Source organism: Janthinobacterium sp. SUN073 (assembly GCF_030397665.1).
Classification (GTDB): Bacteria; Pseudomonadota; Gammaproteobacteria; order Burkholderiales; family Burkholderiaceae_D; genus Janthinobacterium.
In genome coordinates this window covers 1-56,095 of record NZ_JAPUBT010000002.1, presented here as the reverse complement: position 1 = coordinate 56,095, position 56,095 = coordinate 1, and the positions used below count along the sequence as shown (strand labels likewise).

Below are 56,095 nucleotides of genomic sequence, written 5' to 3'. Positions count from 1 at the left end.
GGTGAATAAACCGGCTGACTACGATGACCGAGTCTTCCTTAATTGCCCGTTCGATGCCAAGTTCAAGCCTCTTTTCGACGCGATCGTCTTTACGATACACGATCTTGGCTTTCAGGCTCGGCATGCGTTGATTGACAATTCCAATGTCGTTCGCGTCGAGCGCATTGCCAATGAGATTGCCACCGCCAAGTACTCGCTCCATGACATGAGCCGCGTGCAGTTGGGAAAGAACAAGCTACCTCGCTTTAACATGCCATTCGAGGCCGGAATCGCCTATGCAATGCATGCGATGAATCCATATCAATGGGAACACCACATTGGCATACTGGATGCGGTTCAGTATCAACACAACGCAAGTATCAGCGACCTTGCGGGGTTAGACACCAAGGTCCACGACGACGATCCCGTTAAGGCAATTAGCTGTGTTCGGGATTTTCTCCGCAAGAAGTCTGCGCGTAAGCTGCCGGGGGCTAAGCATGTGACTGTGCGCTATCTCGCATTTCAGAGTACCTTAGCTGTGGCCGCCAAGAAAAACAAAGTCAAGCTAAGCGAACTCAACTCCTGGAATTACGCAAACGACCTTCAGGACCTGATGGCTAATTGGATATTCCAGAACCCACCGTAGAGTTGGACTGAGGCGCATGGCAAGGTATTTCTGAAAAAAGGAAAATCCAAGGAAATTTGATCCGTTTTTGCGGCTCAACGATTCTTAAATACCCCACTTTTAACTTCCTCAAAAGTTCAAATCCGTCAAAGGCAGGGATTTTTTCTTCGCCTCAGCGGCTTGATGAAGTGAATGCGTTCCCTGGCCGGGTCGTCAAAGTGCTCCACGGCGCGTATCCGATATCCATTACGGATCGGCAAGTGCAGCATGGCGAAATAGCGGTTCATCGATTTCACCGTGACGACCGCAAACCCGTGTGCCCCGGCCCAGGCTTGCTGGGCTTCCAGCAGCCGCTGCGCCAGACCCGTCTTGCGGTGCACGGGCAGCACGCCACCGAGCCAGCGATATAAAGAGTCATCCTCGGCACCATGCCCCAGCTTGGGGCTGCCCCAAAAAAAGCATTGAGCTTGAAAATCACGTGTGTTGCTGCTTGTAGAGAAACCAGGTCAATACTGCCATGACAAGCAGGGAAAATAGCGCACTGGTGAACAATATCCGTGTTGCGTGAGGCTTTCCTGTCACTACGCCCAAAAGCCCGCCCCAGTCTATCGGCAAGGTCGCATAGATGGCGATGGATACGACTTTCAGCAAGTTGGAGCATGATTCGCGACAAACGCTGGTCTTTGCAACGATCTCAAGCGCATGAGGCAGCCATGCCTGCCAGGAACCCGGGGGCAGCGATCCTTTAAGCATCCTTACGCGCGATGCTGCCGCTGCCGCTGGCGCGGGCCAGGCTGGAGCGTGCGCCAGCCACCGCGCGCAGGCGTTCTTCCAGGTAGGCGCTCACGCGGGGATGCTGGCTGAAGGCGACGTTGAAGCGGATGTGCTGGTCGGGCGTGTCGTTGGCCGAGAACGCGGCGCCGCGCATCAGCAGGATCTTGTTGCGGTAGGCGTCCTGCACCAGCAAGTCCACGTCCAGCCCGTCGGGCATGCTGCCCCACAGGAAAATGCCGGCGTCGCCGGGCTGCTCGAACAGCACGCCGGCCGCGCTCAGTTGCCGCGTGCTGGCGTTGCGCGCCACCATGATCTTGCGTTGCAGCCGCTCCAGGTGCTTGCGCAGGTTGCCGGCCTTGAGCACCTCCAGCAGTACATATTCGTTCAGCGCAGGCAAGGTCATGATGGAATGGATCTTGGTGCGCATCAGCAGCTTGAGCAGGGCAGGCGCCGCGGCCAGGTAGCCCATGCGCAGGGCCGGGCTCAGCGCCTTGCACATGCTGGAGTAGTAAATCACGCCGTCCAGCCCGGACAGCGACGCCAGCCGCGTGCTGTGGCCCGGCTGGAAATGGCCGTGCACGTCGTCTTCGGCGATCAGGAAGCCATACTGCTGCGCCATGATCAGCACCTTGTGCAGGTTGGCGGCGCTGCTGCTCCACCCGGTGGGATTGTGCAACGCCGTCTGCACGAACAGCAGGCGCGGACGGTGCACGCGGCAGGCCGCTTCCAGCTCGTCCAGGTCGAGACCATCGGGGCGGCGCTGGATGGGCACCAGACGCACGCCGTCCTGGCGCAGCCTGCCGAACATCAGGAAGTATCCGGGGTCTTCCACCAGCACCGTATCGCCGGGCTGCAGGAAGGTGCGGCAGATCAGATCGATGGCATGGGTGCCGCCGAACGTGGTGAGGATGTGGCTGGCGTCCGCAGCGATGCCGATGCCGCGCAACAGCAGCGCGATCTGCTCGCGCAGTTCGGCCAGCCCTTGCGGCGGACAGCGCGAGGCCATGCCGGCCGCGCTGCGCGCCAGGCCACGTTGCACGGCGGCCGCCGGCAGCGCGTCCTGCAGCCAGGTGGGCGGCAGGGCGCCGCTGCTGGCCAGCAGCACGCCCGGCCGCTGGTCGTTCACTTGCTGGCTCAGCCAAACCGGCTCCTGCTCCTGGCCCGCTTCCAGCGCCACCTCGTCGGGAATGGCGCGGCTGGCGTCCATTGGCGCGCGGACGAAGAAGCCTGTCGTGCCGTGCGTGTCGATGACGCCGGCGGCCACCAGCCTGTCATACGCCACCACCACGGTGTTGGTGCTGACCGCGAGTTGCGTGGCGAGTTGGCGGATCGACGGCAGCCTGGTCCCGCCAGGCAGGACGCGTTGCGCGATCTGCAGGCGCAATGCGGCCTCGATCTGTTTGAACAGGGCGATGGGTGAGGAGCGGTCGATGACGAACATGGGTGGCAGTCTAGCGTAAAAACGTCACGGCGAGGACCAGCAGGATGCCACCCATCGCCAGATTGAAGATGCGCTGGTTGCGGGGCGCTTTCAGCACGCCGCGGATCGACACGCCGAACAGCGCCCACATGGCGTTGCACGGCATGCCCACCATGGTGCCGATCACGGTCACCAGCAGGGCGCTGGCGAGCATGTTGCTGTGCGCAGGCATGAAGACGGACGCCATGGTGATCGCCTTGAGCCAGCTCTTGGGGTTCAGCGCCTGAAACAGCGCCGCCTGCGCAAACGACACGGCCTTCGGTGCGCTGCTGCCCGCCACCGAGGCGCCGGCCAGCTTCCAGGCCAAAAACATCAGGTACAGCGCGCCCGCGATCCGCAGTACCTGCTGCGCCATCGGGTACGCGACGAACACGCTGCCCAGCCCCACGCACATGAGCATGGTCTGCACAAAGATGCCGGCCTGGATGCCGAGGATAACCGGCAGCGCGCCGCGATAGCCGAAATTGGCGCCGGTGGTGGCCAGCATGACGTTATTCGGCCCGGGCGTGGCGGACATCACAAAGCAATAGCTCATCAGGGGAAGAAGGTCGGTCATGGCAGGCAGTCGCAGCGTGGAGAAGACCCCAGTCTAGAAGCGCGGCACGGCAGGGACAAGATACAAGGCGCCGCGTACCAGCACATGCTGTATCAGTCGGACGACTGCTACAGCGGCGATACAGGCGGCTCCATTTCAGACATCCTGAGCAAACCAGGCAGACGTGGACACCGTCTCCGTCAGCCCGGGGAACTGATGCGTTTGTCCAGCGGCCTTTCGTTGAGCGCATCGGCGGCACGATAGAAGTGATCGGTGCGCTTCAGCGCGTCAAATGCACCATGGGGTTATCCATTTGCTTCAACTTTGCTTCCATCTGATTCAAAGCATTGAGCTTTTCTTCGCGATGAGACCAGTTCCCGGCGGCCAGCGCCTGAGCTCTTTGCTGCCCGATACAGTCCAATGCCAGTTGTCGCGCCTGTTGGTCGCATGCCGCTCTTAACTTTATATCCGCAAATGCGAGAGCAATCGACGCTTCGCAGCGAACATCATCGTCCATGGCGTTGATGTCGGAGTATCCCCATTGCTTTGCCAGTTTCTCAAGGAATCGAATTGGCATGACGTCCTTGTGCGCCTTGTGCCAATCGCGATAGCTCTGCAGAAGATCGGCTCCAGTATCATTGCCGTTCGGCGAGAAATCATCCGCGCAGTTCCAAAAAAATGGGTCATCCAAAATTTCGCGCGCTTTGGGATGAAAGTCCTCCCAATCGATTCCCAACTTCTCCCAAGGTGACATTTCATCACGCTTGGTTTGTGCTGCTGCCTCCAGCCCGGATGCAAGCTGTTGCAGCGCTTCCTCCGAATTCGGGATGCGTTTCTTGGCAGCTTCGCAGTGGTCTAGAAATTTTTCCAAGCTAAAATCATCCGTGCGCTTCAATCGCGTTCTCAATAGCCCCAGTGCATTGATGACTTCATCAACACCTGCTTTAAAAAGTGGCAACGACAATGTTGAAGAACGCATCCAGTCCCGACCTTCCATCAATTCGCTGGCGATATCGATCTCGACCTTGCCCTTTGCTCTTCGATAAGTGATCTTGGGTAGCGTTGACCGGAAATGGTTGTGCGTCTCCAGGAGAGATTCCAAGGTCTTCTTTGCCGGACCAGAGTCTCCAAAGTGAAGCGTGATTGCAATTTCCTTGATCGCGTCTCCAAAACTGCCACCTCCCGCCAGAAGAAAATCCCCGATCGGAGACAACGTTGTGTGTCCGCCGTAGCGATTATAGGATTCAGCGCTTACATCGAACTCCATCGGATAGTGCCTTTCATGCAAAATTTCAATTTTTCTGAATGTTGATACAGCTAAAAACTGCACAAACTAGTGCCGGGCCGTATCATGCGGCCGCTTGTTCCCGGGGGCGGATGATCATGCAGGTGGCGGTCGCGTGCGCGTACATTTTACCGGCCTCGTCGCGGATCGTGCCCTCCGAAATGACCAGGTTGCGTCCCGCATTGATGACCTTGCCTTCGGCGTAGACCGTCACGTTGAAGGGCAGGGGACGGCACATCTTGATGTTCAGGTCCGTCGTGCCATAGCTTTCGCCGGCCGGCAAGACCGTATGCGTGGCGCAGCCCGTGACCGTGTCGAGCACGGTGGCGGCGAAACCGCCGTGCACGCCGCCCATGGGATTGGTGTGCGTTTCATTTGCAGTCGCCGTGAAGATGACACGGCCATGTTCGACAGTATGCACGTCCATGGGCATGGTTTTGGAAATGCCGGGCCGGGGAAACAGGCCTTGCGCGAAAGCTTGCATCAGTTGCAAGCCGGTCATGTCGTTGGGGTGCATGGTAACTCCTGTGGTGGTGGTGAAGGGATAAGTCAGACGTCCTGCGCAAAACGCAGGCGTGAGGCATGCAGCAGGAAGCGGGCGACGACGGCCAGTTCCTCCTCGCTGAAACCGGCTTTCAGTTGTGCATTCAGGCTGTCGAGCAGGGGCAGGGCGGCGGCCAGCACCTCGCCGCCCTTGGGCGACATGTGCAGGGTGCCGGCCCGCGCATCGAGCGCCGACTGGCCGCGCACGATCAGGCCGTTTTCTTCCATGCGTGCCACCAGGCCCGTGACGGCCGAGTTTTTCAGTTGCAACAATCGTCCCAGATCCTTGAGTTGACAGCCTTCCTCGCCCTTCAGGGCAAACAGGGCGACGACTTGCGTGCCGGAAAATCCCAGTTCGCTGGTAAAGACGGCATCGGCCGAGCGGAACAGGTTCTGGCGCGCCAGGTTGAGCAGATTGAACAGGCGCGGCGAACGCTCGCCCAGCGGGCAGGTGGCATCGGGGAGGTCGGATTGGGGCGAGGTATTGGTACGCATACGGAGTATACTACTACGTATGCGTAATAAATCAAGCGACTATTGCTGGTCGCGCTGGTGGCGTCCGATGTAGCGCGCGCGGGGGCGTATCAGGGCCGTGCTGGCCGCTTGCTCGGCCGCGTGCGCGATCCAGCCGGCCGAGCGGGCCAGCGCAAACATGCTCATGCCCGCGCCCTCGGGCCAGCCGAACGCCAGCTCCATGGCGGCCAGCGCCAGGTCGGCGTTCGGCTTGGCATCGAGCAACTGCCCCGCCGCCGCGCACACCGCCAGGATGGCGGCCAGTTGCGGGTGCCCATGCCCCATCGTTGACAAGATTCCCAGCAGATACGCGGCGCGCGGGTCGCCGTGCGGATACAGCGGGTGGCCGAAACCGGCGAATTCCGGCGCGAACATCTTGTAAAAGGCGCCGATGGCATCCCTGGCGTCTGGCGCGGCCAGCGCCTGCGTCAACATGCACCTGGCCGCCGCGCTGCCGCCGCCGTGCTTGTTTCCGGACAAGGCTGCCAAGCCCGCGCCCAATGCGGCGGGCAGGCTGGCGCCCGTCGAGGCGACGCAGCGCACGGCGAAGGTCGACGTATTCAATTCATGGTCGGCCAGCAGCACGAGGGTGGCGCGCAGCAATTCAGTCTGGTTCGCGTCGGCGTTCCACGCCTGGGCCAGTTGCCGGTGCAGCGGCAAGGCGGACGGCGCCGCTTGCAGCAAGGCGGCGGCCAGCAGGCGCATCAAGGCGGGGCCGGATTGCAGCGCGTGCGGCATGTCCGCTGGCGTCAGCATGGCCATGGCGAGCATGGCGCGCGCCAGCGGCGTCGCATCCGTCGCGCTGGCCAGTCCTGGCTGCTGGGCCGGCGCATCTTGCTGAAAATAGTCGCTCGCGTTGTCGTCCCACAGCAGCCCGGCGACCGCTTCCAAGGTCGCCTGCTGCGCCAGCGCCGTCGCATCGCAGCCGCGATACAGCAATCGTCCGTCAGCAATATGCGAAATCTGCGTCTCCAGCACGGGCAAGCCCCAGTGCATGGCGGCCACGGCCGTCTGGCCACCGCGTTTGGCATCGCTCTTGCGCGCCGCCAGGCGCAGCACCTCTTCCTGCGGATAGCGCTTGCGGCGCGATGCACCGTCGCTGACGGACGCCAGCAAGCCCCGGCTGACATACGAATACAGGGTGGGCAGGCTGACGCCCAGGAGGCGCGCCGCGTCAGGAGCGGACAGATCGTTGTTCATGGCGGCCATTGTAGCGGCTGTCCCTTTATATTGATTGATGGAATCAAGATTGACGGGCCAGGCGGCGTGTCACTAGACTGATGCCTTTCCAGGAGTCTGCATGAGCACACACACCATCCGCACCCTGCGCCCCGGCGACGCCGCGCCCTTGCTGGCCTTCGAACAGGCCAACCGGGCCTGGTTCGAGCGCCATATCGACCGGCGCCCGGACGATTTTTACAGCATCGACGGCGTCCACGCGCACATCGCCCAGTTCCTGGACCAGCACGCACAGGGCCGCATGCACCCCTGCGTCATCGTCGACGAACACGGACAATTGATCGGGCGCGCCAACCTCAAGGACATTGACCGGCAGCAAGGCGTGGCTGAAGTCGGCTACCGCATCGGCGAGCAGCAGGCGGGCAAGGGCTTGGCCACGGCCGCGCTGCAGTACCTGATCGCCCTGGCGCAAGACGAATGGCAGCTGCAACGTCTGTGCGCCTGCGCTATCGACGGCAATGCGGCCTCGATCCGCGTGCTGGAACGCTGCGGTTTTGTGCAGGGAATGGCCGTGCCCGATATTGCCATGGTGGCAGGTAACGTTGTCGATGGCCATGCGTATGCGCTGGAGCTGCGGGCAGCCCCCCAACACATCATCGTCATCGGCGCCGGCATCGTCGGCGCGTCGCTCGCCTACCACCTGGCCGGCAAGGGCGCACAAGTCACCGTGGTGGAGGCGGGCGGCATCGCTTCCGGCGTGACTGGCACCTCGTTTGCGTGGATTAACACGTCCTGCGCCGGGCCGGACCCCATTGCGGCCCTGCGCGGCGGCGCCATCGCGGCCTGGCGCAAGCTGGAAACGCAAGTACCCGGCCTGACGCTGCGCTGGCACGGCGCCTTGTCGTATGGCACGCAGGATGGGCGCGTGTCTTCGTCATCCAAATTGATAAACCGCTCGCGCATCGCCCAGCTTGAACCGCAGCTGCGGCAGCCACCGCAACAGGCCGTCCACGAACCGGAGCAGGGCGCCCTCGACGCCGTTGCCGCCACGCATGCCTTGCTGGCAGCGGCCCGGGCGCTCGGTGCGATCGTCCGCACGCACACGCCCGTGCTGGGCTTTACGGTCCGGGACGCGCAGGTGACGGGCGTGGAAACGGCCACGGGCGTCATCGATGCGGATGTGATCGTGCTGGCGGCAGGTACGGGTACTGCCGCGCTGGCGCAGAAACTGGGCGCCAGCCTGCCCATCCACGCCTCGCCCGCCATCTTCCTGCGCTACCAGGCGCCGCCCGGCCTGGTGCGCGGCATCATTTCCAGCCATGTAATGGAGGTGCGGCAGGGCGAAGATGGCACCATGCTGGCGGCGGAAGACTATGTGGACGACGCGCCGGACAACCAGCCCGCCGCCATCGCGCAACGCACGGCCAGCGCCATCCGCGATGAATTGGAAGGCGCCGAGGCCATCGTGCCGGCATTCGCCTGCGTCGGCCTGCGCCCCATGCCCTTTGACGGCGTGCCCGTCATCGGCTATCTGCCGCATGTGGCAGGCGCATACGTGTGCGCCATGCATCCGGGCGTGGTGCTGGCGGCCATCGTGGGCGAGCTTGCCAGCGAGGAAATCGTCGATGGCGAGCCAGCGTCCGCTCTGGAGGCTTGCCGGCCCGCGCGCTTTCAGGCCTGATTGTGGCGTGCTGATTCCTACGGCACAGCCACCACGAACACGGGCAGGACGAACGGCGCGGCTTCCTGCTCATCGCCTTCCTCCGACGGTGCCTGCATGGGATCCTCGATGCGCCAATCGCCGTTCACCACGCGCTCGGCGATCAGCGCCATATCCTGCGTTTCGCGCAGTTCGCAGCCAAACGGCAGCCGCCCATGCGAGCGCGACACCAGGCTGAAGCGCAACTGGCGGCATTGCGCATCATGCCAGCAATAAAACAGCATATCCTTGCCAGCGAGCGCGCTGCGGCGCGCCGCGATCACCTGGCCGATGAATTCAACGATATCGGCCGCATGAATCTGCGGCGTTTCCTCGTCCGTGGGCGAAAAGCTCCACATATTGGTGATGGCTTCGTGGTTGATGTCGTCGGTATCAATGAACACCTCATCGTCTTGCGCCATTTCCAGCCAAGCATTGACTGTCCTGCAATTTATCATGTCGTCATGCATCCCATGTTTTAAAAGCCGTCCATACCGAGCGCCATGCGCCATGCGGAAGTTTGGCCTGCATGGAAAGAGACAGTCCGCCGTCGCCCATACGATCACCTGGCTTCCATTGTTTATTCTTCAGACTAAGTGCCCGTGCTCTTCCCATGTCGACAGTTTTCATGTCTTTGATGTCATAGCCGACTTCCAATACAGGAAGCAGCACTTCTCCATTGGCTTTCAAATATAAAGTATCGACATGGACCTTGGGTTTGTCGAAACGTTCGTACAGCCTTGTTGCAGCCGATTTGAAACCCTGGCCAATGGCGATGCTGATGGTCGTTGGACCATTGCAACCCAGAAGCGCGGCAAGCGCCCAATAGTCATGATCAGCAGTGACAAGCCTGGCCAAGCAGCGTTCTATCCATGCCGATTCATCAGTTCTGAATTCTTTCCAGTATGGAGAAAACGAATTTTGCAGGTAGCCGACTTCGTGCAGCGCACCGACCAGGTTAATCTGCTTGTCCACGCAGCCAATATCGTGCAACAGATGGGCTGCGGCTGCGGCGACCGCATACTCGCCTTTGGCCATGGCCTTATCTTCGAGTTTTTTCAGTTTGGTGTTAATACTCATTAAATCCCTTGACTGGAAAATACGGCCAGCATCAACAAAGATGCCAGCGTTCGTTATTTCATGCAGCTGTTTTCAATCATTCAAGTTCAGCCCATTCACGATTGTGCCATACCTCGCCCCTTATTTCCCCTTAAGCTCCGGTTCCTTGACTCACCCTCGCGGCCCATCCAATAACAACTCCGCCAGCCTGGTCGTCAGCCACAAACTCGTCTCGCTCAGCTTCTTGCCGTGGATCGACAGGCGCCGCACAGGCAGGCGCGACAAGGCCAGCGCAGGGCAGGGCACTTCCTGCAGATAGCCCTTGTAGTTGTCGTAATTGGCGATGTTCAGGGGCAGAATCGCCCAGCCCAGCTCGTCCGCGACCATTTCCGCGATGCTGTAGAAACTGTCGGAAAACCACACGGCGGGGCTGAAGGCGTGTTCGCGGTTCAGGTCGGAATCCATGATCAGCTGGCGATAGCGGGTCAGCTCGTTGCGGCTCACTTCCTGGCCGTGGGCCATCGCGTGGCCTTTGGCCACGAATACGCCTTGCGCCACGCTGCCGATGTGCTGCTGTTCCAGTATGGGCGAGATGGGGCCGCGGTCGAAGTGGAAAGCCACGTCGGCTTGCTGCTGCTCCACGTATTGCGCCACTTCCGAGGCCGTGGCGTTGAGCATCACCAGTTCCAGCGCCGGGTAGCGCGCCGCCAGTTCCTTGACCAGCTTGCTGATGGCCAGGTAGGGCAGGGCTTCGTCCAGCGCCAGGGTCAGCTGCGCTTCGGGCGCCTCGCTCAGCAACTGGGCGCGCAACTGCAATCGCTCGGCCTGGCGCAGCAGTTCGCACGCTTCCAGGTGCATTACCTTGCCCGCTTCCGTCAGCACGGCGCTGCGGCGTGAGCGGTCGAACAGTTCCACGCCGAATTCCGCTTCCAGCAGACCGATCGAGGTGCTGACCACCGATTGCGCGCGGCCCAGTCGGCGCGCCGCGCCCGAGAAAGAACCGGCCGCGACGGCCGCTTCAAAGTAGCGCATTTGTTCCAAAGTCCATTGCATGGCATCCACCTATCTGTTTTATAGATGGATTTTAACTTGAATGCCATTCAGGGGCGACATAAAATGCCTTTACTAATTCAATAACATGAGATCCGCCATGAAAAACGCCCAAGCCAATTCCCCCGTCATCAGCTTTGCCTGGTGTCACGACGCCAGCGCCGAAGATGCGCTGTGCAAGTTATATCTTGATAACGTCAGCGCCGACTATATCTCCCATTCGGAGCTGCAGGGCGAACGCGCCGACGCGCCCGGCAACTGGCGCGCGGACTTGCCTGAGGTCATCCGCGGCGAAATCCGCGCCGCCCTGTCGCATGACTGGGCGCATGGCGATTCGACCCTGCTGGCCGTCGCCACTGCCGGTGACGCCATCGTCGGCATGGCCCTCGTCTCCATCGACACGCGCCAGCGCGCCTCGAAATCGTTCGCCGCGCTGGACGACCTGGTCTTGCTGCCCGCCGTGCGCGGCAGCGGCATCGGCAGCCAGTTGGTGGAGTGGGTGGCCGACGAGCTGCGCGGCCACGGCATCGCCCGCTTGTTCCTCGAATGCGGCGCGCACAACTTGACGGCGCAGAAATTCTTCCAGGGACGGGGTTTCAAGCAAGTGTCCGTCGTCATGCTGCGCGAACTTGACGCAATGTCCGCCGCGGTGGATGACAAGGATGGCGACCGTGGCTGACGCCCGCCGCCCCCGACAAGCCCAGGCCCGTGGCAGCCTGGAACGTAAATATTTGCGCAGCACCAAATTCATCCACACCGATAGTTGTTAAAAGTTACACTAAAATCCATGAGTTGTTTATGCATCCAATGAAAAAATGGCTGACGCTGGCCATCGTCTCCAGCGCCTTATTCCTGATCGTGGTCGACATGACCGTGCTCTACACCGCCTTGCCCGCGCTGACGCGCGACTTGCAGGCTACTTCCTCACAAAAACTGTGGATCATCAACGTGTACGCGCTGGTCGTCTCCGGCTTGCTGCCCGGCCTCGGCACCCTCGGTGACCGCTTGAGCCATAAACCCGTTTTCCTCGCCGGCCTGACCGTGTTCGGCATCGCCTCGCTGTGCGCCGCGTTTTCGCCCGCGCCGGAATGGCTGATCTTTGCCCGCATCCTGCTGGCCATTGGCGCCGCGCTGATGATGCCGGCCACCCTGTCCATCATCCGGCTGACCTTTACGGACAACCGTGAGCGCTCGTTCGCCATCGGCGTGTGGGCGGCGATTGCCTCGGGCGGCGCCGCGTTCGGCCCCGTGCTCGGTGGTTTCCTGATGGAACACTACTGGTGGGGTTCCGTCTTCCTGATCAACGTGCCCATCGTGCTGCTGACCCTGGTGCTGGCTGCCGTCGTCCTGCCGAAACGGGCCGGTAACCGCGACAAGCCGTGGGACTTGAAGGGTTCCCTGCAAATCATGATGGGTCTGCTTGGTGGCGTGTATGCGATCAAGGAACTGGGCAAGTCGCAGCCCTCGTATGCGCTGGCCGCCGCCTCGTTCGCCGTGGGCGCCTTCTTCATGCTCAAATTCGTGCGCCGCCAGAAGCGGCAAGCCAAGCCGCTGATCGACTTCGCCCTGTTCCGCGAACTGCCGTTTTCCAGCGCCGTGGCCGCCGCCATGGTGGCCTCGGCCGCCCTGATCGGCATGGAACTGGCGCTGAGCCAGCACATGCAGCTGGTGCGGGAACTGTCGCCGCTGGAAGCGGGCTTGCTGCTGTTGCCGCTGCCGCTGGCGTCCGTGTTTGCCGGCCCGCTGACGGGTTTCATGCTGCCGCGCGCCGACAAGGCCAAGGTATTGTGGGGTTCGCTGCTGCTGTCCGGTATCGGCATGGCATCGTATCTCGTGCTGCATGACGCCGCCGTCTCGGCCCAAGTGGCCAGCCTGGTGATCCTGGGCCTGGGCCTGGGCGCCGTCATGACGGCCGCGTCGAGCGCCGTGATGCTCAACGTGGCGCCGCAACAGGCCGGCATGGCCGCCTCGATCGAGGAAGTGTCGTACGAGCTGGGCGCCGTCATCGGCGTCACCGTGCTGGGCACGATTCTGTCGGCCGTCTACAGCGCCACCCTGGTGATCCCGGAAAGCGTGGGCCTGCTGCCGAATGCCCATGACACCCTCGATGCGGCGCTACTGGCCGCCGAGCAATTGCCGGTCGAACTGGGCTTGCAAGTGTCGGAACTGGCCCGTTCGGCCTTCGACAAGGCATTTATTGTCGTGCTGGCAACGGCTTCCGCCATCCTGATCGCGGCCGCGGCGACCATCCGCCATTTGCATCTAAGGGCACGCCGGGTGGTTTAATGGATCAACGCTTCAGCAGCGGCGCCACCTGGTCGCGCAAGACCGTCCATTGGGCGTCGAGCACGGCCTGATTGGGGTCGTGCCCGGCCCGTTTTACCACCGTAAAACCCTTGGCCGGCGCCGTGATGCTGTCAAAGTACGTGCGCGCGGTGACGGGCGAAGTCAGCAAGTCCGCTTCGCCCATGATGAAAAACACGGGCAAGTCAAAGCGCGTGCCCAGCGCGGGCAGGTCGACCTTGGCAAACATGCCGTCGCCACGCAGGCCGATGAACTGGATGTACGAGTAATCATCGGCCGCCTCGGCATCGGCCAGCGCTTGCGGCGTGGCGTAGAACGGCGCCGGTTGCCACCAGTGCCTGGGCGGCGCATCCGTTGCCAATCCTTCATATTTGCGGTCGAAACGGCGCAAGATGCCGAAGTTGCGCGGGTCCGTCCATGGCGGCGCACCGAGCGCCGTCAGCTTGTCCACCGTGGCGATATCGCCGGCCGCCTGCGCCAGCGCCATTACCTCCCGGTACATGCCGGCCTCGTTGTCCCGCGCATTGACCACCTGCGCCGCGCCGACATACGCGTGGAACAGGTCGGGGCGCGCCTTGGCCATGTGCACGCCCAGAATCGATCCCCAGGAACTGCCCATCAGGATGACTTTATCCTTGCCCAGGTGCTGCTGCAGATAGCGGGCCACGGCAAGGCCGTCGTCGCGCATCTGTTCCACAGTCAAGGGCACGTCGTCCGTCGGGCGCTGTTTCGCATACGTCATGCCCGCGCCGCGCTGGTCCCATTGCACCAGCGTGTAGTGGCGTTCCCAGCCCGCATAGATGGCATCCGCGTACGGACTCAGCGCATTGCCGGGGCCGCCATGGATGAAGAGGATCACGGGATTGCCGCAGGCGGCGCCCGTGAGCGTGACCCATTGCTCGATGCCATTGATAGGCACGTAGCTCTGTTCGCGCACGGCTTGCGCGGGCGAGGCGCAGATGGATGGCGTGGCGGGCGGCGCCGCTTGCGCCGCGCCGCAACAAGTTAACAGCAGCAACGCCAGGCTCGTGATGCGCATATCGTCCTCTTCTATATGGTGTGGGGAACTACAGCGTGCAATCCTGCGCCGTCTTGCAGGCAATAAAGCGGGCGCTGGCTTGTTCAAAGCAGGCGGGCGCCGTCCATAAAATGAAATGCGGGGCGTTGTGCACGGCTACGCCATGACCGTTAGCGCAATAGGAAAATTTACGAGTTGGCCCATACTTCGATACGACGAACCACTTCCGGACTTGCGCTTAGGGCGAGTTGTCGACATTTGGTACTGCCTTCGAACGTTACAAGGTAGACCGGCCACCTTGACAATGCACAAAATGTAATATTTCCGTGCGCCGCCCAGAACCAACCAGAAAAGTAGCCAAATGCGGCAATGCCATTTTTTCTTGTTGATAGTCCAAGTTGATCCAATGAATTTACTTCACGAGCTTTCGCTGATTCGACTTCGCTGCGGTCTAAGGCTAACGTGTACAGGCTATGTTTGACTACCAACGCATCGCGTGAAATCTCAATCACGTGCCGCTTCGCCGCAATGATAAGCATGCCTAATAGGACAGTAGCGATTGCTCCTACAATTCCAAAAGCCAATAGATTATCCGACTCGGTCTGTCCCGGTTTTGGCGGCGCCCAGTGAATCACGGCGGCTGACAGAGCCAAAGGAAGAAAGATCAGGAGTGCAAGGTACAGTAGCTGTTTTGACGAAACAGGGAGGTCATCTTTTTCCATAATTGATTCCATTTGATAGTTAGCTATTCTATTGATCCACAGAACCGAGTGCGCTGATGCGTCCAGGCTCTCTGCACGGAGCAGGGCGTGAAAAACATCGGTTCGGCGTGCAGGGAGGTGACAGCCAGCAGAGTGGCCAGCAGGGTCGAGCGGGGCAGGAGGGGCATCGGCTACCTTGGCGGCGGTGGGGATCAGCCGCCAAAGTAGCGTTTTTTACAGCTATTGTCCAGATGGAAATATTTCTGCGCGGGACTATGCTTGCTTGTTATTGCGCAGCAAGCGCAGCCCGTTGGCCACCACCAGCAGGCTGGCGCCCACGTCGGCGAACACGGCCATCCACAGGGTCGCCATGCCGGCCAGGGCCAGGCCGAAGAAAACGGCCTTGATGCCGATGGCAAAGCTGATGTTTTGCACGAGGATGCTGCGTGTGCGCTGGCTCAGGCTGATGAATTCAGGCAACTTGCCCAGTTCATCGTCCATCAGGGCCACGTCCGCCGTCTCGATGGCCGTGTCGCTGCCGGCCGCGCCCATGGCAAAGCCGATGTCGGCCTGCGCCAGGGCTGGGGCGTCGTTGACGCCGTCGCCCAGCATGGCCACCACGCCGAATTGCTGCTGCAAGGCCTTGATTTCATCGAGCTTGTTTTCCGGCAGCAATTCCGCCTTGACCAGGCTGACGCCCACCTCGGCCGCGATACGCTGCGCCGTCAGCAGATTGTCTCCCGTCAGCATCACGGTGGTCACGCCCAGCGCATTCAGGCGGGCAATGGCGGACGCCGCCGTCGGACGCAGCACGTCGGCCACGGCGATCACGCCCAGCGCGCCGGCCGGGCTGGCCAGCACCATGGCCGTGTAGGCTTGCTGTTCCAGCCGCGCCAGGATGGCTTGCAGTGCCGGCGTCAAGAGCTTCAATTCCGTCATCAGGCGCGCATTGCCCAGATAATAGGTCTGGCCATCGATATTGCCTTGCACGCCGCGCCCATGCAGGGCGGCAAACTGGCTGACGGGCAGGTGGCTGCTGGCGGGCGGACCCGCCTTGACGATGGCGGCGGCCAGCGGGTGGGCGGAATTGGCGTCCAGGCTGGCGGCCAGCAGCAGGATGGCGTCGCGGTCGCTGCCCTCCAGGGCCACCACGTCCGTCACGGCCGGTTTGCCCATGGTCAAGGTGCCCGTCTTGTCGACGGCGATGGCCTTGATGCGGTAGCCCGTTTCCAGGAATTGCCCGCCTTTCACTAAAATGCCGCGCCGCGCGGCCGCCGTCAGGCCGCTGACCACCGTCACGGGCGTGGAAATGACCAGCGCACACGGGCAGGCGATCACCAGCATCACCAGCGCTTTATACACCCAGGCCATGAAGGGCTGGCCCAGCAGCAGTGGCGGCAGCACGGCCACCAGAATAGCGAAGATCACCACGGCGGGCGTGTAGTAGCGGGCAAAATTGTCGACAAAGCGCTGCGTGGGTGCCTGTTTCCCCTGCGTTTCCTCGATGACCTTGACGATCTTCGCCAGCGTGCTGTTGCCGCTGTTGGCCGTCACGGTGACGTCAAGCAAGCCCCGTTCATTGATGGTGCCCGCATACACGACGTCGCCCACGGTCTTGTCCACCGGCATGCTTTCACCCGTGATCGGCGCCTGGTTGACGGACGACTCGCCGCTGGCCACCACGCCATCAAGCGCGATGCGTTCGCCCGGTTTCACGCGCATGGTCGCGCCGATGGCCACCGTGGCGACAGCAACTGGCTGCCAGGCGCCGCTGGCGTCGGCGACTGTCGCCGTGTCGGGCGCCAGCTGCATCAGGCTGTGCACGGCGTTGCGCGCGCGGTTCAGGGACAAGCCTTCGATCAGCTCGGCGATGGCGAACAGGAAGATGACCATGGCCGCTTCCGGCCACTGGCCGATGGCGATGGCGCCGAAGACTGCCAGACTCATCAGGAAGTTGATGTTCAGGGTGAAGGTTTTCAGGGCAATCCAGCCCTTTTTCAGGGTCGGCCAGCCGCCCGTGGCGATCGACAGCAGGGCCAGGGCGATGACGAGGGGCGAACTGTCTTCGTGCGTGGTCCACGCCAGCGCCTCGGCGCCGGCAGCGGCCAGGCCGGAAACCACCAGCAAGCCTTTTTGCAGGCTGCTCAGGCTGCCTTCGTCCGGATCGCGCGCGACGACCGCGTCCGCCTGCATGGGAATCGCTTCCATGCCGATGCCGTGCAGGGCCGCTTCCACCGTGGCCAGTGTAGGCAGGGTGTGATGCACGTCGAGCACGCGGTTCATCAGATTGAAATCGAGGCCCACCACGCCGGCCATATTGGCCAGCTTGTTGCGGATCAAACGTTCTTCCGTGGGGCAATCCATGTTGGCGATGCGGTACTTGGCCGTGTTCGCACCGGCGACGGGGGCGCTGGGCAGCGCTGGGCCAGACGGGGCGGCAGGCGTGGACGAGCACGCATGCTGGCTGGAACAGCAGCCGGCGGCTTGTGGCGCGCGAGCTGCTGCGGGTTCGTGCGCATGCTTGTGGTCATGCTTGTGCTCATGCTCATGATCGTGCTCATGCGCGTGGTTATGGCTATCGTGTGGCATCGCATCATCCTTCTGGATTGGTGTATGCTTCCATTAGAAACCCTGTAGCCGCTACAGGGTCAAGCGGAATGTGCAAGAAAGAATGAAAAGGGGATGCCATGCGTATCGGAGAACTGGCCAAACGGACAGATTGTGACGTGGAAACCGTGCGTTACTATGAAAAGGCGGGTTTGCTGCAGGAACCGGGCCGCAACAGCGCCGGCTACCGCGAATACCGCGAAGAACACCAGGAGCGGCTGCAATTCATCCGCCATTGCCGCTCGCTGCAGATCGGCTTGACGGATATCCGCGCCTTGCTGGAATTTAAGAACAACCCGGCCGAAGGCTGCCAGAGCGTCAATGAATTGCTCGACCACCATATCCTGCGCATCGCCGAGCAGATGGCAAACCTGCAAACCTTGCAGCAGCAGCTGGTGACCCTGCGCCACCAGTGCGACCAGCCGCAGCCGTCGCAAGACTGCGCGATTTTGCAAAACCTGTCCGAGGCAGCTAGCGGCCACGACTGCGCCTGCCATACTGAACTTCACTAATCTATCTACCTTCATGCCAACATTGTTTTCTAAAAGTACTTTATTGACACTTTCCCTGCTGTTTCCGCTGGCTCATGCCTCCGAGCAAGCCCAATCCGCCTTCTACCTGACCCTGTACAGCGTGCCTGGCGTGCCGCGCACTGACGATCCCTATACCTGGAGCACGGCCGGCGGCCAGCAACTGATCAAAGGCTTGACGAACGAGGAAGGGCGGGCCTTCGTGAAGCCGGCCGAAGGCGAAGAAAATTATGTTCTGGAAACAGTCAGCATGCGCTGGAATATGGCCGTGCCCACCAAATGCTGGCAAGGCGAGCCTGCCGCCCTGCAGCAATGCGCGCAATTGATGCAGAGTGCCAGCCGCTACGATATCGAGCAGGATGCGGCCAAGTTGCTGCTGAAGAAGACGCAAGCGCAACTGCAAGTCAAGGCCGAGGCGTATGCCATGGCAGCCAGGGCCAACCAGGACGAACTGGCCTGGCTGGGGCGCCTGCCCGCCACCTGGTCGATGGATGACTATGGCATGCGCTTGCTGGAATTGGTCGACAACATCCAGGGCCAGATCAGCAAGGATATCAAGGCGGGCAGGGCCGATGTGCGCCAGTTCGTCTGCCGCGCGCCCGCATCCTACGGCCCCTTGCCGCAGCAGGCCGCCGTCGAGGCCTGGTCCGCCACGGCGCGCCAATCGCAGCTTGAGCGCGGCGGCCCCGCCTGGGATGCGCTGGTGGCCGCCGCCGCCAAGGGCAACTGGATGGCCCGCGCCGAACTGTATTACGCGCTGGCCGGTCGCAATGTCAGCGAGCTGAGCTACCTTGAACAATACCGCATCGTGCAATTGATGGAATGGCTGCACGAGCAACAGATCGGCGCGCTGTACAGCCTGTTAAACATTGGCTATGCGGCCGTCGATTACGGCGCGGGCAAGGGCGGACAAGACCAGGTGTATGCCTATGCCGCCATGCGCGGCAGTTATGCCGACCAGTACAGCGTGGGCACGCGCCTGCAGACGGACGCCGATCCGGCCCTGGCGCAAGCAGGCGACAAGATGGTCGCCTGCGCCAAGGCCGCCATGCCCAGCTTGCGCTAAGGCGCCAGCAGCGGCGGGCCGCCGTCGCCCAGGCGGAAGGCGTCGACCACGCGCAATAGATCATGCGCCTGGTCCTGCATGCTTTGCGCGGCGGCGGCCGATTGCTCGACCAGGGCGGCATTGCGCTGGGTCAATTCGTCCATTTCCGTGATGGCATTGTTGACTTCCTCGATGCCCTTGCTCTGGCGCTGGCTGGCCGCCGTGATGTCGTTCATGATTTCCGTCACTTGCTGGACGGAAGCGACAATGTCTCCCATGGTGCGCCCGGCGCTGTCGGCCAGCTCGCTACCCGTTTCTATCCTCGCCACGGAATCCTCGATCAGCTGCTTGATTTCGCGCGCCGCCGTGGCCGAACGCTGCGCCAGGCCCCGCACTTCCGTGGCGACGACGGCAAAGCCGCGTCCCTGTTCGCCCGCGCGCGCCGCTTCCACGGCCGCGTTCAAGGCGAGGATATTGGTCTGGAAGGCAATGCCGTCGATGACGGCGATGATGTCGACGATGCGCCCGGAACTGGCCTTGATCGAGCCCATCGTTTCGACCACCTGGCCCACCACGCGGCCGCCTTCCAGCGCCACGTTCGAAGTCGACAGCACCATCTGGTTGGCCTGGTGCGCATGGCTGGCGTTTTCGCGCACGGTATCGGTCAAGGCATGCATGGACGTTGCCGTTTCCTGCAAGGAATGAGCTTGCGACTCCGTGCGGGCCGACAAGTCCGCATTGCCGAGCGCGATTTCACTCGCTTCCACCGTAATGGTGGAGCCTGCCTGGCGTATCTCGCCCAATAAGGTATTCCAGTTTTTCACCACGGTGGCCAGCGCCCGCGACAGCTTGCCCACCTCATCGTCGCCCCGGGCATCGATGCGCATGGTCAGGTCGCCCGCGGCCAGGCTTTCGGCGGCGCGGCAAGCCTCGTCGATGGGACGCACGACGGAACGGGCCACCCAGGTGGCGATCAGGGCCAGCAAGGCAAAGCCGATGGCCATGGTGCCCAGCGACAGCCAGCCGGCGCGTTGGCCCGCATTTTTTGTTTCCTGCAAGGCATCGGCGGTACGGTGGTCAAGGTTGAGCAGCACCTGGCGCAGCTGCCCGCGCACTTGCTGGTAGTGCGTGGCGGCATTTTGCATCGCCGCCACGCCCGTATTCGGGTCCATCGAGGCCAGGTCCAGCGCCTGCGCCACGCTGGCCCGGTAGCGCTCGACGCCGGGAAGGGCCTGTGCCGCTTCCGTGGCGGCGCCCGAGAATTTCTTAAGTTCCGTCAAGCCTTGCACGATGGCATTGAGCTGCCCATTCGTTTGCGCGCCGAATTGCTTGAACTGCTCGTCCGTCAGGCTGGCGGCGATGGCGATCTTCGCATACACATCGGCATGTACCTGGCCCAGGGCAATAGCTTGTTGATTGGCAAGCCGTTCGGCCGTCAGGGTGACGTCTTTCAGTTCGCGCATGCGCTGCTCGTTCTGCTGCATGGCGAAGTAGGACAAGGCCCCCATGGCCAGCAGGCAAGCCAGCGCGACCAGCGGGACGATCAACATCTTCTGTGCGATTTTCATCGGAACCCATATCGTCAAGAGAGCGAAAAACCATCGCGGCGCTGGCGGCGCGGCGGCGGGCTACAGGTAGATGCCGCCGCAGACGACGGTCTCGGCCAGCTTTTCGCAGTACATCACCTTCGGCTCGATCTTCTTGGTTTCCGGATTTGTGAATTTGTATTCCTGCCAGAACGTGCCCTTGCTCTTGGCCAGGTCGACTCTTTCCTTGACGAAGGCCTTGCCATCGATATCCTTGAGTTCAATCAGGTTCTTGCCCACCATTTTCGGGTTCGCGCCATGCGCGACCACCGTGCCGTCGAGTTTATACACGACCAGGTACAGGTCGTGCAGGATGAATTGCGGCGACTTGGCCGTGATCTCGCCATACGCCTTGGCGTCGCCGGCGCTCTTGATGTAGGTCACGCCTTTCTTGACCATGGCTTCGGCGTCGGCGCGCGTGGCGCCGCCTTCGGCCGCGCTGGCGCTGGATGGCAAGGTGGTGGCGGCCAGCATGAGCGACAGGCAAATGGCAGGGGCGAACTTGGACATGAGAATCTCCTTCACATTGCGGCAGGGAAAGCCGGCAGAGAACCGGTGCGGTGGGGGGAGTGCTGACGGTTCATGGTAGCGCGATGCCAGCGAGCATGCGCTGGTGCAACAGATTTTTTTTCAGTGGGGCGTTTTTGCAACATCGCGTGCACGTTGCCGCAATGGGATTTTCAGAGGGGAAAGGCCGCTGCCGGCTATCGATACGCTAGTGTGGCATGCGCGCCGCGCTACCAGCCGGACGGGTCTTCCGCTGCCGCGCGCGCCAGGTCGGCGGCCCAATCCTGCTGCGCCAGCCGGTAGATATCGGCGAAGAAGGCGCGCGGGTCGGCCATTTCATCCCACAAGGCGGGCAGGGCGTGCGTACTCTCGGGGTCATGTTCGAGGATGGCCTGGAAGTCGTAGGCAGGGTCTTGCAGCGCCTGCGCCAGCACGGTCACCAGCGCATGGCGGTGGCGGTAGCCGAGTTCCTTGTACTGACCCGTGATCTCGCGCCGTATCAGCTCTGCGCGCTGGAGCGGGTCGTTCATGTCCCAGGCGTCCAGTTCCACCCCCAGGGTGTGTTCGCGGTCATACACGTCGAAGGGGCCAAGGAAATGGTAGAGCGTGGGTTCATATGGCATATCGACCCAGGGGCTGCGCAGGCCTGATGGCGCAGGTTTCGGCATCACGGCTCCCGGATCACGCGCATTCGGGCAAGGTCCAGCCCTCGTAGCCCATGTCCGTCGGATAGATGGCGCGGGTCTGGTTCTGGCCCCAGCGGGCATGGTCGAGGATGCCGTCTTCATGCATGTCCAGCACCCATTCCGTGCTTTCCAGCAAGGAGCCATCCTTATGGTAGACGCGGAAGAAGGTGGACGTGCTGAGCGCGCGCACGATATTGTGCGGCACGCCGTTGCCGTAGTGCGGCACGTAGGTCTTGATCACGCACGTGCCTTGTTCATTCCATTGCTGCGCATACACGGTGGCGTTGCGGGCGGCCGCCACCTTGATGAACAGCCAGCCTGCCAGCAGGATGAGGAACAGGATGGCGGCGGCGATCAGGCCGGTTTTCTTGAGTAACTGCATGAGGTCATGGCATGGCCGAAAACGAAGTTGCCGCATTGTATGTCAATAGCGGAAATGCTTGCCGTACAGCATGTACGGCGAGTATTTACCCCCGTACTGCTGTCTACTTCGCCAATGCCGCCTGCAGCGCATTGGCCATGTCCAGGTGATGTTGCAGTGCTGGCAAGGTTTTCGCGGCAAAGGCCTTGATGTCCGGATCGCTGGCCTTCTGGCTGGCGTCCGTGAACAGCTTCACGGCGTCCTTGTGCGCGGCCACGCCGATGCTGGCCGCATATTCCTTGTCGAAGGGCAGGCCTTCCAGGCGGCTAAGCTTGTCGATCTGCGCCTTGTGCTTCGCACCGGGCTGGTCGCTGACCTCGATCTGCTTGCCGCTGGCCAGCTGTTTCAGCTCGTCGGCCACTTTCACGTGATCGGCAAGCATCGCATCGGCGAATTTCTTCACCTCGGGATTGCTGCTCTTGCTTTGCGCCACTTTACTGGCAGCAATTTCCGTGCTGCCCGCATCGGCGGCCTTGCTGAGGAATTGCTTGTCGTACGCGCCCGGCGCGGCAGCGGCGATGCTGTTGATGGCGATGCCGCTCAGCAGCGCCACGGCGGCGCCGATGGCCACGCTTTTCAAGGAGGGAGTACGCGAACTGGTGGTAGAGATAGGCATGGGAAATCCTTTCATATCATGAGTGCATGCGTGGTTTTTTCTGCAAGCTGATGACAATATTAAGCCAGCAGCCTGCGCACACCCATAGGACACGTGCGATGATTCCCGTAGGACTAGTCCTGTTCGTTAGCGCACAGTTCGACTTGTTTCAGCGCAAACAAGGCGGCGATGCCGGCATCGCGACGCCAGGCGGGCATGCCGATGTCGAGCCACTCCGCCATCGCATCCAGGTGCGAGGGTTCCGAGACGCTGTGTTCGAGTTCGTCCAGCACTGTGTCGCGGTCGATATACAGGCTGTCCAGCCAGGCATCGAAGGAGGGCGCCAGCTCGATGAAGCCGTGGGCGCGCTTGCCTGTCCACTCCGGCAACTCCTGCACATAGGCCAGCACGCGGCCGCCGCCGTCTTCCGTCAAGTCCAGGTAGATCATGGAATTGCCGCCGTCGCGGGCGAACGGCAGGATGCGCACCGGCATATCCGTATGCTTGCGCGCCGCGCGGATTTCGCCCACCAAGGTTTCATCGCAGAAATCGCCCTCATCGGCGCTGAAGAAGGTGTTGAAGCCCATTTTTTCCACGCCACCATTGCCGTCCGGCACATCGGTGGTGTAGTCGAACCAGGCGCCGTTGGCCACTTGCAAGAAAGCCAGGAAGGCGGGCGGCAGCGGCGCTTCCAGCAGGGTTTCAATGGCGGCGATCTGCTGCGCGGTGGGGGCAGGCTTGGCGCCCTCGAGCGCCAGATGGCGGTATTGCGTGTAATAAGTCATTGATTATCCTTGTAAGTTTCTTGCGACCGCCACACCATCCTCGCAGCCCGTCTCCACCTTCGCCAGCGCGTCGACGAGGCCGGCCCGCAGCACAGCCATCGAGCGGGCCTTGTCGTCGATCTGGGCGATTTTCGTTTCCAGCATGACCCGCTTGGTGGCCGCATCGAGTGCATTTTCCTGCCAGACGGCAATGACTTCGGCGATTTCCTTCAGGGTAAAGCCCAGCGCCTTGGCATGGCCGATCAGCTCGATCCGGCGCAAGGCTTGCGCCGAGTACTCTTTATAATTGTTCGTCATGCCCGGCTGCGGCGCTTCGTCCAGCAGCCCCTGGCGCTCGTAGAAGCGCACCGTGTCCTTGCTGACGCCCGTCAGGCGGGTGATTTCTCCGATACGCATAGTTTTTCTATTGACCGTGGACTAAAGTCCACAGTTTACAGTAGAAACACTTTCAACTACACACCGCTGCCATGACCGCCTTCAACTATACCAACCAGACCGTGCTGATCACGGGCGCCTCATCCGGCATCGGCCGCGTCTTTGCGGAAACCCTGGCCGCGCGCGGCGCGCATTTGCTGCTGCTGGCCCGTTCCGGCGCCGTGCTCGACAGCCTGGCCAAGGAACTTTCCCAGCGCCACGGCATCCGCGCGCATGCGCTGGTGGCCGACCTGAGCTTGCCCGGCGCCGCTGCGCAAGCCCATGCACAGGCCTGCGCGCTGGGCATGCCGCCCGACGTGCTGATCAATAACGCGGGTTTCGCCACGCACGGCAGGTTCGAGACCATCCCGGTCGCGCGCCAGGCGGCCGAGGTGACCGTCAATTGCACGGCCCTGATGGAACTGACGCACTGCGCCTTGCCGCACATGCTGGCGCAAGGACGCGGGGCCATCATCAACGTGGCGTCCACGGCGGCCCTGCAGCCCGATCCCTACATGGCGGTCTACGGCGCCAGCAAGGCTTTCGTGCTGTCGTTGTCGGAAGCGCTGTGGGCGGAAAACCGTAGCCGTGGCGTGCGCGTGCTGGCCCTCTGCCCGGGTGCCACGGAAACAGCCTTTTTTGACGTGGTGGCCGCGCCCGAAGCGGCCGTGGGCAAGCGCATGGATCCTCAAGCCGTCGTCGATGAAGCGCTGCTGGCGCTGGACCGTGGCCGCAGCAGCCACGTGGCGGGCCGGCCCAACCGGCTGCTGGCCTGGCTGCCGCGACTGCTGCCGCGCCAGACCGTGCTGGGCATCGTGGAAGGCATGCTCAAGCCGAAGGCGGCGTAGGCATCAGAACGCCATGCTGGCGAACATGGCCAGCACGGCCGTTGCCATGACGATGGTGGACAGCCATCCCAGCGCCCGCAGGCGGCGCGAAATGGTCAAGCTGCCCATGATGGTGGGACGCGTCGCCATCAGCATCATCAGGGCCATGATGGGCACGGAAATGACACCATTGATGACGGCGCTCCAGTACAGGGCCTTGATGGGGTCGAGCGGCGAAAAGCACAGGGCGGCGCCGATTACGGTGGCCGTGACGATGATGCCGTAGAATTTCTTGGCGGCCCTGGGTGCCAGTTCCAGGCTGTTTTTCCAGTGAAAGGCGCCCGCCATGGCGTAGGCAGCCGAGCCGGCCAGCACGGGAATGGCCAGCAAGCCCGTGCCGATGATGCCCAGGCTGAACAGGGCAAACGCGAACTCGCCCGCGATGGGGCGCAGGGCGGAGGCGGCCTGGGCGGACGTGTCGATATGCGTGATGCCTTGCGCGCCCAGGGTTACGGCCGTGGTCAGCATGATGAAGAAGGCCACCAGGTTGGAAAAGCCCATGCCGATGGCCGTGTCCATCTTGATGCGCTGGAATTGCCGGGGCGCCTGCTCGGGCGTGCGGCGCAGGGCTTGCGCTCCAGCATCGGCCTGCAAGTCTTCCACTTCCTGTGATGCTTGCCAGAAAAATAGATAGGGACTGATGGTGGTGCCGAACACGGCCACGATCATGGTCACCGAGGCGGCCGACCAGGCGAACTGGGGCCAGACGGTGCGCAGCGCCACTTCGCCCCAGGGAATGTGTACGGTGAGTACGGTGGCCACATAGGCCAGCAAGCCCAGGGTCAGCCATTTCAGGATGCGCACGTATTTTTGATACGGAATGAACACTTGCAGCAGCAGGGACAGCAGGCCGAAGCCGACAGCGTACAGGTGCGTGGGACCGCCAATGATCAGCGTCAGGGCATCGCCCATGGCGGCCACGTCGGCGGCGATATTGATGACATTGGCCAGCAGCAGCAAGCCGACGATGGCATACAGCAGGGAGCGGGGATAGTGGCGGCGGATATTCGTCGCCAGCCCGTGGCCGCTGACCCGGCCGATCTTGGCGCTGATGACCTGGATACCCAGCATCAGGGGAAACGTCAGGCACACGGTCCACAGCATGCCGAAGCCGAACTGGGCGCCTGCCTGCGAATACGTGGCGATGCCGCTGGGATCGTCATCGGCCGCACCCGTGATCAGGCCCGGTCCCAGCTTGCCCAGCCAGGTGTCGGAAGGGTCCGCCTGCTGGCGGACGGCATCCGCGCGGCCGCTGTCGATCTGCATGCGTCACTCCTGTGTGGTGGAGCGGACAGCGTAGCACAGGCGGGCGGCGCCAAGAAGGGGGGCCGCCCGGGAAGCACGATTCAGTAGCGCGCATCCTTGGGCTTGCCGCCCTTCGGCCAATCCTTGACCTTGTCGGGGAAGTCCGGACGGGGCATATGCGTAAAGTATTCGGCCACGTCGACGGCGTCCTGGTCGGACAGGTTGCCCTGGCCCAGCGGAAATTTCTGGCCATGGCCCATTACCATGTTGGCCTTGACGAAGCCGGCCGCCGTGTAGGTGCGGGCCATGCCGGCGCCGATATTGAAGGAACGCTCGCCCCACAGGGGCGGGAAGGCCACCACGCCGTTGGCGCCACGGATGCCCTCGCCATTCGCGCCATGGCAGACGGCGCATTGCTCGACATACACTTTTTTGCCATGCACGGGATCGGGCAGCAGAGCGCGGTCTATCTTCGCCACGCCGCGTCCCGCCACCTTGTCATTTGCCTGCGTGGCGCCCTTCATCCAGTCGATGTAGGCGACCATCGCCTGCAGGTCGGGGCCGTCCACGGGCAGCGGCTTGCCGTGCATGGAGCGGCGGAAGCAGCCATTGATGCGCTCGCCCAAGTTAATCACCTTGCCGGCGCGCGGCGCCTCCGCCGGAAAGAAGGCGGAAATACCGAGGAAGGGCGAACCGTTGGCCACGGTGCCGCCATTCAGGTGGCAGCTGCTGCAATTGAGGTCGTTGCCCACGTTGTGCGGCAGGCGCGCACGCGTTTCCGTCATCAGTTGCATGCCGTGAATCAATTGATTGGCATTCGGATCGGCCGTCAGGGCGGCGAAGCGGGGCGTGACGAAGCCGTCCGCGTCCGGCGCCTTGAGCTTGAGTTCCTTGCGCACTTTGGCGATCTGCGCGGGCGTGACGGGCGCGCCCTGGTTGCCCCACTTGCCGCGCACAAAGGTGAGGATTTCCGCCAGTTCCGTGTCCGACAGGCGGTCATACGACGGCATGCCGAACGAGCGGGGCGAGTGCTGCGTGACGGCCGACTGCCAGCCCGTCAGCGCGATATGGATGACGGAGGTGGCATCTTTCGATTGTACCGAGTCGTTCTGCGCCAGCGGCGGGAAGATGTTTTCCACGCCACGACCGTCCCGGCGGTGACAGGTGGCGCAAAACTGCAGGTAGCCCAGGCCGCCGCGCATGTTGTACAGCGCATCGTTGCTGGCTACCACGACGGGCGCGGTTTTCTTCGGCGGCGCGGCCGCTCCGTCCCTGGCCGGCAAGCCGTGCAGGTAATGGGCCAGCGCATCGAGGTCGCCATCCGTGAAATATTGCGTGCTGTGGGTGATGACTTCCGTCATGCTGCCGGCCGCCGTGCCGAAGCTGTTGCGGCCCGTCTTAAGCAATTGCACGATGTCGCCCGGCGTCCACAGATTGCGCAAGTTCACCGCATGCCAGCCGTCAAAAGTAAAACCGGACAGGTAGAGCTTGCCGCTGCCGCCATCCTGGCCCATGGTTTTTTCCTGAAAGGCCACGCCGCGTGGCGTGTGGCAGGAGCCGCAATGGCCGAGGCCCTGGGCGATGTAGCTGCCCCGGTTCCACATGGCCGACTTGGCGCTGTCGGGCTTGAACGGCGCGTCGTCGAGGAAGACGGCGTTCCACAGAGAGAGGCCCCAGCGCATGCTGAATGGCCATTTCATGTCCGTTGCGCGGTTTTGCTGCGCCACGGGCGCCACGCCGCGCTGCAAATAGGCGTACAGCGCCTGCATGTCGTCGGGCGTGATCTTCGCGTAGGAAGGGTAGGGCATGGCCGGATACAGGTTGTGTCCATCGGCCGCCACGCCCTTGCGCATGGCGCGGTCGAATTGGGCGAAGCTGTACGTGCCCAGGCCCGTTTTCGTATCGGGCGTGATATTCGTGCTGTAGATGGTGCCGAACGGCGTTTTCAGTTCCAGGCCGCCGGCCATGGCGGCGCCGTTCGGGCTGGTGTGGCAGGCCACGCAGTCGCCCAGGCGGGCGACATATTCGCCGCGCTTGATCAGTTCTGCCGACGCAGTGGGCGCGGCCCAGGCGCCAGCGCAGAAGACAAGCATGCCCAGGAGCATCGCGGCAAGCCGGCTGAACATCGAGGAGGAAGAAACAGGAGGGCGGAGCGAACCGCGATGCTGGATGGAAATGGCGTTCATGGTGACCCTTTATTATTGGGGCCAAGCTTACGCATTCGTCACCACGGCGAAAATTGGGAGTTTCTTTCGAACAACTAGGTAATCTTCCCTAGTGTTTTACACTGAAAAATCGTGTAGGCCAGCCTGCAAGCTGGCCATGATGCGTTCGCGCAGCCAGCGGTGCGCCGCGTCCAGGTGCATGCGCTCGTGCCAGACCATGGCCATTTCGTAATCGGGCAGGGCGACGGGCGGCTCCCACGTACGCAGCGCGCCCAGCGCATTCTTCAGCAGGCGCGACGGCAGCAGGGCCACCATGTCGGATGCGGCCAGCAAGGGCGGGACGATCAGGAAATGCGGCACGGACAGCACCACCTTGCGCGTGCGCCCCAACTGCTGCAGCGCCGTGTCGACGTTGCTGCGGAAACCGCCGCCGTTGGGCGAGACGACGATGAATTCCAGTGCACAAAACTGGTCGAGGTCGGGCGGTGCCTGCAGCAGCGGGTGGTCGCGCCGGCCCGCCAGCACATAGTGTTCGGTAAACAAAGTGCGGTGGCGCAAGCCGGGCGGCGCTTCTTCCTGCGCCAAAAAGCCCAGGTCGACCTGGCCGCTTTCCAGATCGTGCGCCATGCGCGCCGGCACGGCTTCGAACACGGCCATGCGCGACAAGGGCGCCTGCGCGCGCAGGGAGGCCAGCAGGGGCAGCAAAATCGCATATTCGGTGGCATCGGCCGCCGCCAAATTCCAGCGCACGTCGGCCGTGGCCGGATCGAAGGCCGATTCCGGCTGCAAGACTTGCTCCAGCTGGGCCAGCACGGCTTGCAACGGCGCGAACAAGGCCAGCGCCCGCGACGTGGGCAGCATGCCGCGCGGACCGGGCAAGAGCAGCGGATCGTCGAAGGCCGTGCGCAGCTTGCCCAGCTGCACGCTGACGGACGGCTGGCTCAGGTGCAGCCGCGCCGCCGCCCGCGTGACGTTGCGCTCGATCAGCAGCGCGTTCAGGGTCAGCAGCAGGTTCAAGTCCAGCTTGTGCAAATTGTTCATGGCTATACCTTGTATATCAACTATTCATTTCCACTATGATAGCGCAAGCCCTACAGTAGTTCCTGTGATCCCCACTCTTCATCTTTTACAGGAACTAAATGATGCAACTCCATGAATATGCAAGCTTTGATGGTCTGGGGCTGGCCCAGCTGCTGCGCACTGGCGCCGTCTCGGCGGCCGAACTGCACGACGCCGCATTGCGCGCCTGCGCCGCCGTCAACCCGCAGATCAATGCCGTGGTCGAGCTGTGGCCGGCGGACGTTACGCAAATCGACAGCGCGGCGCCGTTCGCCAGCGTGCCATTTTTGATCAAGGACGTGGCCATCACCATGGCGGGCCAGCGCAGCGAAGCGGGCAGCCGCCTGGGCGCCGGCCATGTCGCTGCGCTGGATTCCCACCTGATGACGCAGTTCCGCCAGGCGGGGCTGACAACCTTCGGCCGCACGAGCACGCCGGAAATGGCGTTCGCCACCACCACGGAACCCGCGCTGTACGGCGCCACACGCAATCCCTGGAACGTCAGCCTGAGCGCGGGCGGCTCCAGCGGCGGCGCGGCGGCGGCCGTGGCGGCCGGTATCGTACCATTGGCCCATGCGACGGACGCGGCCGGTTCCATCCGCGTGCCAGCCGCCTCGACGGGCCTGTTCGGCCTGAAACCGAGCCGGGGCCGGGTCTCGAATGGCCCCGCCATGGACGAGATCTTCAGCGGCCTGGGCGTACAACTGGGCGTGAGCCGCACGGTGCGCGACAGCGCCGCCTTGCTCGACTGCGTCCAGGGAATGTTCCCGGGCGAACCGTATGTGACGAGTGCACCGGGCCACAGCTGGCTGTCGCAGGTGGACGTGGCGCCAGGCAAGCTGCGCATCGGCGTGCAGCGCGCTGCCTGCAATGGCGCCCATCCCGTGCCTGCCGTCGATATCGCCCTGCAAGATACCGTGCGCCTGCTGGAAAGCCTGGGCCACCACGTGGAAGAAGCAGCACCGGCGCTGGGCGTGTCGTGGGACGCGTTCGTGCAGGCGAATGCGCGCATCTGGTGTGCCAACCTGGTACCGTGGATAGACGGCCTGGCACAGGAAAGCGGGCGCGCCGTGTCGCTCGATACGCTGGAGCCGGCGACCCTGGCCTGCTATCAATACGGGCAGACGGTGTCGGCCGTCGATTTCGTGGCCGCGCTCGACGTGCGCAATACCGTCACGCGCCACGCCGGCGCCCTGTTTGAGCAGTACGACGTCTTGCTGACGCCCACCATGCCGGATGTGCCGTGGCAGCTGGGCCGTTATGGCGAGGATGAGGAAGAACTCGATGGGCTGGGCTGGACGGCGCGCCTGTTCGAACACTCTCCGTACACGCCGCTGGCCAACGTGGCGGGCTTGCCGGCAATGTCCGTGCCGCTGGCAATGTCGGATACATGGCTGCCGATCGGCATGCAGTTCATGGCGGGCTATGGTCAGGATGGAACGCTGCTGCGCCTGGCAGGGCAGCTGGAGCGGGCGGCGCCGTGGTTTCCAAGGCGGCCGCCCGTGTGGGCAGGTAATTAAGAAGCACGATTACAGGGCGGCCAGCCGCGCCGCACCCCGGTTTTCCAGGCGAAAGCGGGCTTTTTCCCACAGCCGGTCGTGGAAGGGCAGGACGATCACGTTGCAGATCGGCTCGACCACTGCCAGCAAGCCGCCGAAGGCCATGGAACCCGTGGCCCAGTACATGACGCCGAACGCCACGCCCATGTGCAAGGCCGTCTGGCTGATCTTTTCGCCGGCCAGGGCGGCAAAGCCCACGCGGCTGGCGGCGTAGCGGCGGCGGATCGCGTGCCAGGCTTTTTCATGCCATGGCAGCAAGCCCACATTGATGACCGGTTCGATGATGGCGGCCAAGCCACCGAGCGCGAGCGACCCCGTCAGCAAATAGGCGAGGCCGAAGGCGATCGACATGTGCGTGCAGACCTGGCTGAATGTTTTGATGGCAGTGAACAAGGGATGCTCCTTTCTGTTGGATTCGCTAATCCTTGATTCAGATAGTAACGATTCTCATTTACAAAAGGAAGTAAAATATTTCAACTGAATCAATAGATACAGACTATTAATAGTCTGTATCTCATTGCTGTCGCCGCGATGACGACAGCATCAACCGCCGGCAGGCCGCGGCGCCAGGCCTCGCAGCAAGAGCCACAGGCCGGTCAGCGGGTACACCAGGCCCAGCGGAATCAGCAAGGCGTGCATCACGTCCAGGCCAAACAGTTCGCGCGCGACGGCGATCCACTGCAGCACGCCGGCCAGCATGCCGGCCAGGGCCAGCAGGCGCGGGATCGCCCGCGCGCGGTACAGCAGCAGATACATCAGGGTCACGCCGAGACCGCCCAGCAGCTTGTCCGGAAAGTGCACGCCGTTGCGCAGCCCCGCCAGCAGGGCGCGCGCCGGCTCATAGGCATTGCCGTCGGCGCCGGAGGCGAGGAAGGCGACGCTCAGGCTGCGCATGGCCAGAACCAGCGTGCCTTCGAACAGGCCCGTTGCCAGCGCCGCCGCCAGCAGCGCCACGTAGCAGCGGCTCAGCAGGGGGTGCTGCTCGCCATACAGGCCACGCAGGGCTGCCGCGATGGCCAGCCCGGTCAAGGCCGTGAGCAGCCCGAGCATGACGATCAGCCCCACCTGCAGCGGCATGCCGGCCGCCCGCAAGAGGAAGCCCGGCGCGGCAAATACTTGCTCCTGCAGCCCGAAATTCGACCAGATGCCCAGGCCGAAAATGAACAGCAAGCCCAGCCCCAGCCACCGCCCCAGCGGGACGGCGGCCCCAGGCTGCAGCGGTGAGGTGAACAGGGGAGCGGCTTGCCGCGTGGCGGCGGAGATTGTTTGGTTCATCGATACACCTTTGTCGGAGTGGGATCAGCCTGCCGAGGCAGGGCCAGCCAGCGCAGTGTCGGCACACGGGCGCGCCGCGGCAAGGCCGATCCGACGCGTCACGCGCTCAGGGGGCCGAAGTGCGCCCATGCACGATGAGTGACGCGGCCCTGCCGTGCCCGGGGACTATTCCGCCTTGAACAGGTGGAGGAAGGAGCGGCTGACCGGCAGCACTTCCGGCCGGTGCTTCAAGGTCACTTCGGCCGTCTCGTGCGCGCCGCGCACGACCTGGCGCACGGCATGCAGGTTGACCACCACGGCCCGGTGGATTTGCTGGAACTGCCCTGGATCGAGCTGCACCAGCAATTCCTTGAGGGAATTGCGCAGCAGCGCTTCGGCGGGCTTGCCGCCGTCGCGCCAGGCAACCAGCGTGTACTTGTCGTCGGACTTCAGGTAATCGACATCATCGACCGGTATCAGCCGCACGGCCGGGCCCACGCTGGCGCGCAGCCAGCGCAGCGTAGCTGGCGCTGGTTGCGGTGCAGGTGCCGGCGTGGCGCGCAGGTACGCCGCCAGTTGCCGCAACAGCGTCTCGCTGGCCGCGCCGGGCTGGATCGCTGCCAGGCGTTCGCGCAAGCGCGTCACGGTAGCGGCCAGGCGGGCCAATTGCACCGGCTTGACCAGGTAGTCGAGCGCGCCCTGTTCGAAGGCCCGCACCGCGTACTGGTCATAGGCGGTGACAAACACCAGGTGGGCGCGGCGGCCGATCTGGCTGGCCACGTCCACGCCGGACAGGCCCGGCATGTGCACGTCGAGGAAGCAGACCGCCGGCTGGTGCCGCTCGAACAGCGCGAGCGCCTCCGGTCCGTTGCGCGCTTCGGCCACGACCAGCAGCTCCGGCCAGCACTCGGCCAGCTGGCGCCGCAGGCTGGCGCGCAGCAGGGGTTCATCATCGGCAATCAGGGCGGTCAGTGTCATGGCCATGCGGGGCATTCTATGGAAACACGGAAACCGTGGGGTGCCAGTTCGCTGATGCGCAAGGCCGCTTCGCCGCCAAACATCAGCGCCAGGCGCTCGCGCAGGCTGCCAAGTCCCGTGCCCAGGCCGGGGCTACCCGCTTGCAGGCCCGCTCCGGTATCGCTGACCTCGATATGGCAACGGCCATGCGCCTCGGTAATGAGCACATCGATGCGCCCGCCATCCATGCAGGGATCGATGCCATGGCGCACCGCGTTCTCGACCAGGGTCATCAAGGTCATCGGCGGGCACTGCAGCCTTTCGCAGCCGGGCGCGACGTTTATGCCGAACTGCAGGCGGTCAGGCATGCGCATCTGCATCAGCACCAGATAGGCGCGCACCATTTCCAGTTCCTGTTCCAGGCGGGTGGCCGCTTCGCTCAGGCGCGGCACGGCGGCCCGCAGATACGTGACCAGATGCGCCAGCACGGGCGCCGCATGGCTGGACCCCGCATCGAGCAGGGCTTGCAGGCTGGCCAGCGTATTGAACAGGAAATGCGGCTGGACCTGGGCCTGCAGCAGCCACACGCGCGCATCGCGGGCCTGGCGTTCCAGCTCACCGCGCCTGCGCTCGGCTTCGCGCACGCGGGCGTCGCGCTGGCGCAGCAGGGCGGCCATCGCCGTCCACGGGCCGAGCAACAATCCCAGGAAAGCGAGAGATATATAGCTCTGCAACCGCTCCGGCACCAGCCAGAACGGCGGCGCACCGGGCTTGGTATTGAACAGATACAGGCTGGCCAGGGTCAGCATGATCGCCAGCGCCACGCCCACCACCTGCAACACCCAGTGGGCCAGCCTGCCGGGCAAGCGGCGCGGCCAGCGCTCGAACAGGCCATACGCCAGCAGCGCCGCCAGCGCCGGCAGGAAGACCGCCATCGCCAGGTAGCCTAACGGGTCCTCCCAGGACAGGGAAAACAGGGCGAATTCGAATAGCGCAGCCAGCCCGGCCACACACAAGCGTCGCGCGGACAGGCAGGTTCGCAGGCCATCGATAGCGGAGCGCAGTGTGAACATGAATGTGATGGCCCCAGGAATTGCCATAAGAGCAGCAGAATAGGGCAAAGCCACGCGGTCCGCAACAGCGGCAGGCATGAAGCACGCTTTCCCGCGCGCCAGCGACGCCCTGCGGGCCGGGCCGCGATGGCGCCACGAGCGCCGCGCAAGTCCGTGCAGGCCCGCAGCGGCTCGATGGTGCCGCATGTAAACAGGTCAGCGTATTGCCGTCGCCTGCGACCAGACGGCTTGCCAGCGCCCATCGCACCATTCATAGCTATCCATATGCCAGTAGCGGGCGCGCGGCACGGCGTGGCCGCCGAAGACGATTTCCAGCTGCGCCGAGTAACGCAGGACGGCGGCCGTGCCGTACAGGCGCACGCTGATCGCTTCCGGTTCCCAGCTCAAATAGCGCATGTGGCCGGAGGCGATGGCGCCCAGGTATTCTTCCCGCGACAGCATGCTGCCGATCGGCGTGATCAGCTGGAAGTCGTCGGCATGCAGGACGCGCGCCGCCTGCATATCGGCGGCCACGAGGGCGCGCAGACGGCTGCGTTCCGTGTGGCGCAGCAGGTCCATCTGCTGTTCTTCAGTCAGTGCGGCATTGAAATCGGTCATGGCGGTCCTGTAGGGGAGAGGGATTGACATTTTGACGTTTTTTGTCCAAAAGTCATGTTGACACTATATGACCATAGTGTCAACATGTCCGCATGACGACCGATACCCCTAAAAGCCAGCAGATCCTCGATGCGGCGCTGGCCGTGTTTTGCCGTTACGGCTACCGCAAGACCTCCATGCTCGACATCGCGCAGGCGGCCGATATGTCGCGCGCCGCGCTGTATTTGCATTTCAAGAACAAGGAAGACGTGTTTCGCGCCGGCTCCGAACGGGCTCATGCCAGCGTGATGGCGCAAGTGGCGGCGGCGCTGGCAGAACCCGGCCCCGTGTTCACGCGCATCGAAACGGCGCTGCTGGCCTTCCAGCAAGGCTTGATGGCGGAAATTTCGGCCAGCGCGCATGGGCAGGAATTGTTCGATGCCAACATGACCCTGGCCGCCGACATCACCTTGAGCGCGCGGGCAAGCTTGGTGGCGTCATTGGCCGGCGTGCTGGAACAGGCCGAAGCGGCGGGCGATATCGCGCTGCGCCGGGTGGACGCGACGGCCGCGCAAGTGGCCGCCTTGCTGGTGGCGACCATGGATGGCATCAAGCACACGCAAGGGGGAGGGGAGGCGCTGCGCCAGGGCATTGCGCTGCACATGCGCTTGCTGGGCGCGGCGCTGCTGCGCATGTGAGCTTGTTGCCCCCATGCGCAACACGGTAAAGCCGCTTACGGCAGGGTCTTCAGCACGGTCTTTGTCGGCACGGAGAAGTTATAGCCGTCGTGGCGGTCCCAGTTGATCGACCACGTCATCACGCCGCGGAAGTCCGGATACGCCTGCAGCGGCTTGATGGTGCCGCAATTGAGCAGGCGCGTCAGGCAATTCAGGGCGTTGCTGACGTCGGCATTCGTCGTAAAACCGGAGCCGGCCGAGCTGCGGCCCGACGGCACGCCGAAGCCCACCTGGTCCGGACGCAGGCCGGCAAAGGTATTGCCGCCATAGTTAAATCCCTCGATCAGCATGCGCGCCGTGGCCACCAGCTGGTCGGCCGAACCGGCCTTGATGGCGCCCGTGGCGTACGGCGTGTAGATGTCGCCATTGTTGTAGTACTGCGGGTGCAGCACCGTCAGCTCGCTGCGCAAGGCATTGATGATGGGAATGTAGGCGCCCCAGATGCTGCCGTAGCTCGTGTATCCCCCCTCCACGTACACCCATTCCGGTGCCATCGACAAATAAAAGCTGCTGCCGACCTTGGTTTTCAGGTTTTTCACGGCGATCGGCAGATAGGTCTGGATGGCCGCGCCTTGCGCCACGCCATTTTCCAGGTCCAGGTCGATGCCGTCGAAGCCATATTTGGTGATGATGGCGTACAGGCTGTTCGTGAAATTCGTCGCTTCGGCCGTGTTGCCGACGGACACGGAACCGTTTTGCCCGCCCAGCGACAGGATGACTTTCTTGCCCTTGGCCCGTTTGGCGGCCACGTCGGCGATGAACTGCGCTTCCGTGCCCGCGCCCGGATCGATGGTCAGGCTGACATTGCCGCCGCCCGCGTTGTCGCCGAACGAGACGACGATCACATCCCAGTCGTCGCTGACCTGGCTGATCGGATACGTGGCGCCGCTGGGGTTGGTGAAGTTGTGCCAGTAGCCGATCAGCGCGTGCCTGGCCAGGCCGGTGGGTGTCGGTGTCGGAGTAGGCGTCGGAGTAGGTGTCGGGGTAGGAGTGGGCGTCGGCGTCGGGGTGGGAGTCGGCGTAGGAGTTGGGGTAGGCGTGGGTGTCGGAGTTGGCGTAGGAGTGGGGGGCGGCGTGCCGCAGTCTCCTACCACCGTCCAGGGCTGGCCGCTGCCAGCACCGCCGCTGCTGGTCGATGGGTTATTGCCTTGCGTCCACCAGTTGGCCGTGTAATTGACGTTGTTATAACTGGTCTTGCCGCCGCCGTTATAGGCGGTGCCGCTGTTCCACGGCGCGTAGCAGGCCACCGCTTCGGCGGCGCCAGCCAACAGCTGGCTCGCGCCGTCGCCACCGCCGCCGCCGCAAGCGGCCAAGGTCCCGCCGAAGAGGGTAATGATGAGGCTATTCATGACTGTCCGGTGCATCGCATCTCCTTGTGTGTTTTTATCTTGGCCGGGCGGCTGGACACCGTCCGATTTTTCAGAGTGCAGGCATTGCAAGTGGTCGTCAACTGGTTTTATTCTTTGCGCAAGATCACAATACCAGTCCCAGCCTTGCCCCAGCGGATGGGCGATGCGGGCCATGCCAGTGCCTGTTTTCCAGTGCGCTGGTATGGTGTACGGAAGAGCGCCGGGAGCAGGGCGGGGAAGGGAGGAGGACGCCAGGGAAGCTCTTGCGGCTGCTACGGCGCTGTTTCCTTGCGCAAATCGGCATACGGCACGCGCGACAGATCCAGCATCATTTGCGTCAAGGCCACGGTTTCGCGCTGCATCAGCCGGTAGTCCACCTGGGTCACCGTGCCGATGCCATAGCTGAACTGGTAGGTCGGCGCCTTGACATAATTTAGCGTGGGTAGGCGTTGCGCCGCCCGGAACGTCTGGCCTGCATCGGGCCAGGCGGCCCTCTGCGCACTGCCATCGCCGCCGGAATTGGCAGGCGGCAGCACGAACGCGGGTGCCACATTGGCCTGCCTGAGCATGGCGTAGGACGCATCCATCAGGGCAGGCGTGCGCGGTGAAAGCAGGACGGCCGGCTCGGACCTGCCCGTGAGATGCAAATAGCCGTTGCTGTCGGGCAGCACTTCCAACGCGCCCAGTTGCCCGATGCCGAGCATCGCGGCAATGCGCTGCGTCAAGCCATCCTCCTTGTGGCGATCCATAAATTGCGCGATGCCCGCGCCGCCCGCGAGATGACCGCCCGTCAGCAGCAGCATGACGCTGCGCGGCAAGCTGTTTTGCGGCAGGCGCGCCAGGTACTGAGCCATGTCGACGATCGCGTTCGGTCCATTGTTTTCCAGCCCGTTCGTGCCATCCGTGTAGCTAGCCAGCACCATCAATTCATCCGACTTGCCGGGGATGATGCCGACCAGGTTGCGCGTCTGCACCTGCCGCACGGTGGCCGCCATGGTCAGCCGCAAGACAGGCGCCGTGCCCGCCAGCACGCGGTCGCGCAGGCGCTGGCCACGGCCGCGGTCGATAAACACGCCGGGCAACTGGCGCACCACGCCGTCGCAGGGTGCATACAGGCCGTCCGCCGCCAAGGAAGGCGTATCCAGAATGACGATCACGCCCGCCGCACCGGCCGCCTGCAGGCTGTCCAGCAGCGAAATGAACGCCCCAAGCATCTGAAATGGACGCGCATACGGCGTGTCCGGCCCCATGGCGCGCTCCGGGTCGTGGACGTGCACGGGCGTCTGATGGAAAACCTGGCCCGTCCACGCCACTTCAGGCATCTCGACGAGCACCAGCTTGCCCGCCAGGCTGGCATCGGGCTTGGTATTGGGCGCCAGGTAGACGATGCGTCCCGTAATGCCGGACGGCGGCGTGACGCCCGAATATGGAATATAGCCAGCCGAAGTCAGCACGCGGGGCCGCTCTCCATCCAGCACTTCCAGGCCCCAGTGTTCCGCCTCCACCGACCATTGCCGCAAGCTGACCGGTTCAAAGCGCAGCTGTTTGACACCGGCGCGCGCCAGGCGTTCATGCAACACGTCGATATACGCTTCATGCCGGGGCGATCCCGTGGCGCGCAACAGGCGCCCGTCCAGGTCATATTGCCAGTCCACCAGTTGCTTTCTGGACAGAAATTGCGTGGCGTCGACCATCACGGCAGCGTTTGCAGGCAGGGCGCGCGCAGGCCATGGGCCGGGCTTGCTGGCACAGGCGGACAAGGCGGTCGCGGTGGCCAGCGCGACGCCCGCGCGCAGCAGATAGCGCGAAATATCTTGAGACTTTGCCTTCATAATCGCCTGCAAACCCTTGATTTCATTATTGTGTTTCACCGAAAAAAACGTCGAGGAAGTCAAGGCATGCCCGGCAAAAGAGATAAGGCGGGCAATCTTACACGAGCAAGTCCCGGCACACACATTGTTATGGATTTGCAATGCAATCGTGCGCGACGTGGACGATGGCGGCGGCAAGCCGCAACGCGGCGCGCTGCCTTGCGGCCCGGGCGCAAACATGACGCAAGCCGTCCGGAAAGCGATTGATGGCGCAGCCGCTGTGCCATCAACGCGCCGCGTCCGTTGAGCCATGCCTGGCCGCCAATGCCTGGTCAAATTCATCGCAGTGGTCCACATGGACAGTTTGGCGTACGGTAGCCGTGGCAGATCGCGGCCGAAGTTTCCCAGCCACACGAGCAGCCGCATGGACGCGCCAGATCTGCGGCCAGGCAAGGCGCCGGCTTGGCAGGCAGTGCGCAGACAGGCACGCGGACCCGCCAGCATTGCACCGGCAGACAGACGAGCAACGCAGCGCGCGGTAGCAAACACCAGGATTCCTGCGCGCCAGCCTGGAGCTGGCCAGCGTATCGAAGCGCAAAGGGACTGCACAAACCCATGACGAAAAAGTCAGGGCGCCAGGCGGCGCGCAAACGGCTAAAATCGCATTTTCGATTGTACAAGTTACAAAAAGGGGCATTTGACGAATTCATCCTTAACTTCGCAATCTTGGTACTTAGGGAATGATGTTGCGGTTTCTAGTAGGAGTAGAATCTTTGCAAGAACGTTTTTTGTGTTGCTCTTCCTCATATTGGTACTTCGTTGCGCGCTCACCGACTATCGACGCAACACCCTTCGCCTCCAAATCGTCATGAGACAAACTTGCTGTTGCGTTGCAAACGGTAGGATGCCGCAGGAGGTGCAGTGGTTTGAACGAAGTAACGCTAGCTCTTTTAAAGACATCCTATTGCAGAAGCCAGGAGCCAGGAGCCAGGAGCCAATACGGTGGCCGATGCGGACGCGATATTGCAAGTCCGTGAACATGTCGGCTACCAGAACGATGAATGGCTGTTGGCAATTAAAGTTGCAAATACTGCATCTATGTGTCATAGTTAGTTGATTGACGGCAAAGTAAAAACGAAGAACTCCCGTGGCTTCGCGAACCTAAGGTAAAAAGTTGTGACTGAAAAAATCCTGTTTGTGAACGGAACGGGAGCGCGAACAGCGGCCTTTGGCGCGGTTGTCCAGTCTGAGAATAGACAGAAGTGAATAATTGTGGCCCTGTTACAGGGCCCTAAAGCCCTCCATAATGGAGGCCCTTTTTTGCTATGATAAGTTACAAAAATGTCCAGCTGCTACGATGGAAGTTTCCTGTGTCAAAATCCCACCTATGTTGATTTTGATGAAATTGCATCAAAAGAGCTTCTCACCCCGCCTTCTGCATTTGAGATAGTGAACGAAAGCAAATTTTGCACGTTGGTTCCTCTTGATGAGGCTTTTCTGCTTAGTGACCTTACACACAAGGACTATTTGAAGGGTTTGCGCGGAAAAACTGGCATATACCAGTTGTGGATCAACTACGAAAATTGCACTGACCACGACACATATGTAATGCATTGCGTATACGTCGGGAAAGGTCTTGCGGAAACAAGAGTTAACCGCCATATAAAGGACAAGTGGCCAAAAGCGGAAGAGCTATATGTGACCTTCTACGAATGCACAAATCGCATGGCGAAATATCTTGAACAGCTCTTCTTAGATACATATAATTTCTATTTAAATAATAATGAAAATACTGGCGCCAACTCGCTTTTCGCCGTATGGGGCAATGAGCGCCATCTGCTAGGTACAGAGCTCCATGAAATCAGCAACCTAAGCAACATCACAAGTTTAGAGGAATTGTTAAATCTTTAGGAGGCAAGAGCACCCTAGAGAACTGCTGGTTAATTCGGGTTTTCACTTGAACATCAAAAGTAAGTATTTGATTTTTAAAGATAAAAATTTCCAGAAATTGATTTAATCAGCGCGACCCTAGAGTTTTTTGTTGTGGGGCCATTCAGGAAATTAGGCTGATATTCGGATTGAAAACGTAGACCGAAATTGCTTCTCAACTGGCAACCTCTGCCTGGATAAGTATGAACTACGACAAATCATCAGGTTCTGCAATCAAACAATATAATTTAATTAATTAAAAAATGCCGTTATGTGTTCAACGCGTAAAGCTGCTTCTCCACTTTCGAGAGTTCTTGCATCATCAAATGATGGTAAAAAGGTGATGTACCGATTTTTTGGCCTCCTTTCAAGCTCGGCGATCCGTGCAGCGGTCCGTCAAGTCGCAAAGCATCGACATTTTTCTCGCGCCATTAATCTCTCCCGTCCTCCACTTTCTCAGTTTTATGAGCAACTTACTCCCGACGCAACTTTTGAAAAGGAGGTGTCGTGGTGCTTGGGAATTCTTGATCTCTATAAGAGCGACGTTAACGCAGCCCTGAACGCTGACGGGAAGATGCTCTCGGCACTATTTGACCGCAACTGGGCCTCTTTTGAAGCTGCAATCGATGAACTCGAACAAGCAACCGGCTATTCAATGTGGTCCTTGGCATTGCGAGGTGCGGCACTCACTGCGCAAGGGAAAACTGAAGAAAAAAGGCAGTTACTGACTGACCTAGATAGTAGCGCCAAGGACAATCGATTTTTTGCAGGTGTTCTTTATTTAAAAATGAATCGCTTAGATGAGGCTGACATTTTGTCGGGTCAATCGCGCTCGTTCGAACAAAAAATTAAGCGTACTTTTAGCGAAGAGACCTTACATTTTTTGATGTACAAAATTGTCCAGCACAATTTTGATTTCGATTTGGATTTTTCGTTAGTGCTACGAATTGAAAAGAATTCCTGTCCGATTGATATTTTTCACACACTTCAGGACTTTACCTTCTATAGTAGATTCAGTTCGCCTGATCGACGTTTTTCTGACTTGGTCAAAAACGTTGGTAGTGCGCTCGGCAAGATGGGAGGTGAGTCGCCAACTAAAGCACTAAGCGTTGCTTATGGAGTCGTGGACACTTTCTCAGTTCCGACCAATGCATATGATATTTTGGACGCTTACACGAGAGGTGATTACGAAGACGTATGTGGGTTCATGGAGGCTAACCTTCAGTTGGGAGAGACATTTGTTCTGTTTGAAACTTGGGCAAAGGCGGCGGCAAGGTGTAAGCGGTTTCCTGAGGGATATCGGGGAAGGCTACTGCGCACCATGGCGTCCGTACTTCAAAAAGACGATGAGTTTGGAATTTCTAATGCTTTCCTACTTGCGCAATGTGAATCCTTTGGAGGGTTGAGCTGGTTTCGGGAACTGCACCTTTTTATTATTCGTGAAACAATCTATCTTGGTCACAGTGGTAACAAAGAGCTTAACTGGATCAGTTGGGCAAGTTCTGGAATTGATACGCCGCTAAAATTACTTATTTTACAAGAGCCAAATAGGGCAAAATTCCGTTGCATTCTGGAAAATATTGCAGAAAAACATTTAGTTGTTAAGTTTATTATTTCGACGCTCGGAAGTCCAAAGCAAGTCGCCGATTTTCCAGTTGGCGTCGAGCGTAAGCGCTTAGCGAAATATTTAGCACTATCGTATGCCAAAGGTGGAAATAACTCCCGCGCATTGCGCATCCTACGCGTATTAGCCAATGATTCGGATAGGATTGTTTCACACGATGCTACGCGAGAGTTGGTAGCGCTACTCATTGCAATGGGAAATCATGAAGAAGCGGTTCAGAGATATGTTCGGGCAATAATTGGCAACCCTGCGCTTCAAAGAGCATTCGACACGAATTCCATAGCAAAAGCTTGTGAAAAATTAGTGCATAACTCGACTTCGATCGAGGTACCAATAGCGTTGAGTCTTCATTCTAGGTTCGTCGGTGAGGAGAACGATGCCACACTAAGATTTTCCTTCGAAATGTTCTTGGATAGAAATTCCATCATTACTCCTGATGCGGTTGTTAATATTGGGTTAGACGAACAATTGGTTAACTATTTCCTAGAGTTTGTCGCGGTTCCCTCTGTTATGAAGCTGCTGCCTGTATTTGAAACTTTAGCTGATATTGAAAAAGGGCGGATATCAGTTTGCCGGCTACTTATTGAGCGACAACATAATGTAGAGGAAATGATTGACGAGGTTAAGTATAGAAATCGGCAACTCGTTATTGCTGCAGGAACTAAATTGGTGGAAAGTTCTCGAATTTATGCAGACACGGGATGCTTTTCTAATGCTGCTACCTCTATCCCTTATAGGCAGCTATTCGAACGATATATTAGTCTAGTTCGCAGAAATGACTACCATGAAACAGCTGATGAAATTGAGTTCACCAAGCTTTTAAAAGCTATGCGGGATGAGCCATTACTGGTGGCGAATATGCATAAAATTCACCTTCAAAGTACGGTGCTGAACGAAAAGAATGGCACTTTTCTTCAATTAATGAAAATGATGCGTGATGAATTTACGTTTGGAGTGAGAGGTCTTGCAGGATATTTAAGTACGCGTATTCGGCACGGCCATCTTCCAAATATATTAAGACGGTCTATATCAGATGAGGATTTGTTATTTTCTCGCAACCTGATTACCGGCGTATACAAGAATGATGCTCGCTGGTTTATTGAAATGTGTCAAATTATGCCTTCTAAAAAGGCCGAAATAGATCGAGCATTTCATGATTTTTCTGCAACGATCGATGGAATGATCGATGAGGTGAACGACACTTGGTTGCAGATATTCGCCGTTGATCAGGATATTTCAGGGCTTTCCAGAACAGAAAAATTAAACAAAAATATGTTTAACTATTCTGTAACTGCGCTTGAGGCATTTCATCTGCAAGATGAACTTTCAACAAACATTGATTACTCGGATTTTACTAAAGCTATAATAATCTGGCTTTGGGAGCGGACAGAAAAAAACTTACAGGTTATACGAACGAACCTAAATGATATTGTTAGGCCAAAGCTTTTAACAGCGTTTATCGAACTTGAACGCACTTTGCAACAATCTCTTGGCGAATTTGTTGATCTCAGTAAGTTGATTGACGCTATTAGTAGGGCAAAATTAGCTTTGAACAATTCGATCGATACCATTGAAGGGTGGTTTGTTCGCTCGCGTGGAGCCATCCCAACCAATTTTGAGTCAGTGGTGTCCATTGAAATTGCACGACTATCCTCGCAAGTTCCGCATTTTGAGCATGAGGATCAAACAGGTTTGTTGTACAAGGGAAATGCATTAAGTTATTTTGTCGACTTTCTATTTGTACTTCTTGATAACTGCGTCACCAAATCTGAAACGGGAAGCGATTTAGTTGTAGAAACCTCTTTCAAAATTGAAGGTTCAAATTTGAAGATATGCGTGGCAAATAGTTGCGCTGACGTAAAAGATATTCATAAAGCTAATAAGAATTTGGATTTCTATAGAGAACATTATGGAAAAGAATCATATGCGATCACTGCTGCTCAGGGCGAAGGTGGGAGCGGGCTATTCAAGGTATGGAAAGCGTTGAGTAAGGATCTGGAACTCCCCCATGAAATCTCTTTCGGCTATACTAATATTGAGCGATTTGAAGTCACAATTACCATAAAATTAGACTCACTTTCTGAGGTGATTTATCATGAAAATTCTGTTGGTTGAGGACGATACTGGAAAGCGTGAAGATATCCAATCACAGGTGAAGTTATCGCTGAGCCAGATTAATGAAAAATGTGAAATCACCGAAAAGGAATCTTTGAGGTCAGCGTGGCGTACTTTAATTGCTGAGAAGTTTGATCTTCTGCTTTTAGACATGAGCCTGCCAAGTTCCGATGTTAGTGATGATTCGGCACCGAATGAGCCAGAAAGTTTTGCGGGACGAGAGATCTTAGATCAAATGCGGCTTCGATCAATCCATACGCCGGTTTTAGTAGTCACTCAATACCGTACTTTTGAGCGAGGCACCATAAGCTTAGAGCAGCTTGTTGCTGGCTTCGAAGCAAAGTATGCTCCGTTTTTTCGTGGATACATTTATTACAATGCGTCGTCGGATGATTGGCGGCGACAGTTAAATGCTCATTTGCAGGAAATTATTAAATGAATGTACTTATAGTTGATGATCAGTATGATGGGAAAATAAAATCCGTCTCCAGAATTTTAAGAGATCTGGGAGTTAGTAACGTCAAACATGTAATGAGTTCTTTTGATGCAATAAGTGCATTGACAAAGAATCGCTATGATTTGTTGATTCTTGATTTGCATATTCCACAACGTCTAGGAGATGAGATCGATTCTGATGGTGGCCGGTCACTTTTACAGCGAATCGAATTAGATCCGAAATTGAATAGACCAACCACTATACTTGGTATAACGGCTCAGCGTGACGCCTTTAGCAGCGCACAAGCTTTTTTTGCGGACAGAGGTTGGACTCTCCTACTCGATGCTGATGGGAGTGCTATTCACGACCAACTAAATACTATACTTGCAACTCAAATCGCGCATCTCACTAAGGTTTCGCAAGAATGTGATGTTTTCATAATTACGGCATTAGCGCACACCGAACTGGAAGCCGTGCTGAAACTTCCATGTACTTGGACATCGCTTAAATTATTAGACCGCCCGGAGGTCTATTATGAAGGTACGTTTATGGATAGGGACGGGCAGTCCCGGAAAGTAATCACTACAAGTCTGCCGACGATGGGTATGGCAGCGGCCGCCGCGATTTCAGCTTTTGTTTGCGCGACCTTTACGCCTCAATATTTAATCATGACAGGCATTGCCGCAGGCATACCAAATAAGGTAAATCTGGGGGATATTATGATTGCGGCTCCCTCGTGGGACTGGGGGAGTGGAAAACTAACTGTTAAAGACGGCAAACCGCAGTTTCTTAGTTCTCCAGTTCAAGTACCATTGGCTCCCGAGTTACATGCATTGATGAGCTCTATTGCTGCTAGCAAACGCTACGTTGACCAGATATATTTGAATTGGAAAAATAAGAAGCCTACGCATCAACTTGCTGTACATGTGGGGCCAATAGCATCAGGGGCAGTGGTCCTCGAGGACCCGGCCACGGTTGAACTAATACGCGCCCAACATCGAGCGACAATCGGTATTGAAATGGAAGCATTCGGAGTTATGACAGCCGCTTACTATTCTGGTAATGGCGGGCCGAAAGCATTGGTTGTCAAATCAGTATGTGACTTTGCAGACCCAAATAAAAACGATGATTGGCAGGAGTATGCGGCGTATACCAGTGCACAATTTGCGTTCGAAATACTTAAGTCTGAGTTGGCTTTCGATAAAGGATAAAAATCACGACTTGATCGTGGAATTTCCATTTGAAAAACACAAAAATTATCACTTACATGGTGGTATGTTGGAATTAACTAGCATATCCAATTTTCCCAGCCCGGCGCTAGACAACATCCTCGCCAGGCTCGGCTCCGACGAGCCTGGCCTCGTCACCGATATCGCCCGGATTGAGCGACCGGAAAAAATTTCCTCATAAAGATGTTCGGTAGCTACCAGAAGATATCGCGGGCAACGGCTTCGCTCATCGCCGGCTCCGTCCGACCCGCCAGACCCAGCCCGGCGCTAGACAACATCCTGGCGAGGCTCGGCTCCGACGAGCCTGACCGAGCCACCGATATCGCCCGGATTGAGCGGGAGGATGGGCTCAACCCGACCACACGCGAGGCGCTCATCCAAGCTCGGCTAGGGCAGTGCAAGTTCCGCCAGGACCTTTTTCGGCTCTGGGATGGCGCCTGCTCCGTAGCGGCTGCGATGTTCACCAGGTCCTGCGCGCGTCGCACATCAAGCCATGGGCCGGGAGCAAGAACAAGGAGCGGCTCGACCCCGAGAACGGGCTGCGACTGGCCGCTAACATCGACGCCCTCTTCGATAGCCATCTGATATCGTTCGATGATTCCGGGGAGATGCTCGTCTGCCTCTCCATCTCGCCCGAACAACGGAGCCTGCTTGGTCTGCCCGCGCGGCTGCGCAGGGCTCCTAGCCCGGAGCAACGCCGCTACCTCGCGCAGCATCGCGAAATATTCGCTCGGCGGGCCCCTTGAGCGTAGCCATTAAGAATGGGGCGTGGTGGTTACCAACTTAGGCGGCGTCGCTCCACGGCCACGTCCGATTAGACCCTGTCCTGAAGTTTGGCGAAAAATCCGTAGCAAGCCCACGGGTGTTCGTTTGCTCTCAGAATTGCCCCACTCTGTTTGACCTACCTTCCACTGCCTGGCAAACGCTGCCAGGCGGTCGTATGACCCTGCATAGCCTAGCTCTTTCAGCTCCCCATGGATTTGCTTCAAATTGCGCCGCTGCTTACGCGGCTTAGTCGTCTCGGCCTGGAACGGCACCACACTGCCTGCGAAGATTGCCTCTTTGCTGCCTGAAACATATCATCCGTAAATATGGCATGTCTGAAATGAAAAAGGCTATGTTTCGTAATTTTTTTGCTAGGGCGCGGTAAAAAGTCAGAAAGCGAGCGATTTCGGACGACTTGCGATTCGACTGAGTGTTTACCGCTGGTATGAAGTCTTGCCATAATGTTGTAAGATTTACAGTACCAACTATAGTGAGCGCAGCGTACCGCTCGGCACGCAGTGACGTAAAGTTGAGGAAAACCACTTAGGAGTAGTCGTGTTATCTTCGTGTCAAGCAATTGCCGTGTTTAAAGACGTAGTGCTGGCTGTGGCCGCTTTTGTTGGAATGCTTGTGGCCGTGAGCGGACTATCGACATGGAATCGTCAGCTTAAAGGGAGTGTCGAATATGAGTTGACGCGTCGATTATTGAAACATACGTACAAGCTGCGGGAAGCGATTCGAGAAGTCCGCTACCCGCTCATGTCATACGGGCCTGCCGATGATGTGGAGGGAGCCGCTCCAATGGATCGGGAGCAAAAGGAATATCAAGGAATGGTGAACGCATATCGTGAAAGATGGGCGAAGGTTATAGCAGCACGCGATGATTTGCGGACGGAGATTCTAGAAGGTGAAGTAGTTTGGGATGACGAAATTCATACGAAATTTAATCCGCTATTTGCGATGCAAAGTGAACTATCTAACGAAATTCAATTGTACATAGAAGTATCAGATCCTCAGATACGTCGTGATAAAAGGGATGAGCTGTTAGATATTAGGGGCGGGCGGCGAAGCGTGATGTATGACATGCTGGGGCATGCAGAAGATCCATTTTCCGACGAAATGAAGGCGACTATCATTACCATCGAGTCTTACCTGAAGCCTCACCTGAAAAAGTAGCATGTATCTTATGATTTCGGTAGACGCAAGTCCTGGCTTAAAGGAGAGGAGATAATCGCTGCGGCATAAGAAACTAAAAGTTGCCCGACCTTTTTTGTTTGCTCACATTTTCACTCTAACATATGACACTTAAAGAAAATTTGAAAAAGTGGCTTTCTGAACATGGCTTTCCATTAGAAATGGAAGCTGCGAGCCATTTTAGGAGTGCGGGGTTTGACGTGCGGCAAGGAAGTGTTGTACTAGATGAACAAGAGGGGAAGTCTAGGGAAATCGACATACTTGCGGAGGATCCTGATGTTTACGGAAGCGTAGAGATTTCGTGCGTGATTGAGTGTAAGTCGTCAAAAGCGCACCCTTGGGTTGTATTTGTCGCGGACGACGTGCTATCTAATTATCGGAACATCAATGCTTTTTGCCTTTCCTCGCCTCATGCCAAAGAAGCTATGGCAAAGGCGTTCAGAGCAGGCGGGGATATGAAAGAGCTATTGCCACGCGGAGCAGCATGCGGCTATGCATTTAAGCAGGCGTTGGGTAGTACCGACCACGCTTATTCGGCATCTGTAAGCGTTCTAAAAGCATGTAGTGTGATTTCCTCAAGTGTGCGTGACACCCCTAATGCGAAGCATTTGAAATTCGCTTTCCCAATTATCGTTGTTGATGCACCTCTATTTGAGTGCTCTCGGTCGGATTCCGGCGAACTGGTATTAAGGGAGGTTCAGGTTAGCGAATTTCTCTATACGGCGTACGTGCCGGAATTTGCTGGATGCTGTATTAAGGTTGTTAAGATTGGCGCGCTTGCTTCTGTTGCCGAAGAATATAAAATAACTGCAAATATCCTGCGGAATTTGTTTGAGGCGGACGCACTGTTTTCCGCCCTGTGACCTTCACAAATCAGAGTTTAAAATAACAATCGTTATAAAGTTGATGTAATAGGCAGCAAGCTGAAGATAGTTTTGGCTTGCACAGCTAGCTGAATTGCCCCTGTCAGTCTGAGCCGCCCGCCATACTCTCGCGAATGCCGCGAGCCGGTCAAAGGCCCCGTCAAAGCGAAACGCCCTTTGTTCTTCATGACGCTACTTCAATTTGGCAAGTGGGCTTCTTTGTGGAGCTGCTCCAGACCACAACATCGCTTTTTTGCAGTGGAACCTTGATTTTCCTGTCACCCGATTCAAATACTAATAGGTATTCCCCAAGGCGGTTTGCCATCAATGTAGGAATAATGCAGCCGATCTGCTTGGCGGGAAGTGGCATGCAAACGTTCTTTTGCAGCACATTCACCGCGTCGCAGGCAGGCAATTTCACTATAACGACGGTATTGGTTATGCCGCCAAGTGACAATTTTTTGAAAACACTTTCAGGAATGCCCGGCCCGTCAGACGGCAATGTCAAATAAGTTATCGGCAGCGCCAGTGCCAGCACCGTGGATACCAACCATGCCTTGCGTGTATCAAAGCGTATAGCTGCCAATATTGCATTTGCGATAACTATGACTGCTATAAGTACTCCAGCAAAAGCCAGTGACGCAAGTGGACCTTCAGGCGTACGGACGCGTAACATCGCCAACAACCAGAATGAAGGCGTGACCATTAACCATGCAAGCAGAAGTGTAAAATTATAAAGAATAGGCTTGAAGACAGTGAGTGCGATAAGTATGATACAGGTCATCATCCCGATACTACTGACCCATTTAATATAGCCTGCCAGTTCTTCGTTTCCTGCATCAAGGCCAAAGCAACCGATCATAAGCAAGTAGAAAAATGCGGCAAGAAACCCGTTAAGTGCAACGCGGACACCTGGTTCCCAACGTTTCTGTGCAAGGGCCGCTGCTGCCTGTACTTCGCTGCGTAACATCCAGCTGGGAATGCTAAAGACGACAACCAATAATACGATAAGAAAAATACTAACCACGGCAATTCCAAAGAAGAACGCTGCCGAACTTTTAATGTCCAGGTCAGGTAGATAGCCAAGCTGCGTAAAATAGATTAATGCAATTAGACCACCGAGAATCGCGGTCAAGTTCCAGAGCGTAGCAAATGGGCTTTCGATAACTTTATCAAGAATTCTTTCGTAGAAAGGTGGTTTTGATGAAGGAGGGAGGTTCTGTGGCGCTGTCATTGTGTGGGATTTATATCTATGTTTTTGAAAGTGCTATTATTTAACAGGAATTTCCAGATGGCAATTAAATAATTGAGAACTCTTTCAAGACCGTCAAATACGCCAAATTAGAGATCGAGTCGCTCCCTTCAAACGGCAAGGCCGCCGCTATATAAATCAGCTTCGGGTAAATCGTCACGAGTCTGTTATATGTGAAGTTGCAAGGGATGATTCTGGCCGGATCTGAGCCGTGGCGGCCCATGATTGAGGCACTTTTCCAGCCCCTCTGATACGGCGCTTGCCCATGTACACGCGGCAGCAGAGAAGCTGATCACGGCGCTAACCAGTGCGGCCAACGCTATCTCAGTGCTAGTTGCAGCGGCCGACTTCTTCGAGGTGTTGGGCAAGACCTCAAAGATTGGCGCTTCTGCACCGGCGGGCGAGTGATTTTGTCCGCTGATCTTCACAGTTGGATGGCCGTGTCGATCAGCGAGTAGATCGCCGCTGCGCGTTCGTCTTCGCCGTCGGCGCCGGCGAACAGGTAGTTGCTGCGGCCAAAGCACGCTGAGCGGAGTAGGTTCAATGCAGTCTCCATGTAGCTTATATTTCACAGGAGGATCTTAGAAACCGTTTAGAATGAATTCATGGAGAGGCTCTAGCTCTTTGTCCCAACTCGCCTACCCGATAGGAGATCGCGGCATGCCGCTCTACTTTTTGAAACCCGTAGTTTGGAATACTAAAGGCTACAAAGGCCCGAGCGGTGAGAAGGTTACCTCTGGCTATCCCAAGGACCACGGCTTTGGGCACGAGGAATGGAACGCGTCCGAGAACTCGACCGTCCTCGTGGATGGTCGGCGTATGCGGACCTTCCACACTGAACCGTTCGGCAAACAACCCTTGGACGACTATCCCGGCGACATTTTCGTCTTCATGATTGCCTCCCACGCGGGCCACCAATACCTGGTCGGAATCGCGGGCGGCGCGACAAGCCTGATCTCCGAGCAGCACGCGCAGAAGCGGCGCGAATACTCCAACAGTATCGCGGGCGGGATGGATCGCTGGGCGGAGACTTGGAGCGTCCCGGCCGTCAAAAAATGCTATGGGGACGACGTGGACAAGTTCTGGGCGCATTGGGCACAGGAGCTTCAATGGTCCGCCAATTGGATTTGCCCGCCCGAGCTGTTCCACTGGCTCGACGATCCGGTGCTTCTGAACCCACACGAGATCACCGGAAAAAATTTCCTCATAAAGATGTTCGGCAGCTACCAGAAGATATCGCGGGCAACGGCTTCGCTCATCGCCAGCTCCGTCCGACCCGCCAAGCCAAGCCCGGCGCTAGACAACATCCTGGCCAGGCTCGGCTCCGACGAGCCGGACCGAACCACCGATATCGCCCGGATTGAGCGGGAGGAGGGGCTCGACCCGACCACACGCGAGGCGCTCATCCAAGCTCGGCTAGGGCAGGGCAAGTTCCGCCAGGACCTTATTCGGCTCTGGGACGGCGCCTGCTCAGTAAGCGGCTGCGACGTTCACGAGGTCCTGCGCGCGTCGCACATCAAGCCATGGGCCGGGAGCAAGAATATGGAGCGGCTCGACCCGGAGAACGGGCTGCTACTGGCTGCTAACATCGACGCCCTCTTCGATAGCCATCTGATATCGTTCGACGATTCCGGGGAGATGCTCGTCTGCCTCTCCATCTCGCCCGAACAACGGAGCCTGCTTGGTCTGCCGGCGCGGCTGCGCAGGGTTCCTAGCCCAGAGCAACGCCGCTACCTCGCGCAGCATCGCGAAATATTCGCTCGGCGGGCCACTTGAGCGTAGCTTTAAGAATGGGGCGTGGCGGCTACCAACTTCTGCGGCGTCGCTTCACGGCCCCGTCCGATTAGACCCTGTGCTGAAGTGTGGCGAAAAATCCGAAACAAGCCCACGGGTATGTACTTCAACGATGTCCTTCCGCATTCATCTCTGAAATGGGAATCGCTTCGCATGTTTAGAAGGGAGCTGGCGGGCCGGGCTGAGGAAAGCGGCGCTAACTAAACGACTGGATGTTTCTGGTATATGGCGGAATCAGGTCGACTCTCTAATAGTTATCACTGAGGACGTAGAACAGTATCCAATTTACGGACCTCCTAGCGAGCAAAATTCGTCAATACTGATTTCTCCTCGAACAAAACGAGCGACTTCCTGTTCGCAGGTTTCGGTCACCTTAGGCCCTGATAGAAATAACGAAGAACGCGCGAAGTCGACTGCGTCCTGACGCTTACGTTGCTCAGCGCTCATTCCGATACTGGCCAAGGTCGCCTGTCTACGATCCTCATCATAGGTAGTGCAGCGCTCGTCGTACTCCTTACTTAGTCGAACGAGTTGCGCAGAAACGTCTTCGATATCGCACATTGCTTGCTCTCCTTCCTGCGTGGTCATGACGTATTCCCGGGCGTGATCGAACAGGTCGCCGAAAGTGACAGTTCCTTCAATATAGCGGCCTAACAATGCGATGTGCTCAGCGTCGGGCACACCGCCTTCTCGCTTAAAGTTGGCGAGCATGATTCCAACGCGTGTACGTCGCTCTTTCTTAGCAGTATCCATGCTCTCTTCCTCTATCTAGGCGAACCACATTACTGGCGGCCGCTATCGCCGGCGGGCCGGTCATCGCACACATAGGTCCACAGGCGCGCTGTCTTTGGCCCTGCCTTCGCCGGGCGTGAGTAGCGGGTCGATGCTTATTTTGGATAGGCATAAAAGGATGTTAGTGGTCTGTCGGTAAAAATAGTCTCTAGTGAGGCTGAGGTAGCTCTGAGGTCCGTTCGGCGATTCATTACCTCTAGGGCAACTTCAACACGGTACTCACACAGGTATTCATAGAGGTGCAACTGACTAACCTCCAGCTCACTTGACGACGAACGGGCAAACAACAAATGAGCGACAAGAGCAAGAGGCCCCGCCAAGTAGTGGCGTGACTCATCGCATGGGTTTTCCAGAACTTGATCAAGGCTATCTGCAATCCTATCAAGCCAAAAATCCGAGAGTTGGCAGGGGAGGGCAGCACTCGGATGTTTATCTAGTATATCTTTCTTAAGCTCGACTAGATCCATTAAAGGTGGCAAAGGTTCTTTCATCGAATTCCCCCTGGTTGGTCTCATCTACCTTGACCTCCAGTACGTGTTGAATCCCGCACATTGAAAATGGGTCGTAAATGCCGTGGCCTATTTTGCCCGATAATTTGAATATGGGGTATGAATTCTGCCTCTAAAACCTCAGATTATGAAGTTTACTTAAAAGCAATTGGCGGCACTATCCGTGAGTTGCGTAAGAACCTAGGTTTTTCCCAGGAGGAGTTGGCACATCGGTCTTCGATTGATAGAAGTCACATGGGGAAGATTGAGCGTGGAGAGCGAAATGTGAGCGTTGTAAACATAATACGAATTTCACATGCATTGCATTGTGCTCCCTCCGAGCTGCTTCTGCGTGCAGGAGTCTAAGTGGATTCTTGCTCCTAAGCATCAGAAAGTCATATTGGCGCGCTCACTTCATTTTCTTTTGGCTCTGTGTGAGAGGTGCTTTGTAGCAAGTTCTTCTTGAATGTTAGTCACGTTATCCGGTATCGCACCCAAATCCGTCAGCGTGCGCAGTACCTCTTGATGACCCTCGAAGAATTGCGCCCACCTGCTGAATCCCCCCATTGCTCCAACAGCACGCAACAGAGCAACATGAGCGGCAGTCAAAGTTTGAACGCTGGCTTCCAGTTCGACGATCCGTCGTTCTTTCTTGGCCAGCGCTGCAGCAGCTTCAACAGCGGACTGCTTTCCGACTCGGCCACGCCATGCCCTATACTCATGCTGACGCCCTTGGTAGTCAGCCAGAAGAGCACTCCTGGACTCGTTACGCGTGATCGATGACGCAGCTTTGATAGTGGGGTGCAAACGCGCGACGGCACGTGCGGTGATGTCCTGGTCGTCCGCCAGCAGCATCTCGAGAATTACTAGCATCGCAGCCTCGTGTTCCGGCATTACTTTTCCCTCGCTCATTCGTCCACCACATCACGCGCACGCGGAATTGACAGATCCACCCCGTCTGGGAAGGCCCGCTCACCATCAGCTGTAACAAGAAGCCTTTGCACTCCGGCAAGCCTTTCTTCAGCATGCTGAAGCTGGTTCTTCCACCCAATGCTATTAGATGTTCGCGCCCGTATTGTCTCAATTGCTGCTTTAAATTTGCCTTCAAGGCGAATCAGATTTACCTTGTTTTCAGGCAGCCCTGTTGCGGAGAGATGACGGCAATTCGCAAAGCATTCTAGATGTTTTGGGCAGGGGTCCACTGTGAATGAATTTAGACAATGACCGTAGGGGGTTGCGTGAAATCCGTCGGCCTCGACACGTAGGTATTCATACGCCGCAGCATCGCCATCCTTAGCTTGAATTCGGACGAATGCTTCAACAATAGGGCCGCTGGCCTTGCCGCCTTTGATCATCTTAGCTACTGTAGTGGCCTTTTCTCCAAGCAACAGTTCAACCTCTTCGGGAATCGAAATCTGTTCAAGTTCTTCAGCTAAACTGCGATGGTCGTATTCATAGCTCTGTGCCACACTGCGGCGATTGTAGCGCTTCGAAATAATCGTATCGGCTACACCTAACCGGAAGAGCTCAGTATTCTGTAAGTGTCTCAACATGTGGGACTCTAAACGCAATTCTTGGTCCGCCTTAGTCTTGCCATAGCGCTCGAACAGAGATGGGATCTTGTCGTGATCACCTAGTCCTATGCCGACCAAACGCGAGTCAGGACGACTTATCGAAAAGTAGCGCGTAACGTCGCAAATCCCGTCATTGCGCTCTTCGGAGAGAGAACGCTTTGGATGCAAGAAGAGCAATTGCCAAGACTGAATTACACCAGAATCGGCGGTCATTGGTAAGAGGTCCGGCATTTTGGAGGGGGTCATTTTTCGAATGTGCTCCTCCAGTTCTCCCACATTCAGATAGGTATTGTTCCAAGATATTCTTGCTTCGTCATAAATCGGAACACCTGTTGAAGTGCGGAAGCGCATACTAGTTTCGCCGGCACGCATTTGCTTTTGCAGGCGATTTCCGAACATGTAAATTGCCATATCAAGCTTTCGGGTAGATCCAAGGGACTTCTCAGCCTGAAATTTGTGTAGCTCACGTAATATAGCCGGGTCAAAATCCTTACGATACTCGTTGATGAAAGGGTCGCGTTCTATGTCAAGCCAAAATGGATTGCCACTGAGACGGGTGTAAATATCTGAGAACGGGACAACCTCGTCTTCGCGAAACCATGGCAACAGTCGACCAGTTTCGCATTGCATTTTCAACGTTTCCCGGAGCGGTGCTGTGATACAAGCAACTCTTTCCAAGGTTTCGGTCAATAGCGCACGGAACATCTCCGGTACCGCCTGTGTATTTTCCCGCAATATTCGGCTGTCCGATTCTTCCTCTTGCTGCTTTTCTGCGAAGTGCCGTAGCATAAGTGCACTGGAAAATCCCCCCGCTTGTCCTGAATCGTGGCCTTTCGCATCGACATAAGTTCGTTCACGCTTCCAGTCGACCGGAAGCAAGGTAACCTCACCAGCGCGCAACCCAGTTATGATCATCGTCCGAGTCGCAGCGAACCGAAGTTCATCCATGAACGACTGAGGACGCTCGGTCATTACAATACGTACTAACTCCCAAAAGGCTCGACGGGAGGGCAGTCGTTCGACGCGTTTACGCTCTTCCAGCTTTGAGCGAAGCTCGTCTTCGGACAGGGTCTGTCGTGATCTCACGCTAGTCACTTGAACTCTTTGTACCCCAAGCAGACCATACATTTGGCCCGCATCGCAAATATGATTGGTATCCAGGATGATCTTGACCAATCCAGCAAGGAGGTCGCCAAGTTTGCCGGACGCCTGCACGGCCCTTGCAATGCGAATGGCATGCTGAAGGTCGTCCAATGTAAGTTCCCACGGCTCTCTTTCTACGCACGTTGCCATGACGCGGAGAGGGCGCGCGATGCTTTGATAAATGAGGTACCCTGACTTTTTCGGACACTCTAGTTTGGTAAACTTCACCAACTGGAGAACTTATGACACGTTCAAAAACCTATACACCGGAGCTTCGGGAAGAAGCGGTAAAACTGGTCCTGACA

The 56,095-nt window shown here is 58.7% G+C and carries 54 protein-coding genes (1 of these 54 cut by a window edge); 19 read left to right on the top strand and 35 right to left on the bottom strand.

Translation table 11 applies throughout. The features are described from left to right. Positions 1-625, top strand: partial view of a hypothetical protein gene (locus tag O0882_RS08275; protein ID WP_289946955.1) — the 3' portion only. It extends 11 nt beyond the left edge of the window; only the last 625 of its 636 coding nucleotides appear in the window; the start codon falls outside the window, past its left edge; it ends in the stop codon at positions 623-625. A gap of 125 nt (positions 626-750) precedes the next feature. Here the strand turns inward: O0882_RS08275 and O0882_RS08270 are convergent, their stop codons facing one another. From O0882_RS08270 to O0882_RS08240, 7 genes are all read right to left on the bottom strand, one after another. Continuing rightward, positions 751-984, bottom strand: a complete 234-nt coding sequence (locus O0882_RS08270) for a hypothetical protein (RefSeq protein ID WP_289946954.1) — start codon at positions 982-984, stop codon at positions 751-753. A gap of 365 nt (positions 985-1,349) precedes the next feature. Further along, positions 1,350-2,819 carry a PLP-dependent aminotransferase family protein gene (locus O0882_RS08265; RefSeq protein ID WP_289946953.1) on the bottom strand — a complete coding sequence of 490 codons (1,470 nt, stop codon included), beginning with the start codon at positions 2,817-2,819 and terminating at the stop codon, positions 1,350-1,352. A gap of 10 nt (positions 2,820-2,829) precedes the next feature. After that, positions 2,830-3,414, bottom strand: a complete 585-nt coding sequence (locus O0882_RS08260; RefSeq protein ID WP_289946952.1) for a LysE family translocator — start codon at positions 3,412-3,414, stop codon at positions 2,830-2,832. A gap of 259 nt (positions 3,415-3,673) precedes the next feature. Then, entirely contained in the window at positions 3,674-4,660 is a 987-nt protein-coding gene (locus O0882_RS08255; protein ID WP_289946951.1) for a hypothetical protein, read from the bottom strand. Positions 4,661-4,742: 82 nt separating this feature from the next. Next, complete coding sequence (locus O0882_RS08250; protein ID WP_289946950.1) at positions 4,743-5,195, bottom strand: PaaI family thioesterase; 453 nt, start codon at positions 5,193-5,195, stop codon at positions 4,743-4,745. Between the two features lie 32 nt (positions 5,196-5,227). After that, positions 5,228-5,716, bottom strand: coding sequence for a MarR family winged helix-turn-helix transcriptional regulator (locus O0882_RS08245; protein WP_289946949.1), 489 nt, complete (start codon positions 5,714-5,716; stop codon positions 5,228-5,230). A gap of 39 nt (positions 5,717-5,755) precedes the next feature. Next, positions 5,756-6,934 (bottom strand): citrate synthase family protein, encoded by a 1,179-nt coding sequence (locus tag O0882_RS08240; RefSeq protein WP_289946948.1) that lies wholly within the window; start codon positions 6,932-6,934, stop codon positions 5,756-5,758. A 100-nt stretch (positions 6,935-7,034) separates the two neighbouring features. On the opposite strand from O0882_RS08240, the gene O0882_RS08235 reads away from it, so the two are divergent. Further along, positions 7,035-8,594, top strand: a complete 1,560-nt coding sequence (locus tag O0882_RS08235) for an FAD-dependent oxidoreductase (protein WP_289946947.1) — start codon at positions 7,035-7,037, stop codon at positions 8,592-8,594. Positions 8,595-8,611: 17 nt separating this feature from the next. Here the strand turns inward: O0882_RS08235 and O0882_RS08230 are convergent, their stop codons facing one another. The 3 genes from O0882_RS08230 to O0882_RS08220 form a co-directional block, all read right to left on the bottom strand. After that, positions 8,612-9,034, bottom strand: coding sequence for a hypothetical protein (locus O0882_RS08230; RefSeq protein ID WP_289946946.1), 423 nt, complete (start codon positions 9,032-9,034; stop codon positions 8,612-8,614). 40 nt (positions 9,035-9,074) lie between these two features. Beyond that, positions 9,075-9,692: a hypothetical protein gene (locus tag O0882_RS08225; RefSeq protein ID WP_289946945.1), complete on the bottom strand. Its 618-nt coding sequence runs from the start codon at positions 9,690-9,692 to the stop codon at positions 9,075-9,077. Positions 9,693-9,842: 150 nt separating this feature from the next. Continuing rightward, the gene (locus tag O0882_RS08220) at positions 9,843-10,724 is read right to left on the bottom strand and encodes a LysR family transcriptional regulator (protein ID WP_289946944.1); all 882 of its coding nucleotides are present in this window, start codon (positions 10,722-10,724) and stop codon (positions 9,843-9,845) included. A gap of 97 nt (positions 10,725-10,821) precedes the next feature. Between O0882_RS08220 and O0882_RS08215 the strand changes: the two genes are divergently transcribed. Further along, positions 10,822-11,400: a GNAT family N-acetyltransferase gene (locus O0882_RS08215; protein ID WP_289946943.1), complete on the top strand. Its 579-nt coding sequence runs from the start codon at positions 10,822-10,824 to the stop codon at positions 11,398-11,400. A 128-nt stretch (positions 11,401-11,528) separates the two neighbouring features. Then, complete coding sequence (locus tag O0882_RS08210; RefSeq protein ID WP_289947749.1) at positions 11,529-13,007, top strand: MFS transporter; 1,479 nt, start codon at positions 11,529-11,531, stop codon at positions 13,005-13,007. A 4-nt stretch (positions 13,008-13,011) separates the two neighbouring features. On the opposite strand, the gene O0882_RS08205 is transcribed toward O0882_RS08210, so the two are convergent. The 3 genes from O0882_RS08205 to O0882_RS08195 all read right to left on the bottom strand — a co-directional run bounded on the left by O0882_RS08205 (position 13,012) and on the right by O0882_RS08195 (position 17,333). Beyond that, entirely contained in the window at positions 13,012-14,064 is a 1,053-nt protein-coding gene (locus O0882_RS08205) for an alpha/beta hydrolase (RefSeq protein WP_289946942.1), read from the bottom strand. A 167-nt stretch (positions 14,065-14,231) separates the two neighbouring features. Then, entirely contained in the window at positions 14,232-14,765 is a 534-nt protein-coding gene (locus tag O0882_RS08200; RefSeq protein WP_289946940.1) for a hypothetical protein, read from the bottom strand. 252 nt (positions 14,766-15,017) lie between these two features. Continuing rightward, positions 15,018-17,333 (bottom strand): heavy metal translocating P-type ATPase, encoded by a 2,316-nt coding sequence (locus O0882_RS08195; protein ID WP_289946938.1) that lies wholly within the window; start codon positions 17,331-17,333, stop codon positions 15,018-15,020. Between the two features lie 98 nt (positions 17,334-17,431). Between O0882_RS08195 and cadR the strand changes: the two genes are divergently transcribed. Together cadR and O0882_RS08185 are read left to right on the top strand one after the other, a co-directional pair. Next, complete coding sequence (gene cadR, locus O0882_RS08190; RefSeq protein WP_034787498.1) at positions 17,432-17,863, top strand: Cd(II)/Pb(II)-responsive transcriptional regulator; 432 nt, start codon at positions 17,432-17,434, stop codon at positions 17,861-17,863. A 43-nt stretch (positions 17,864-17,906) separates the two neighbouring features. Then, positions 17,907-18,947 carry a hypothetical protein gene (locus tag O0882_RS08185; protein WP_289946936.1) on the top strand — a complete coding sequence of 347 codons (1,041 nt, stop codon included), beginning with the start codon at positions 17,907-17,909 and terminating at the stop codon, positions 18,945-18,947. On the opposite strand, the gene O0882_RS08180 is transcribed toward O0882_RS08185, so the two are convergent. The 7 genes from O0882_RS08180 to O0882_RS08150 all read right to left on the bottom strand — a co-directional run bounded on the left by O0882_RS08180 (position 18,944) and on the right by O0882_RS08150 (position 23,902). Beyond that, positions 18,944-20,494 carry a methyl-accepting chemotaxis protein gene (locus tag O0882_RS08180; RefSeq protein WP_289946934.1) on the bottom strand — a complete coding sequence of 517 codons (1,551 nt, stop codon included), beginning with the start codon at positions 20,492-20,494 and terminating at the stop codon, positions 18,944-18,946. The genes O0882_RS08185 and O0882_RS08180 overlap by 4 nt on opposite strands. Before the next feature lie 60 nt (positions 20,495-20,554). Continuing rightward, positions 20,555-21,022 carry a cache domain-containing protein gene (locus O0882_RS08175; protein ID WP_289946933.1) on the bottom strand — a complete coding sequence of 156 codons (468 nt, stop codon included), beginning with the start codon at positions 21,020-21,022 and terminating at the stop codon, positions 20,555-20,557. A 227-nt stretch (positions 21,023-21,249) separates the two neighbouring features. After that, on the bottom strand, positions 21,250-21,687 hold the full coding sequence (locus O0882_RS08170) for a hypothetical protein (RefSeq protein ID WP_289946932.1): 438 nt from the start codon (positions 21,685-21,687) through the stop codon (positions 21,250-21,252). Positions 21,688-21,700: 13 nt separating this feature from the next. Continuing rightward, complete coding sequence (locus O0882_RS08165; protein WP_289946931.1) at positions 21,701-22,087, bottom strand: hypothetical protein; 387 nt, start codon at positions 22,085-22,087, stop codon at positions 21,701-21,703. Between the two features lie 103 nt (positions 22,088-22,190). Continuing rightward, positions 22,191-22,742, bottom strand: a complete 552-nt coding sequence (locus O0882_RS08160) for a DUF4142 domain-containing protein (protein WP_289946930.1) — start codon at positions 22,740-22,742, stop codon at positions 22,191-22,193. 113 nt (positions 22,743-22,855) lie between these two features. After that, positions 22,856-23,506, bottom strand: coding sequence for an SMI1/KNR4 family protein (locus O0882_RS08155; protein ID WP_289946929.1), 651 nt, complete (start codon positions 23,504-23,506; stop codon positions 22,856-22,858). Positions 23,507-23,509: 3 nt separating this feature from the next. Beyond that, positions 23,510-23,902 (bottom strand): MerR family transcriptional regulator, encoded by a 393-nt coding sequence (locus O0882_RS08150; protein WP_100872995.1) that lies wholly within the window; start codon positions 23,900-23,902, stop codon positions 23,510-23,512. 71 nt (positions 23,903-23,973) lie between these two features. Here O0882_RS08150 and O0882_RS08145 point away from each other — a divergent pair, with 71 nt between their 5' ends. Further along, the gene (locus O0882_RS08145) at positions 23,974-24,768 is read left to right on the top strand and encodes an SDR family oxidoreductase (RefSeq protein ID WP_289946928.1); all 795 of its coding nucleotides are present in this window, start codon (positions 23,974-23,976) and stop codon (positions 24,766-24,768) included. A gap of 3 nt (positions 24,769-24,771) precedes the next feature. On the opposite strand, the gene O0882_RS08140 is transcribed toward O0882_RS08145, so the two are convergent. The 3 genes from O0882_RS08140 to O0882_RS08130 all read right to left on the bottom strand — a co-directional run bounded on the left by O0882_RS08140 (position 24,772) and on the right by O0882_RS08130 (position 29,258). Beyond that, positions 24,772-26,073, bottom strand: a complete 1,302-nt coding sequence (locus O0882_RS08140) for a divalent metal cation transporter (protein WP_289946927.1) — start codon at positions 26,071-26,073, stop codon at positions 24,772-24,774. Between the two features lie 80 nt (positions 26,074-26,153). After that, a complete protein-coding gene (locus O0882_RS08135) occupies positions 26,154-28,145 on the bottom strand; it encodes a c-type cytochrome (RefSeq protein ID WP_289946926.1) in 1,992 nt (663 codons plus the stop codon). A 189-nt stretch (positions 28,146-28,334) separates the two neighbouring features. After that, a complete protein-coding gene (locus O0882_RS08130) occupies positions 28,335-29,258 on the bottom strand; it encodes a LysR family transcriptional regulator (RefSeq protein ID WP_289946925.1) in 924 nt (307 codons plus the stop codon). Positions 29,259-29,356: 98 nt separating this feature from the next. Here O0882_RS08130 and O0882_RS08125 point away from each other — a divergent pair, with 98 nt between their 5' ends. Then, positions 29,357-30,796, top strand: a complete 1,440-nt coding sequence (locus O0882_RS08125; protein WP_354670256.1) for an amidase — start codon at positions 29,357-29,359, stop codon at positions 30,794-30,796. Positions 30,797-30,805: 9 nt separating this feature from the next. Here O0882_RS08125 and O0882_RS08120 read toward each other — a convergent pair whose 3' ends face one another. The 5 genes from O0882_RS08120 to O0882_RS08100 all read right to left on the bottom strand — a co-directional run bounded on the left by O0882_RS08120 (position 30,806) and on the right by O0882_RS08100 (position 34,716). Next, complete coding sequence (locus O0882_RS08120) at positions 30,806-31,228, bottom strand: DUF2061 domain-containing protein (protein ID WP_289946924.1); 423 nt, start codon at positions 31,226-31,228, stop codon at positions 30,806-30,808. Between the two features lie 150 nt (positions 31,229-31,378). Next, the gene (locus tag O0882_RS08115) at positions 31,379-32,110 is read right to left on the bottom strand and encodes a DUF4386 family protein (RefSeq protein ID WP_289946923.1); all 732 of its coding nucleotides are present in this window, start codon (positions 32,108-32,110) and stop codon (positions 31,379-31,381) included. A gap of 165 nt (positions 32,111-32,275) precedes the next feature. Beyond that, positions 32,276-33,073, bottom strand: coding sequence for a LytTR family DNA-binding domain-containing protein (locus O0882_RS08110; RefSeq protein ID WP_289946922.1), 798 nt, complete (start codon positions 33,071-33,073; stop codon positions 32,276-32,278). Then, entirely contained in the window at positions 33,064-34,119 is a 1,056-nt protein-coding gene (locus O0882_RS08105; RefSeq protein WP_289946921.1) for a histidine kinase, read from the bottom strand. Before O0882_RS08105 ends, O0882_RS08110 begins: the two co-directional genes overlap by 10 nt. Before the next feature lie 195 nt (positions 34,120-34,314). After that, a complete protein-coding gene (locus O0882_RS08100) occupies positions 34,315-34,716 on the bottom strand; it encodes a nuclear transport factor 2 family protein (protein ID WP_289946920.1) in 402 nt (133 codons plus the stop codon). Positions 34,717-34,808: 92 nt separating this feature from the next. On the opposite strand from O0882_RS08100, the gene O0882_RS08095 reads away from it, so the two are divergent. Further along, positions 34,809-35,393, top strand: coding sequence for a TetR family transcriptional regulator (locus O0882_RS08095; protein ID WP_289946919.1), 585 nt, complete (start codon positions 34,809-34,811; stop codon positions 35,391-35,393). 35 nt (positions 35,394-35,428) lie between these two features. Here O0882_RS08095 and O0882_RS08090 read toward each other — a convergent pair whose 3' ends face one another. Beyond that, positions 35,429-36,781 (bottom strand): glycosyl hydrolase family 18 protein, encoded by a 1,353-nt coding sequence (locus tag O0882_RS08090; RefSeq protein WP_289946918.1) that lies wholly within the window; start codon positions 36,779-36,781, stop codon positions 35,429-35,431. A gap of 272 nt (positions 36,782-37,053) precedes the next feature. Beyond that, positions 37,054-38,613: a M28 family metallopeptidase gene (locus tag O0882_RS08085; RefSeq protein WP_289946917.1), complete on the bottom strand. Its 1,560-nt coding sequence runs from the start codon at positions 38,611-38,613 to the stop codon at positions 37,054-37,056. Positions 38,614-38,629: 16 nt separating this feature from the next. Here O0882_RS08085 and O0882_RS08080 point away from each other — a divergent pair, with 16 nt between their 5' ends. The 8 genes from O0882_RS08080 to O0882_RS08050 all read left to right on the top strand — a co-directional run bounded on the left by O0882_RS08080 (position 38,630) and on the right by O0882_RS08050 (position 48,747). Further along, positions 38,630-38,899 carry a hypothetical protein gene (locus O0882_RS08080; RefSeq protein ID WP_289946916.1) on the top strand — a complete coding sequence of 90 codons (270 nt, stop codon included), beginning with the start codon at positions 38,630-38,632 and terminating at the stop codon, positions 38,897-38,899. A 1,034-nt stretch (positions 38,900-39,933) separates the two neighbouring features. Continuing rightward, complete coding sequence (locus O0882_RS08075) at positions 39,934-40,503, top strand: hypothetical protein (protein ID WP_289946915.1); 570 nt, start codon at positions 39,934-39,936, stop codon at positions 40,501-40,503. Between the two features lie 289 nt (positions 40,504-40,792). Beyond that, a complete protein-coding gene (locus O0882_RS08070; RefSeq protein WP_289946914.1) occupies positions 40,793-44,260 on the top strand; it encodes a hypothetical protein in 3,468 nt (1,155 codons plus the stop codon). Beyond that, positions 44,241-44,699 carry a hypothetical protein gene (locus O0882_RS08065; RefSeq protein WP_289946912.1) on the top strand — a complete coding sequence of 153 codons (459 nt, stop codon included), beginning with the start codon at positions 44,241-44,243 and terminating at the stop codon, positions 44,697-44,699. The genes O0882_RS08070 and O0882_RS08065 overlap by 20 nt, the downstream gene beginning before the upstream one ends. Continuing rightward, complete coding sequence (locus O0882_RS08060) at positions 44,696-45,907, top strand: response regulator (protein WP_289946911.1); 1,212 nt, start codon at positions 44,696-44,698, stop codon at positions 45,905-45,907. The genes O0882_RS08065 and O0882_RS08060 overlap by 4 nt, the downstream gene beginning before the upstream one ends. 413 nt (positions 45,908-46,320) lie before the next feature. Then, positions 46,321-46,671: an HNH endonuclease signature motif containing protein gene (locus O0882_RS29075; RefSeq protein ID WP_354670255.1), complete on the top strand. Its 351-nt coding sequence runs from the start codon at positions 46,321-46,323 to the stop codon at positions 46,669-46,671. A gap of 601 nt (positions 46,672-47,272) precedes the next feature. Continuing rightward, complete coding sequence (locus O0882_RS08055; RefSeq protein ID WP_289946909.1) at positions 47,273-47,866, top strand: hypothetical protein; 594 nt, start codon at positions 47,273-47,275, stop codon at positions 47,864-47,866. Positions 47,867-47,988: 122 nt separating this feature from the next. Then, a complete protein-coding gene (locus tag O0882_RS08050; protein WP_289946907.1) occupies positions 47,989-48,747 on the top strand; it encodes a hypothetical protein in 759 nt (252 codons plus the stop codon). A gap of 184 nt (positions 48,748-48,931) precedes the next feature. On the opposite strand, the gene O0882_RS08045 is transcribed toward O0882_RS08050, so the two are convergent. Next, a complete protein-coding gene (locus tag O0882_RS08045) occupies positions 48,932-49,981 on the bottom strand; it encodes a hypothetical protein (protein WP_289946905.1) in 1,050 nt (349 codons plus the stop codon). A gap of 678 nt (positions 49,982-50,659) precedes the next feature. On the opposite strand from O0882_RS08045, the gene O0882_RS08040 reads away from it, so the two are divergent. Continuing rightward, the gene (locus O0882_RS08040; protein ID WP_289946904.1) at positions 50,660-51,775 is read left to right on the top strand and encodes an HNH endonuclease; all 1,116 of its coding nucleotides are present in this window, start codon (positions 50,660-50,662) and stop codon (positions 51,773-51,775) included. A gap of 303 nt (positions 51,776-52,078) precedes the next feature. Here O0882_RS08040 and O0882_RS08035 read toward each other — a convergent pair whose 3' ends face one another. Both O0882_RS08035 and O0882_RS08030 read right to left on the bottom strand, forming a co-directional pair. Then, complete coding sequence (locus tag O0882_RS08035; RefSeq protein ID WP_289946903.1) at positions 52,079-52,546, bottom strand: antitoxin VbhA family protein; 468 nt, start codon at positions 52,544-52,546, stop codon at positions 52,079-52,081. A 134-nt stretch (positions 52,547-52,680) separates the two neighbouring features. After that, positions 52,681-53,076 carry a hypothetical protein gene (locus O0882_RS08030; protein ID WP_289946902.1) on the bottom strand — a complete coding sequence of 132 codons (396 nt, stop codon included), beginning with the start codon at positions 53,074-53,076 and terminating at the stop codon, positions 52,681-52,683. Positions 53,077-53,193: 117 nt separating this feature from the next. Between O0882_RS08030 and O0882_RS08025 the strand changes: the two genes are divergently transcribed. Beyond that, positions 53,194-53,439 carry a helix-turn-helix transcriptional regulator gene (locus O0882_RS08025; protein WP_289946901.1) on the top strand — a complete coding sequence of 82 codons (246 nt, stop codon included), beginning with the start codon at positions 53,194-53,196 and terminating at the stop codon, positions 53,437-53,439. Positions 53,440-53,487: 48 nt separating this feature from the next. Here the strand turns inward: O0882_RS08025 and O0882_RS08020 are convergent, their stop codons facing one another. Both O0882_RS08020 and O0882_RS08015 read right to left on the bottom strand, forming a co-directional pair. After that, complete coding sequence (locus O0882_RS08020; RefSeq protein ID WP_289946900.1) at positions 53,488-53,967, bottom strand: hypothetical protein; 480 nt, start codon at positions 53,965-53,967, stop codon at positions 53,488-53,490. Positions 53,968-53,981: 14 nt separating this feature from the next. Further along, positions 53,982-55,901 (bottom strand): hypothetical protein, encoded by a 1,920-nt coding sequence (locus O0882_RS08015; protein WP_289946899.1) that lies wholly within the window; start codon positions 55,899-55,901, stop codon positions 53,982-53,984. Positions 55,902-56,095 lie beyond the last annotated feature (194 nt).

What these genes read in the sequence shown, in the direction of transcription:
- O0882_RS08215 (WP_289946943.1), top strand. Translation starts at nt 10,822, where the DNA reads ATGAAAAACGCCCAAGCCAATTCCCCCGTCATCAGCTTTGCCTGGTGT.
- O0882_RS08075 (WP_289946915.1), top strand. Translation starts at nt 39,934, where the DNA reads ATGTCCAGCTGCTACGATGGAAGTTTCCTGTGTCAAAATCCCACCTAT.
- cadR (WP_034787498.1), top strand. Translation starts at nt 17,432, where the DNA reads ATGCGTATCGGAGAACTGGCCAAACGGACAGATTGTGACGTGGAAACC.
- O0882_RS08170 (WP_289946932.1), bottom strand. Translation starts at nt 21,687, where the DNA reads ATGCCGAAACCTGCGCCATCAGGCCTGCGCAGCCCCTGGGTCGATATG.
- O0882_RS08245 (WP_289946949.1), bottom strand. Translation starts at nt 5,716, where the DNA reads ATGCGTACCAATACCTCGCCCCAATCCGACCTCCCCGATGCCACCTGC.
- O0882_RS08085 (WP_289946917.1), bottom strand. Translation starts at nt 38,613, where the DNA reads ATGAAGGCAAAGTCTCAAGATATTTCGCGCTATCTGCTGCGCGCGGGC.
- O0882_RS08220 (WP_289946944.1), bottom strand. Translation starts at nt 10,724, where the DNA reads ATGCAATGGACTTTGGAACAAATGCGCTACTTTGAAGCGGCCGTCGCG.
- O0882_RS08200 (WP_289946940.1), bottom strand. Translation starts at nt 14,765, where the DNA reads ATGGAAAAAGATGACCTCCCTGTTTCGTCAAAACAGCTACTGTACCTT.
- O0882_RS08180 (WP_289946934.1), bottom strand. Translation starts at nt 20,494, where the DNA reads ATGAAAATCGCACAGAAGATGTTGATCGTCCCGCTGGTCGCGCTGGCT.
- O0882_RS08230 (WP_289946946.1), bottom strand. Translation starts at nt 9,034, where the DNA reads ATGGCGCAAGACGATGAGGTGTTCATTGATACCGACGACATCAACCAC.
- O0882_RS08165 (WP_289946931.1), bottom strand. Translation starts at nt 22,087, where the DNA reads ATGCAGTTACTCAAGAAAACCGGCCTGATCGCCGCCGCCATCCTGTTC.
- O0882_RS08240 (WP_289946948.1), bottom strand. Translation starts at nt 6,934, where the DNA reads ATGAACAACGATCTGTCCGCTCCTGACGCGGCGCGCCTCCTGGGCGTC.
- O0882_RS08210 (WP_289947749.1), top strand. Translation starts at nt 11,529, where the DNA reads ATGAAAAAATGGCTGACGCTGGCCATCGTCTCCAGCGCCTTATTCCTG.
- O0882_RS08060 (WP_289946911.1), top strand. Translation starts at nt 44,696, where the DNA reads ATGAATGTACTTATAGTTGATGATCAGTATGATGGGAAAATAAAATCC.
- O0882_RS08260 (WP_289946952.1), bottom strand. Translation starts at nt 3,414, where the DNA reads ATGACCGACCTTCTTCCCCTGATGAGCTATTGCTTTGTGATGTCCGCC.
- O0882_RS08225 (WP_289946945.1), bottom strand. Translation starts at nt 9,692, where the DNA reads ATGAGTATTAACACCAAACTGAAAAAACTCGAAGATAAGGCCATGGCC.
- O0882_RS08175 (WP_289946933.1), bottom strand. Translation starts at nt 21,022, where the DNA reads ATGTCCAAGTTCGCCCCTGCCATTTGCCTGTCGCTCATGCTGGCCGCC.
- O0882_RS08025 (WP_289946901.1), top strand. Translation starts at nt 53,194, where the DNA reads ATGAATTCTGCCTCTAAAACCTCAGATTATGAAGTTTACTTAAAAGCA.
- O0882_RS08020 (WP_289946900.1), bottom strand. Translation starts at nt 53,967, where the DNA reads ATGCCGGAACACGAGGCTGCGATGCTAGTAATTCTCGAGATGCTGCTG.
- O0882_RS08090 (WP_289946918.1), bottom strand. Translation starts at nt 36,781, where the DNA reads ATGAATAGCCTCATCATTACCCTCTTCGGCGGGACCTTGGCCGCTTGC.
- O0882_RS08155 (WP_289946929.1), bottom strand. Translation starts at nt 23,506, where the DNA reads ATGACTTATTACACGCAATACCGCCATCTGGCGCTCGAGGGCGCCAAG.
- O0882_RS08130 (WP_289946925.1), bottom strand. Translation starts at nt 29,258, where the DNA reads ATGAACAATTTGCACAAGCTGGACTTGAACCTGCTGCTGACCCTGAAC.
- O0882_RS08255 (WP_289946951.1), bottom strand. Translation starts at nt 4,660, where the DNA reads ATGGAGTTCGATGTAAGCGCTGAATCCTATAATCGCTACGGCGGACAC.
- O0882_RS08235 (WP_289946947.1), top strand. Translation starts at nt 7,035, where the DNA reads ATGAGCACACACACCATCCGCACCCTGCGCCCCGGCGACGCCGCGCCC.
- O0882_RS08250 (WP_289946950.1), bottom strand. Translation starts at nt 5,195, where the DNA reads ATGCACCCCAACGACATGACCGGCTTGCAACTGATGCAAGCTTTCGCG.
- O0882_RS08125 (WP_354670256.1), top strand. Translation starts at nt 29,357, where the DNA reads ATGATGCAACTCCATGAATATGCAAGCTTTGATGGTCTGGGGCTGGCC.
- O0882_RS08040 (WP_289946904.1), top strand. Translation starts at nt 50,660, where the DNA reads ATGCCGCTCTACTTTTTGAAACCCGTAGTTTGGAATACTAAAGGCTAC.
- O0882_RS08045 (WP_289946905.1), bottom strand. Translation starts at nt 49,981, where the DNA reads ATGACAGCGCCACAGAACCTCCCTCCTTCATCAAAACCACCTTTCTAC.
- O0882_RS08065 (WP_289946912.1), top strand. Translation starts at nt 44,241, where the DNA reads ATGAAAATTCTGTTGGTTGAGGACGATACTGGAAAGCGTGAAGATATC.
- O0882_RS08205 (WP_289946942.1), bottom strand. Translation starts at nt 14,064, where the DNA reads ATGCGCATCACGAGCCTGGCGTTGCTGCTGTTAACTTGTTGCGGCGCG.
- O0882_RS08110 (WP_289946922.1), bottom strand. Translation starts at nt 33,073, where the DNA reads ATGGCCATGACACTGACCGCCCTGATTGCCGATGATGAACCCCTGCTG.
- O0882_RS08050 (WP_289946907.1), top strand. Translation starts at nt 47,989, where the DNA reads ATGACACTTAAAGAAAATTTGAAAAAGTGGCTTTCTGAACATGGCTTT.
- O0882_RS08035 (WP_289946903.1), bottom strand. Translation starts at nt 52,546, where the DNA reads ATGGATACTGCTAAGAAAGAGCGACGTACACGCGTTGGAATCATGCTC.
- O0882_RS08070 (WP_289946914.1), top strand. Translation starts at nt 40,793, where the DNA reads ATGTGTTCAACGCGTAAAGCTGCTTCTCCACTTTCGAGAGTTCTTGCA.
- O0882_RS08135 (WP_289946926.1), bottom strand. Translation starts at nt 28,145, where the DNA reads ATGCTTGTCTTCTGCGCTGGCGCCTGGGCCGCGCCCACTGCGTCGGCA.
- O0882_RS08115 (WP_289946923.1), bottom strand. Translation starts at nt 32,110, where the DNA reads ATGAACCAAACAATCTCCGCCGCCACGCGGCAAGCCGCTCCCCTGTTC.
- O0882_RS08100 (WP_289946920.1), bottom strand. Translation starts at nt 34,716, where the DNA reads ATGACCGATTTCAATGCCGCACTGACTGAAGAACAGCAGATGGACCTG.
- O0882_RS08265 (WP_289946953.1), bottom strand. Translation starts at nt 2,819, where the DNA reads ATGTTCGTCATCGACCGCTCCTCACCCATCGCCCTGTTCAAACAGATC.
- O0882_RS08150 (WP_100872995.1), bottom strand. Translation starts at nt 23,902, where the DNA reads ATGCGTATCGGAGAAATCACCCGCCTGACGGGCGTCAGCAAGGACACG.
- O0882_RS08160 (WP_289946930.1), bottom strand. Translation starts at nt 22,742, where the DNA reads ATGCCTATCTCTACCACCAGTTCGCGTACTCCCTCCTTGAAAAGCGTG.
- O0882_RS08195 (WP_289946938.1), bottom strand. Translation starts at nt 17,333, where the DNA reads ATGCCACACGATAGCCATAACCACGCGCATGAGCACGATCATGAGCAT.
- O0882_RS08030 (WP_289946902.1), bottom strand. Translation starts at nt 53,076, where the DNA reads ATGAAAGAACCTTTGCCACCTTTAATGGATCTAGTCGAGCTTAAGAAA.
- O0882_RS08105 (WP_289946921.1), bottom strand. Translation starts at nt 34,119, where the DNA reads ATGTTCACACTGCGCTCCGCTATCGATGGCCTGCGAACCTGCCTGTCC.
- O0882_RS08140 (WP_289946927.1), bottom strand. Translation starts at nt 26,073, where the DNA reads ATGCAGATCGACAGCGGCCGCGCGGATGCCGTCCGCCAGCAGGCGGAC.
- O0882_RS08095 (WP_289946919.1), top strand. Translation starts at nt 34,809, where the DNA reads ATGACGACCGATACCCCTAAAAGCCAGCAGATCCTCGATGCGGCGCTG.
- O0882_RS08145 (WP_289946928.1), top strand. Translation starts at nt 23,974, where the DNA reads ATGACCGCCTTCAACTATACCAACCAGACCGTGCTGATCACGGGCGCC.